Consider the following 54,792-nt stretch of genomic DNA (forward strand, 5'->3'; position numbering starts at 1 on the left):
GCCTTCGTAAGCCCGGATGCTATTACCGTCATGATGAACCTCGCTGCAACGAGTGGATCAATCATTGACTACGCATTCGGGCTTACGTTCCCTTCGTCCATCGCTCACAAATGGACAAAGTCAAGCTTAGGGGGTAACGAAAATCAGCGCAATTGATATTCTAAATGCAATCTTGTACATTCATCATTGTATACGATGTTGAACGGCAGACCTCAAAACCGAGCTGATGTTGACGATCTGCTGTCTTGCAGGCCCCCCTGCAAGGCCCGGCTCAGCGCTGCTGGGCCGGCGTGCCTTCAACCGGTCCGCCCGGTAGCGCAGCAGGCCTGTCAGCGCGCGCTGGTGTGGCAGGGGCCTGCGGCGTGGCCGCCAGGCGCGGCACCCGGCGCGCCGTTTCAATGCCCTGGTTGAACAGCACCTGGAACGGATTGCCCAGGTAAGGCAGCACCATCACGATCACCAGCATGCCGACCCCGAGTGTGATCGGAAAGCCAATCCCGAAGATGTTCAACTGCGGCGCCGCGCGCGTCAAAATCCCCAGCGCCACCTGGGTAATGAGCAGCGCCGCCACGATCGGCAGCGACAGATGCAGCCCCGCGCTGAAAATCAGCCCGCCCCATTTGGCCATCTCCCACGCCGCCGACGACGACATCGGCGTGGCTGAAATGGGCATCGTGATAAAACTCTCGGCCAGCGCTTCGAGCAGCACCAGGTGCGCGTTGGCGGCCAAAAACGCCATGGTCGCGATCAGCGCCAGGAACTGGCTCACGGCCGAGGAACGCCCCTTGGTCAGCGGATCGAAAAAGCTGGCGAAGCCCAGCCCCATGGTCAGGCTGCAGATTTCGCCGGCCATTTCGATGGCGGCGAACACCAGGCGGATGGCAAAGCCCATCGCCACCCCGATCAGCAGTTCCTGCACCAGGATCAACAGGCCCGCCATCGACAGCGGATCGGCGGCCGGCAGCGCCGGAATGGCCGGCGCGATAATACTCGCCAGCAGCACGCCGAGCGCGATCTTCACCGGTACCGGCACGCTGGCGTTCCCAAACAGCGGCGCTGCGGTAATCAGCCCGAGAATGCGGGTCAGCGGCCACAGCAGGCCGGCGATCCACGCATTCATCTCGATGCTGGTAATGGTGATCATGCTTGCTCGAAAAGGCCGACGCGGGCGCGTCAGTTAACCAGGCCGGGAATGCCGGTAAACACCTGGCGCATGTAGTCGAGCATGACCGCCAGCATCCACGGTCCGGCCACGATCAGGGCGACAAAAATGCCGACCAGCTTCGGAATGAAGGACAGGGTCGCTTCATTGATCTGGGTGGCGGCCTGGAAGATGCTGACGATCAGGCCGATGATCAGCGCCACCAGCAGCATGGGCGCGGCCACCATCAGGGTCACTTCCATGGCCGTGCGGCCCATTGTCATTACGCTTTCGGGAGTCATCGGCAGCCTCGCTAGTAGAAACTCTGCGCGAGCGAGCCGAGCAGCAGTTGCCAGCCATCGACCAGCACGAACAGCATCAGCTTGAAGGGCAGCGAAATGACCGCCGGCGACATCATCATCATCCCCATCGACATCAGCACCGACGCCACCACCATGTCGATGATGAGGAAGGGAATGAAGATGGCAAAGCCGATCTGGAACGCGGTTTTCAGTTCACTGGTCACAAACGCTGGAATCAGTATGCGCAGCGGAATGTCTTCCGGTCCCTGCAAGGCGGCCGAGCGCGAAATCTTGACGAACATGGCCAGGTCGGCCTGGCGCGTCTGGCGGATCATGAAGGTTTTCAGCGGCGCCACGGCACGCTCCATGGCGACGTTCATTTCGATCTTGTTTTCCTGCAGCGGCTGGTAGGCATCCACGTAAATCTTGTCGAACACCGGACCCATCACAAACAGGGTCAGGAACAGCGCCAGCCCCACCATGACCTGGTTGGGCGGGGCCGACTGGGTGCCGATCGCCTGGCGCAGCAGCGACAGCACGATGATAATGCGGGTAAAACTGGTCATCATCAGCAGCACCGCCGGAATGAACGACAGCGCCGTCATCAACAGCAGCGTCTGGACCGGCAGCGAGTAGGCGGTGCCGCCGCCCGGCGCCGGCGCGCTGGTGAAGGTCGGGATGCCCGGCGCGGCCACGGCCAGCGCCGGCAGGCCGAGGGCCAGCAGCGCCAGCAGTGGCAAAGCGCGCCGCGCGTGATGCGTCAACAGGTAAGTCCGCTTAGCGTCCATTGCGTTTGTCGATCGTCTGTTTCAGCCATTCGGCAAAGGTGCCGGACGCTGGGCCGTTGGCCAGCACCGCGGGGCCGCCCGGGGTTTCCTGCTTGGGCATGGTGGCCAGCGCGTTGATGCGGCCGGGCGAGGCGCCCACCACGATCCACTGGTCGCCCACTTCGATGACGATGACCCGTTCGCGCCCACCGAGGCTGAGCGCGCCGATGGTGCGCATCTGGGCGGCGCCGGCGGCGGCCTGCGGGCCGAAGCGCTTCATGAACCAGACCATGGCGCCCAAGAGGGCCAGCACCAGGGTCAGGGCGAAAATGGTTTGCAGCAGGTTGCCGGCCGACGGTCCCGCCATCGGACCGGGCGCCGCCGGCACGGCGGTGGCGGCGGGCAGGGTGGCGACAGGCGCCGGGGCAGCAACCACGGGCACGCTTGCCTGCGGCTCGGCGGTGGCGGGAACCGATGCGGCGGGAGCGGAAGCGGAAGCGGCCGGCCCAGGCGCAAGCGGAGCCGATGCAGCCGGAACCGATGCGGCAGCAGGAGCCGACGCGGCCGGCGCAGGCGCAAGCGGCGCCGATGCCGCCGGCGCAGCGGCGCCAGCAGCCTGGGCGGCAACCATCCCCGGCGCCAGGCTGCACGCCAGCGCCACGGCGGCAATCAGGCGCGCCCTCATTTATTGAGTTTTCGAATCCGTTCGGACGGCGTGATGATGTCCGTCAGGCGAATACCGAATTTATCGTTCACCACCACCACCTCGCCCTGGGCGATCAGGCAGCCGTTGACCAGCACATCCATCGGCTCGCCCGCCAGGCCGTCGAGCTCGACCACCGAACCCTGGGCCAGTTGCAGCAGGTTCTTGATGGCGATCTTGGTCCGTCCCAGCTCCACCGTCAGCTGGACCGGGATGTCGAGGATGAAGTCGATATCGTTCGGCGTGTCGGGCTTGGTGCCCTTGTTCGAAAAGTCCTTGAACACGGCCGCGCTGGCTGCCTGGCTTTGCAGGGCTTCGGCTTCCGCCTTGGCCTGCTCGGCAATGGCCGCGCCCCAGTCGTCCATTGCGTCGTCATCGGTAGTATCGGACATAGTGCTCTCCTAAATTATTTGGTGTCCGCATTGGCGAGCAGTTTCTCGACCTTTAGCGCATATTGTCCGTTGAGCACGCCATACGTGCAATCCATCACCGGCACCCCATCGACGGTGGCCTGGATCTGTTCGGGTACGTTGAGGGGGACGATGTCGCCCACCTTGAAATTGAGAATCTCGTCGAACGAGGCGCGCGCCGTGCCCAGCACCGCCACCAGCTCGACTTCGGCGATCTGGATCTGCTGCGTCATCAGGCGGATCCAGCGCTTGTCGACTTCCAGCGCCTCGCCCTGCAGGCTGGAGGTGAGCGTGTCGCGGATCGGTTCGATCATCGAATACGGCATGCAGATGTGGATCTGGCCGCTCACCGAGCCGAGCTCGATGGTGAACGTGGACGATACCACCACCTCGTTCGGGGTGGCGATGTTGGCGAACTGGGTATTCATCTCGGAGCGGATGTACTCGAACTCGACCGGATACACCGGTTCCCACGATTTCGCATACGAATCGAATACGATATCGAGGATGCGCAAGATGATGCGCTGCTCGGTCTGGGTAAAATCGCGCCCCTCGACCCGGGTATGAAAGCGTCCGTCGCCGCCGAACAGATTATCGACCAGCAAAAACACCAGGCCCGGATCGAACACGATCAGGGCCGTGCCGCGCAGCGGCTTCATGTGGACCAGGTTCAGGTTGGTCGGCACCACCAGGTTGCGGATGAATTCGCTGTATTTCGAGACCCGCACCGAACCCACCGACACTTCGGCGCTGCGGCGGATGTAGTTGAACAGCCCGACCCGCAGCAAGCGCGCGAAACGCTCGTTGATGATTTCGAGCGTCGGCATGCGGCCGCGCACGATCCGTTCTTGCGTGGCCAGGTTGTAGGTGCGTACGCCCGTGTTGTCTTCGGGCGCGGAAGCTTCGTCGGCGTCGCCGTTGACGCCCTTGAGCAGCGCATCGACTTCTTCCTGCGAGAGAAAATTATCGGCCATGGAGGATCACTGGATGATGAACTGGGTGAACATGACTTCGTTGACTTCCTGGGGCTCTTCGTTCTCGGAGAACGGCTTCTTGATCGCTTCCATGACTTCCTCGGCCAGCTTGGTCTTGCCTTCGACCGTGGTCAGCTCCGACGACTTCTTGGCCGACAGCAGCAGCAGCACGCGGCTGCGCACCTTCGGCATATTGTTCTTGACCAGGTCGGCCTGTTCCTGGCCGGCCATCTCCAGGGTGATCGACACCTGCAGCATGTGCTCTTCTTCGGCGTCCGGTTGCAGATTGACGGTAAATACTTCGAGCGGGGCGAACACCGGCGGCGCCACCACCTTGGCCTTTTTCTTCTTCTTGGCCGGCTTGGCGCTTTCTTCGGCTTCCTCGCCACCCTTGCTCTGCGTGAAATACCAGCCAGCACCGCCACCGCCCAGCACCAGCACGGCCACGATCGCGCCGATCATGGCCATTTTCTTCGACGGCGGCTTCGCGGCCGCATCAGGGGGGGCTGCAGCTTTCATGTTTGCTTTCGCTTTCAAAGTACCTCAAGACGACGTCGGTGGATCATGCCGTCATTATGTCATTATCGCGAGGAAATGAGCGGGCAGATGCGTGGAAAACAGGGCCGATCGCGGCCCAACTCGTGGCTTGGCATCGACATCCGATGCGCTTTTCATACGCCGCCTTGCGCGCATGGCCGGGAAGGCTAGGCAAATCGACAAGTCCGGATGCCTGGCGTTATCAGGCGAAGGTGTCGACCAGGCCCGGAGCGCCGCCTTGCACCGGCGTCCTGGCGGCCAGGCGCTCGTTGGCGTCGGCCGCGCTGCCGTTGATCACGCCGCCCAGGCCGTCGCTGCCGCCGTTGCCGGCGCTGGCGCGCTCACCCTGGTCCTGGCGCTGCTCCGGCATGCCCGCGTTGACGCTGGCGTTGCCCAGCGAGATGCCGCTCTCGTCCATCATGTCGCGCAGCTTCGGCATGGCGTTTTCCAGCGCCTGGCGTACTTCCAGCTCGCCCGACGAGAACGTCACGCTGGCGTTGTCGCCGCTGATGTTCAGCACCACCTGGACCGGGCCGAGATCGGGCGGGTTCAGGGTGAGGGTGGCGCTTTGTTCCTTGCCGGCCACCATCCAGACGATTTTCTGGCCGATCTGGTTGTCCCAGGCCGGGGTGCCGACCCGTGCCGAGAGCTTGTCGGCGCCGGCGTTGGCCGTCTGCGCCAGGCCGACTGCGGCCTGTTGCAATGGCGCGGCCACCGGCGTCGCTTCGGTCGCGCTGGTGTCGACGGCGCTGATGGCGTCCGGCAGCTCGCGCGCGCCTGGCGCCAGCCTGGCGGCGTCGCTTGGGACGGCGGCCGTTTGCAGCGCCGCCGTTTGCCCCGGTGTCGTCTGGCCCTGGGCGGTGTCGGTGGTGGCGCCGGCGGCGCGCGGCATGGCGCCTTCGAGCAGGGCGCGCAGGTCGCCTTGCGGGGCGGCGTCGGACGCCGTTGTCAGCGCCGGGTCGGTTGGCAGGCCAAGTGCGCCGACTGCGGGCGCGGTGGGGGCGCCGTCGACCGTCGCGAAGCGGCCGGCCGCAGCCATGGCCGGCGCGGTCAACGCGGCCAGCGCGGCCTCCATCGCCAGGCCAGGATCGGCGGCGGCAGTGGTGCTGGCGGCGCGGCTCGACGCCAGCGTGCTCCAGGCCGGGTCGAGAGCGACCGGCGTGGCGGCCGCTTGCGCCGGCTGGGTCAGGCTGGCGACCAGGGCCAGCATGTCGGCCACCGGCAGTTCGGCGCGCGCGGCCGCGGCGGCGGCACTGTCGGCGGCGGCTGCCGCCGCGGCGCTGTCGTCGCTGGCCGGGGCGCTGCCTTTGTCGCCGGATTGCGCCTGGGCGCTGGTGTTGTTCGCTGGCGCCGCCGGGCGGGCCGGCGCGGCGTCCGGCGCAGGCGCTGCGGCCTGCTCGGCTTTGGCGCCCTGTTCCACACGCGGGGCAGGGGCTTTGTCGGCCGGGCGCGGCGCGGCCGCTTTGGCGGCGGCCGCGGCCGGCTGCTGGCTCATGCTCTGGCGCTGCGCGATCTCGCGCGAGAGCGTCTGGCCGAACTGCACCGCCGGTTGCGCGGCGGCGGCATTGCTGCGCGCCGGCGCCGGGTTGGCGTTCAGGGCGGCCAGTTGCTGGGCGATGGGAGAAGTGGACATGGCGGGCGATCGGTTAGTTATTGAGTGGCGGCGGGTGCGTCAACGTTTGTAATACGCCTGGCGGGCGGCGTGTTCGTCCATCTGTTTCTGGTCGCGCTTGTTTTCCAGGCGCAGTGCTTCGGTGGCGGCGCGCTCGCCCAGGGTGCGGTACGACACCCGCTTGCGCTCGCTGGCCTGCCACAAGCCCTTTTCCACCGCGCTCCTGTGGTGCGCGTGCTTGACGATCTCGCGCTGGCCCATGATGGCGTGCTCCAGCTTGCCGATGAAGGCGATGAAATTGGCGTACGCCATCGGCGTGATGCCGTTGCGCTGCGCCGCGTCCAGCTTTTGCGCGTAATCTTCCAGGTAGCCCAGCAGCATTTGCAGCTTTTGTTCGGTTTCCTCGGCCGCCTTGAGCGCCACCCCCAGCCGCTTGGCGGCATCGTCGGTGTCGCGCTGGGCCAGTTCGAGCAGGGTATCGAGGATGGTTTGTTTTGCCATAATGCATCATTATAGGCATCCCGTCCGCTATCCCATCACGAGAACAGAGAGGTCAATTCGGCCAAGCTCTGCGGCATGCCGATGTTGTCGCCGATCTCCTGGCACAGGAAGGCTTCGATCTTGTCGTTCAGGGCGATGGCCTGGTCGAGCACCGGATCGCTGCCGTGGGCGTAGGCGCCGACCGTGATCAGGTCGCGCGAGCGCTCGAAGCGCGAATACAGCTGCTTCAAGCGGCGCGCCGCGTGCTGGTGCTCGGTGGTGGTGATGGTGTGCATGGCGCGGCTGATCGATTGCTCGATGTCGATGGCCGGATAGTGCCCGGACTCGGCCAGGCGCCGGTTGAGCACGAAGTGGCCGTCCAGAATGGCGCGCGCCGAGTCGGCGATCGGGTCCTGCTGGTCGTCGCCCTCGGTCAGCACGGTGTAGAAGGCGGTGATCGAGCCGCCGCCTTGCAGGCCGTTGCCGGCCCGTTCCACCAGCACCGGCAGCTTGGCGAACACCGACGGCGGATAGCCCTTGGTGGCGGGCGGCTCGCCGATGGCCAGGGCGATTTCGCGCTGCGCCATGGCGTAGCGGGTCAGCGAATCCATGATCATGAGCACGTTCTTGCCCTGATCGCGGAAATGTTCGGCAATCGCCGTGGTGTAGGCCGCGCCTTGCAGGCGCATCAGCGGCGGCGTGTCGGCCGGGGCCGCCACGACGGCGGCGCGCGCCAGGCCTTCCGGCCCGAGGATGTGTTCGATGAACTCCTTGACCTCGCGGCCGCGTTCGCCGATCAGGCCGACCACCACCACGTCGGCCTTGGTGTAGCGCGCCATCATTCCCAGCAGTACCGACTTACCGACGCCGGAACCGGCGAACAGGCCCAGGCGCTGGCCACGGCCGACAGTCAGCATGGCGTTGATCGCGCGAATGCCGACGTCGAGCGTTTCCACGATCGGGGCGCGGTCGAGCGGATTGGCGGGGCGCACGTTGATCGGCCCGCTGTCGTCGGTCAGCAGGGGGCCGAGGCCGTCCAGGGGCCGGCCGGCGCCGTCGACCACCCGGCCCAGCAGGCCCATGCCGACCGGCAGATGGCGCGCGCGGTCGCTCGGGCGCCGCCGGGGATGGGCCACCGAACCAGGTCGCGGCAGGGTCGCTTCCACCGGCAGCACCTTGGTGCCGGGCACGATGCCTTCGACATCGCTTTGCGGCATCAGGAACAGGCGGTCGCCGTCGAAACCGACCACTTCGGCCTCGACCCGGTTGCCGGCCGGCATAGGGATGGTGCAGGCGCTGCCGACCGCCAGCTTGAGGCCCACGCATTCCATCACCAGCCCGGCCACGCGGGTGATGCGGCCCGAGACTTGCTGCGGTTCGACGAAGCCGACCAGGGTGCTGCAGTCGCGCAGGTAGGCGGACCAGCGCGCAGTGTGCTTGTCGGGCGTGGCGGCGGGATCGGATTCGCTCATCGGACCAGCCACTCCACCTCGTCCTTGCCGAGCGCGTGCGCCAGGCGCTGCCAGCGCACTTCGGCCTGGGCGTCGATCTGGTTGCTGGCGGTATCGATCTTGCAGCCGCCACGGCCGATCTGGGCGTCGTCGACCAGGCGCCAGCCGCCCTTGTCGAGTTCTTCGCCGATCTGTTCGCGCACCAGGCGCGCATCGTCCGGATTGAGCATGAGCAAGGCCGGCTGTTGCAGTACCGGCAGGTAAGAGATGGCGTCGCGCACCACTGGAATGATCAGCTCGGGCTTGACCTCGAGCGCGATGCGCAGCATGTTCTTGGCCAGGTGCAGGCTAAGCTCCAGCATATCGTTGGCGATGCTCTCGTCGGCCTGCGCCAGCGCCTGGCCGAAGGTGGCGGCGATCGATTGCAGGTTGGCCAGTTCAGCCGCGCTTTCCTCGCGTCCGAGCGCGTGCGCATCGGCATAGCCGGCTTCGTGGCCGGCCGCGTGGCCCGCATCGAAGCCTTCCTGGCGCGCCTGTTCGCGGATGGCGGCGATGTCGTCGTCGGTGGGCCAATCGGGCGCGCTCGGCGCTTGCGGCGGCGCTTCTTGCTCGGGCGAGGTGTCGAGAAACACCGGTTCCGGCTCCGGAACACGGTCGAAGGAATTCATTTCCCAGCGCTGGTACGCGGTTTGCAGTTCTTTTGGAAGGGTAGCCATCAGACGAAGGAATCCTCACCTTTGCCGAGCACGATCTGGCCTTCGTCGGACAGGCGGCGCACGATCTGCAGGATTTGTTTTTGCTGGGTTTCGACTTCGGACAGGCGCACCGGTCCTTTCGATTCGAGGTCTTCGCGCATCATCTCGCCGGCGCGCGCCGACATGTTGCGGAAGATCTTCTCGCGCAGTTCCTGCGAGGCGCCCTTGAGCGCCATGATCAGCATTTCGGACTGCACTTCGCGCAGCAGCAACTGGATGCCGCGGTCGTCGATGTCGATAATGTTGTCGAACACGAACATCTCGTCCATGATCTTCTGGGCCATGTCGTTGTCGTAGTTCTTGATGTTGTCCATCACCGAACCTTCTTGCTCGCCGCTCATGAAGTTGAGGATCTCGGCCGCCGCGCGCACGCCGCCCAGCGACGATTTCTTGATGTTTTCGTTACCCGACAAGAGCTTGGTCAGCACGTCGTTCAGTTCGCGCAGGGCGGCCGGCTGCACGCCGTCCAGGGTGGCGATGCGCAGCACCACGTCGTTGCGCAGGCGGTCGGTGAAATTGCCCAGGATTTCGCACGCCTGGTCGCGTTCGAGGTGGACCAGGATGGTGGCGATGATCTGCGGGTGCTCGTTGCGGATCAGTTCCGACACCGACGAGGCGTCCATCCACTTCAGGCTTTCGATGCCCGACGCATCCTTGCCGCCCAAAATGCGCGACAGCAGCACCGAAGCCTTGTCGTCGCCCAGCGCCTTGGTCAGCACCTGGCGGATGTACTCGTCCGAATCGAGGCCGACCGTGGAAATGAGTTCGGTCTGCTCGCGAAACGAGTCGAGCACCGTGACCACCTGTTCGTGCTGCACGTTCTTCATGGTGGCCATGGCCGCGCCGAGTTTGAGCACCTCGCGCGGGCCGAGGAAGCGCATCACTTCGGCCGCCTCGGATTCGCCGATGGCGAGCATCAGGATGGCTGCCTTCTGGATTCCATTATCATTCATTTGTACCTACCCATGCCTTGATGACGTTTGCGACGATGCGCGGATCTTCCTGCGCCAGTTTCTTGGCCAGCGCCAGGTTGGCCCGGTAGCTGTGGTCCTGCGCCGATTCGGCTTCCGCCTCGGCTTCGGCCTGGGCCGCGGCCACTTGCGCTTCGCTGGCCTCGTCGGCCTTTTCTTCCTCTTCCGCGGTCGGCTCGGGCGGCAATTCGTGGGCCTTGTCGAACTTGGTCATGACCGGGCGCAGCATCGGACGCAGCAGGCGGAAGTACAGGAACGCAATGATAGCGGCAACGAACAGGTACTTGGCGATATCCTTGGCCAGCGGCAGGTTGGCCGGGTCGCGCCACCAGTCGAGCGTCGGCGCCGGCACGTCCGGCTTGTCGACGCCGTCGAACGCGGCATTGGTCACGTTGAGGGTGTCGCCACGGTCCTTGTTGTAGCCCATCGCTTCCTTGACCAGGTCGTTGATCTGGGCCACCTGGGCGGCCGACAGCGGCGTCACCGTGACCTTGCCGGTCCTGGCGTCGACCGAGCGGCGGTGGTTGACCAGCACGCCGACCGTCAGGCGCTTGACCAGGCCCATCGGGCGCTGCTCGTAGCGGATCGTCTTGTCGACTTCAAAATTGGTGGTGGTGTCCTTGCGGGTCGGGCCGCTGACCACGGCCGGGGCCGCGCCTGGCGCGCCGGCGGCGTTCAGGGGCGCGGTGGCCAGGCCCGGGGGCTGGTTGGAGAGCGCGCCCGGCACGCCGGCCGGGTTGACAGTGCCGGGACCGTTCGCTTCCGAGGTCTGCTGGCTGCGGATCGATTGCGGCTCCGGCGGCGAATTCGGCTTGTAGACTTCGGCGGCGGTATCGACCTGGGCGAAATCGATATCGGCGGTCGCTTCGGCGCGCACATTGCCGGGGCCGACCAGCGGCGTAATCAGCGACTCGACCTGCTTGATGATGTTTTTCTGGATCGCTTCGACGTATTTGAGCTGGTTGGGGTCGAGCTTGCGGGCGTTGTTGCTCTTGTCGGGGTCCGACAGCAGGTTGCCGGCCTGGTCGACCACGGTCACGTTCGAGACCGGCAATTCGGACACGCTCGAGGCCAGCAGGTGGACGATGGCGTTGACCTGGGCCTGGTCGATCACGCGCCCGGTTTGCAGGTTCAACAAGACCGAGGCGGTCGGTTTTTGCTGTTCGCGCACGAAGACCGACGGTTTCGGCAGCGCCAGGTGCACGCGCGCCGAGCTGACGGCGGCGATCGACTCGATCGAACGCGCCAGTTCGCCTTCGAGCGAGCGCTGGTAATTGACTTGTTCGTGGAACTGGGACACGCCCAGTTTCTGGTTTTCCATCAGCTCGAAGCCGACCGTGCCGCCCTTCGGCAAGCCTTGCGCGGCCAGCTTGAGACGCACGCCGTGGACCTGGTCCTCGGGCACCATGATCGAGGCGCCGCCGTCCGAGAACTTGTACGGCACCGCCATCTGGTCGAGCGAAGCGGTGATGGCGCCGCCATCCTTGTCGCTGACGTTGGCAAACAGGATACGGTATTCGACGCGCTGGCTCCACATCCAGACGGCCAGCATCAAGGCCAGCACCAGGGCGATGCCGAGACCACGGATGAAATTCTTTCCGAGCGGAGTCTGCAGGAACGTCGGGGGCGGCGTGTCCTGTTGGGGGATATCGACGAGTTCTTCTGCGGTTGCAGCTGCCATGGTGGTGGGTGTCCGACGGGCCGGGGCCCGAAACTGGGTAGGAATTTCCCAAACCTGCGCAAAGGCTGGGGCTCAGACGCCATTATGTGGGGGAGGGCCCCCGCTCAAAGCATCGAACAGAGCGCGCTTTCCGGCCCTGCTCGACGGCCCGGCTCGCCACCAGGGTGCTATTCTGGCACCCTGACTTCGCTGGTATACATATTGCGTATTGTACGCCCGGCGGTCTGAACAGAGGAAACGACATGAATGTGAACGGAATCGGATCGGACCGGATCGAAGCCATGATGGCCCAGCTCAAGGCGGCGGCGACGCGCCCGGCCGGCGGTGTCGGGCCGGCGGTCAAGGTCACGCCCGAGCCGGCCGTCGCCAAGGTCGATTTCGCCGATGCGCTCAAGAATTCCATCGCCCAGGTCAGCGACGCCCAGCTCAAGGCCGGCGAGCAGGGCAAGGCCTTCACCATGGGCGACGACAGGGTCAGCCTGTCGGATGTGATGGTGTCGATGCAGAAAGCCAGTATCGGGTTCCAGGCCACCGTGCAGGTGCGCAATAAGCTGGTGTCGGCGTATCACGAGATCATGAATATGCAGGTGTAAGGTCCGGGCGTGGCGGCGGCTCCCGTCAACGAACCGGATGGCTGGCATGGCTGAACCGGCATCGATATTGAATTTATTGCACGTATTTGGTTTATGCTTGGCGTACCGCAAGCTCGCGGCGATGTCGTGAAAGGTCGATCATGTCCAAGCAGCCCTCCCGCTTGCCTGCGCGCTTGTTCCTTGCCGGCTTATTACTTTCACCCCTCGCAGCCCACGCCTTGACGGCGACTTCCAGCGTGCAAGTCCGCCAGCTCAGCATCGAAGTGATCGATCTGCGTCCCGACGATGGCGTGGCGCCCGTCGTCGAGTTCGGGCGCCCCTACGTCACGTCGCGCGTGGCGTACAGCGTTGATCTGGAAGCAAACGATCCGTTCTTGCAATATGGCTACGGCGCCCTAGAACATACCTGGACGGTCGGCGCCGCGCAGACGTCCACCGAGCCGACCGCGCTGACGGCATCGACGGTCTATCACGGGCCGGCCCTGAGCAACCGGTCCATTCATGCCGGCAATACCTACGGTGTGTCTTTCTCGCTCTCGCCGCACACCGCCGTGCGCTTCAGCGCAGCGGTCGACCTTACCGCCTCGCCGCCCGACGCTACGGCGCTCGCATCGAGCGTGGCCATCTTCAGCGGTCAGCTTGAGGAAGAGCGGTTCATCTATTCAAGTTTCAATTCCTATTACAGTTCAGTCGATAACGGAACCGGTACCAATTTGTTTTCCAGAACCTTGCAGACCGGAGAACATCGCGGCACGGGCGGGTTCACTTTCTGGGCCAACGCCTATGCGGGTATCTACGGCGTGCCGTCGATGCCGGAACCGGCGACGTACGCGATGCTGCTCGCGGGCCTGGGACTGGTGCTCTGGCGCCGGCGTGGCGCAGCCAGTGCCGACGCGTACGGCCCGACATACGCCGGCCGGCTGCCCCTGACTGGCCGCACACGTGCCTAGCGGTTTTGTATATTCACTATGGCCATTGACCTGAGTAACGGCTCGCTCGCGCTCGACGCGGATCGCACGATCGGCGGCGACACCCTGCGCGGCGAGTTTGCATCGCGCCTGGCGTCGAAAAATGACATCGATAAAGGAAATCTGAATGGATGCCATGTCTATTTTACCGACCTGGTTTTATGGGGGCGGAACTTCGGCGGCGCGCTGCGTTTTGAGAATGAACGCCTGCATGTCATCGATCTGGTATGGCGCGACGGCCCGGTGAGCCGCTTGGGTAACGACGCCACGCCGGACGACTTGCTCAAGGAAAAACGTCAACTGAGCAGGATGCTGGCCACGGCATGGGCGCGCGAGGCGACCGATTCCACCACGGGCGTCGATTATTTTCAGTTTTCCTGGGGACTGGTCATGGTCAGGGCAGACCTGCGTTCCACCTTGTGCAGCGTGACGATCGATTATTTTTCGAGAAAGGACGCCTTATCGGGGCCGGGCGGACCATCCTGATGGCCGTCGCCCGGTTCGATCTGGAGCATGTGCTGGTCGACGGGACGATGGTGGCGCCGTTGTCGCGCACGGATTTTCTGGCGGCGATCGACACCGGACGGCTGCGGTGCGATGCGGCGACAAGGCAAGCGGACCGGCCTTCGTACGGCATGCGGGTCACCCTGCACGGCCAGGATTTCTACATGAGCGACTATCAGCGCGACGTTTTCGCTTCGCGTGGGGTTACTTGTCCAGCAGCGCATCGCTGCACGGGATGGCGGTCAACCGGGGCATCGGATGGTCGATCCAGCCGCAGAAAAACCGTTGTAACCGATCGTCTTTCGATTTCTTGCTTGCAATAACTCCTCACATCGCGTTTACTCGTGCTTTTGCGCGGCTTGAGTGCCGGGAAAGCACGATTGCCGATTCATGGATGAGAAACACGAAACCTTCCCGAACGCGCTGGAAGCGCTGATGCTGGTCATCGCGTTGTACATGGCCGAGTACCTGGTGGGTGCGGCGCTGTACGACGTGCGCGGCGCCTTGTCGATGGAACCGCGCGACCTGGGCGGCATGATCATGGTGCTCGGCTATGGCATCGTCTTCACCGGGCTGATGGGCTATAAAAACCTTAGCTATCGCGAACTGTTCCATTCTTCGCGCGCAGGGGGACGACCCGCGCTGTTGGTGCTGTTGCCGGCACTTTCCCTGACGCTGCCATTGCTCTTCATTTCCATGGTCACGCTGGACGCGGCGCTGCTGGCGCTGTTGCCCATGACGTCGCAGGACCGGGCGCTGCTGGCCAGCCTGAATGCCGACAGCGTCACCATGCTCGTGGCCATCTGCCTGCTGGGGCCGGTGCTCGAGGAAATGCTGTTTCGCGGAATTATCCTGCGCAGCTTCCTGGGCCAGTATCCGAAATGGGCCGCCATCCTGGCCTCGGCCGGCCTGTTCGGCTTTGCCCACATGAATATCTATCAATATGTCGGCGCTGTGATCATCGGCGTGTTTCTCGGCTGGCTGTACGAGCGCACCAGGTCGCTGATACCGTGTATCGCGCTGCACGCCGCCTACAATACCGCCTGCGTCACCGTCGACTGGGACGACGCCGGCAGGGCACAGGACAGCTTTCCGCTGTTCGCCCCCTCGACCTGGTTGCTGGCGATGTTGCTGGGCGCTGTAGGGATGACCATCTTGTACCGTATATTGCAGGTGCCGGCAGGGCGGCGCGGCCCGGCCGATCGGTGAATGCCGCCACCGCGGGTTTTCCCGGCACGGCAATGTCGATGATATCGCCCTTTGCCGGATTCATGGCCCGTCCATGATAATGCCCGTTATGATGCCGACTTGATGCCCCGTTCGAGCAGGAGTTACCGATGGAACTTAGAAACAGGCTCGATCAAATCAAGATCGATCTTGCCGCGTATTATGCTTCGGACTTTACGAATGCCGAAGACGATACAAGAGAAAACCAATCGCTGAAGTCAAGGATGCGCGAAGTGATATTCGCTGCCTACGACCAGCATGAGCATGAGCTGTTTAACGATGCGTTCGATGTTCTTTCAAAGAGTACCGGATGCGCGGAGGATTATGCTATTTTCGTCGAGATAACCGATGTGCTGGTCGATAAAAATATGATCACGCTCGATCGATTCCGGGAGCTTTTGCATGGCTCTCCTTGCAACCGATGGTTGTGAGCGCGCCGCCGCAGTGCAGCGGCGCGCTGCTGCCCGCCTGGCGCCTGCCCGGCCCCGGCGAATGACCGATCAATGAAAGGCACCCATGTTCTGGAATCTGGATATAGGGAAGGGCGTGGTCGTGTACGACCAGATTTCCCATCTGCCCGATGCGTTTGACGTGGCCGTGCATGTCGGCTGTCTCAGGGAAGACATGCTGCAAATCCGATTCGGCGATCATCTGTTGCTCGATGTCGGCTGGTATCCTTCGTTCAACGAACAGGGCCGCTTTCTCCTGCTGCTGGTGAAAGATCAGGCATGGGACGAGCCGCTTGAAAAAGCCAGGTTCAAGCATGTGGTCTCGCTCAAACAGCGGATCGTCCGCATCGCCCGCAAGCTTGCTTGCCCACTTTGAAACGGAAACCCATATGTCCACCTGTTTTCGACAACTGCTGCCTGGCGCGCTCCTGACGCTTGCCGCGGCGAGCGCCAGCGCGACCAGCCCTTGCGAGGACCCGGAAGGATGCCTGGACAAGTGGCCGGTCATGATACTTATTTTGATGGAAACACAATTGGCATACTGTCCGGCGTTGGTCTCCCTGACTGACGCTCAAAAAGAGGAACTGGTGCAGGAGAACTTCAAATCCGGAGGCACTCCCGGCTACCTTGCGCGTTTGCGCGCTACCGAACACTATGCCCATCGTCCCGATATCGCCGCCCAGATCAAGGAAAAGCCGGAGCTCATCGAGGAGATGTGCAAGGAATTGATGATCAAGCCAAAGTGAGGAGGGGGGGCCAGCGCCGCCGCCAACCCTCCGCAAGGTCAGTTGCCGCAACCTTCCAGCGCCGGTTCGCCGCAGGCGATCAAGCGCTGCACCGTGGCATTGCGCGGATAATCCGTGTGCGCGCTGGTCGGCAGTTCCAGCAGTCCCAGATACGTGGGCGCGTTCGACACCACCACGTCGATGATCGGATAGGTGGCGCGCGCGGCGAAGGGGCTGTTCACCAGGGTGTACGCCAGCACGTCGTTCGGATCGGTGAACGCCACCACGGTCGGCACATTGGTCGGCTTGCCCACGCCTTGCACGCGGTTGCGCTCGACGAGCGCCTGGATCGGATCGGCCGGAAAGTCATTCGGCCCGCGCGGCGCCATGCTGCCGTCGAGATCCATTTCCGCCAGCCGCAGCAGCGGCAACTGGTTGGCGCGCATGAACACCAGCGAGGTGCGGTTGAACACTTGCAGCGCCGTCACCGACTGCGCCGGCGTGCCGGACAGCCGGAACAGGGCGTCGAAGGTCACTTTGCTGCCCAGGCTGTCCGTGATGAGCACCAGCGGCAGCGGTTCCGGCGGGACCTGGCCGCCGCCCGGCACCAGCGCCGCACCGGTCCCGTTGCCGCCGCCCACCGCTTGCAGGATGGCCGTCTGCATGCGCTGGCTGATGGCCTCGCGCGCCTTGCCCTGGTAAATCACGGCGTCGGACAGGCAATCGTCGAGCAGCTTGTCTTTCAGCGCGCGGTTGAGCGCGGCGCGCTTGTACGGATAGGCGGGCTGGTCCGCCGGGCAGGTGGCGGATTTGTTGCTCTGGTCGTAGCACAGCTCGGCCTTGAGCGGCGTCGTCAGCGGCGACCACAGGAGCGCGTTGATGTTGACCGGGCCGCCCGCCAGCGACAGGCTCTGACGGTACAGCACGATGCCGGTGTCGCCCACATCGCTGCGCGACAGCGCCACCTGGGCCGTGTCGCCGCCCAGGCCGGTAACCAGTTGCTCCACCGACTCCCTGGCCCAGGACTCGTCCTGGGTGCAGATGCCATGCACCAGCAGCACGTCGAGCGCGCGCTCCGGCTTGAGCAGGCTGGCCACGCCCGCAAAGGTCGGCAAGGTGGCCGGGGTGGCGTCGAGCACGGGGGTGCGGTAGGGGCTGGAACAGGCCACCAGGCAGGCCAGGGTGGCTGACAGCACGAGTGTACGTTTCATCATCATTCTCCGAAAAAGTCCGCGGTGAACTTGAAACATACGCCCTCGGGCCAGGCCGTGCCCGGCTATCGGCACGCTGTTGGCCGCCCGTCAATCAGGCTGCTGCCGGGTGGATATTTCTTGGCTCAGCCCAGCCCCGCCAGGCGCGCGTTGCGTTCGCGTTCGAGCTTGGTGATGTACTTCTGCACGCTGGCAAGGCCGCCGCGCGAGATGTCGACGAAGGCGCAGCCGAGACGGCGGTTGGTCTTGTCGTTGAGCAGGGTCAGGTCGACCGAGTTGCGGATCATCAGGGTGGTCTGGACCGCGCCCACGTCCGGCAAGTCGATGCGGCAAGCGGTGTAGCTGTGGCCGATGGTGTTGCCGAGCACCAGCTTGTTGTCGAGAATGGCGATGCCGCCGCAGCTGATATCGGCCAGCGGAAACACATGGGTGCCGCCGCCCAGGTCTTGCGGCAGGCGGATCACCACCGACACCGGGTTGCTGACCGGCGTGATCATGCGGTAGAACTCGCGCCGTTGCAGGCGAATCATGGTTTCCGGGAGCGGCATCACGAAGGCCGGGGTATCCTCGAAGGTGCCGGCCTGCACTGCTTCGGACGAGAACAGGATGCGGATCTTGTCGAGCGACGTCTCGAACATGATCCGGCCGACATTGGCGAAGCGGCGATGCTGCTCGGGGTCGGCCGAGCCGTCCAGGGTGACCGTGTTGTTGTCGGGATCGACATCGAGAATGGCCGAGACGCACACTTCGGTGCCGCGCCGGATGACCATGCGCACCAGCTGGCGCTTCTCGCCGATGCTGCGCAACAGTGCGATGATTTCCTTGCGCGAGGCGACTTCGAAGTCGTGCCAGCTTTCTATATCGGAATCATTGGTTGATTGCATCTTTGTCTGCCGCTTCTTGTGGTCGGTCGATGAAAAGGGCTGCGTCCGGTGGGGCGGGCAGGGGGCCGCCGGTGGCCTGGGCGGCTTCAATATGATATAGCCAGGCCAGCAGTTCCGCAATCGCCCGATACAGGCCGGGCGGGATCTGGCTGTCCAGGTCCACCCCCATCAGCAGCGCCACCAGTTCTTTCGATTCGTGCACGAAGACGCCGGCATCCTTGGCGCGCTCGATGATCTGGGCGGCGATCAGGCCCTTGCCCTTGGCCACCACCTTGGGCGCCGGATCGCCATTGTTGTAGGCCAGCGCGACCGCCGACCGGGCGCGTTTCGGCGGCGCCTCAGCCATTGCCGGGCTCCGCCGTGCGGATCACCAGCGAGGCCAGCGCCGTGCCGGACACGTCCAGCGCCGAGGTCAGTTCGCCGGCGCGCGCGCGCAGGGCTTCGCCCGTGCCTTCGCTGGCGGTGCGCAGTTCGATGTGGACCTTGTCGCCGGTGGTGACGATGGTCGCCTCGATCTCGCCCAGCAGCGGAAAGCGCAGGCGCATGCCGCTGCGCCACACCGGGGCGCTGTCTTCCCCGGCGCCGCGTCCGCGCTGCTCGGGCGCGTCTTTATGGATTTCCCACTGCAAGTCCTGGCCCGGCGCCAGCTGGCCCTGCCAGCTCACGCGCGCCTGTTCGTGGGTCGTCAGTTGCAGGTTGATGAGCTGGGCGCTGGCCAGTTCCGCCGCCGCCGAACCCGGCTTGGCGCCGGGCGTACTCATGCCTTGCTGCATCTGCGGTTCGCGCTGCAGTTCGCTCAAGGGGCGCTTGCCGTCGGCCCATTCGGCCACGTGCGATTCGTAGAACACGCCGCTGCCGCTGATGGTCTGTTCCAGCTTGCGCGCCAGTTCGGCCGCTGGCGGCACGCCGTTTTTCGGGTCGATCAGGGGCGCCGCGCCGGCAATCGCGGGCGGCTTGCCCGAGACCGGATGGCCGATGTCGAGTATGCGCGCGAGCAGTTGTCCGGTATTGCTGATCCTGGCCGGCAGGGTGTTGGCGTCGAGCTTGGGCAGGTCGGCGCTGGCGGTCATGGGCGACTTGCCGAGCAGGGTCGCGGCCAGGCTGGTGGTGCGCCCGGCCATGTTGGCCGATGGCGCGCCCTTGCTTTCCTGCGGCGCCGCTTGCGGCAAAACGGGCGGCGGCACGGGCGCGCGTTCCGGCGTGGCGGCCGCCGGCAGGGCAGCGCCCGGCAAGGGGGTCTGGGGCGTGCCGGCAGGCTGGCCCGGCAACTGGGCCGGCTGGCCGGTGTCCAGGCGGAACTGCGGACGCGGCGTGATGGAAATCAGGGTCATCGGCACTTCGGTGCCGGCTTGCGCCCCCTGGGGCAGGCTCATGCGGGCTTGTTCGCCCGCCACCCTGACCAGAAAGGTGCCGTCGGTGAACCTGGACAGCACCGCCACCTGCATCGACTTGCCGACTTCGGTCGAAAGGACGCGGGTGAGCGCTTCCTGGCGCGCATCGCCGACCCCGGGCGCGGGGCGTGCCGGGTCGATCCTGCCGACTTGCCCCGGTCCGTCGGTACGCGCCAGCATCGCGAGGACGACTAGACGCCGCCGTAGGCGTTATTCAGGCGGCGCGAGGTGCCGCTGCTGTTGATCAGTTGCGACAGCTGCGCCATCCAGGGCGTGGTCAGGTCGCGGATGGTGCGGTCATAGGCCAGCAACTGCTTGATGATCGCCACTTTCTTGACCCGGCTGGCGCCGTCCAGCAAGATCTGCTGGTCGTTGGCCTGCAAGGCGCTGGCGTGCGCGCCGACCCGTTTTTCGAGCAGGCTCAGTTCATCCCACTCGCCGCTTTCGGCCGCGGCCACCATCTGTTCGGACAGGGCCAGCATGGCTTCGTAGGTGGAGAGCACGTCGTCGTTGGTCATCGCGTTGGTCATGGTCATCATTCAGGCGCTCATCAGGTTGGACATGCGGTTGGGCGCCATTTCGGACGCGGGATTGACGGCCGGCGCCGCGCCGATGGCGTTCCAGGTCTCGCGCAGCTCGGTCAGCAAGCCCTGGATTTCGACCATGATCTCGGTATCGTTTTTCAGGTTCGCCGCCAGCAGGCGCGCGCTCATGTATTCGTACAGGGCGTCGAGGTTCTCGGCGATCTGGCCGCCGGCTTTTTTGTCGAGGCTGGCGCGCAGGCCATTGTCGATGATCTGGATGGCTTTCGAGATCGCCTTGCCTTTTTCCGGGATGTTGCCCGACTTCATGTGCATCAGGCCGGTCAGCACCGCCACCAGCGCGCCGTCGAACAGCATGACGATCAGCTTGTGCGGGGATGCCGCCACCACACTCGTTTCCAGGCCGACTTTGGCGTAGCTGCTTGCGCCCCTGTTGGGAGATCCAAACATAATTAATGTCCTCTTTTTGAATGCGACTATCGAAGGCTGTTAAGGGATGCGAGCTGCTGCGCAAGGAAGTTACTGGTCGAACTCATGCCCGAGAGCATCACGTCGAGCGAAGAATATTGCTTGCGCAAGTCTTTTTCGGTCTGGGTCAGGCGCACATTCAGGGCCGTGCGCTGCTTGGCGATATCGGCCAGGCTGGCGTTGATGCCGGCGTTCTTGCCTGCGATGGTGCCCTTGGCATTCGCAAAACTGTCGATCAGCTCGGTGAACTGGGCGCCCACCCCTTTCGAGATGTTCACCGTGCCGCGTTCGCCGATGGCGCCGCCCGTCACCTGGATCTGGATGCCGGAACTGGCCGAGCCGACGTTGCCCGTCAGGTTCTGGCCGCTGCCGGTGGCGGCGGCGCCGCCGATGGTGCCGGCCACGTCGAGGCCGTCGACCAGGGTCGGCGTGCCCAAAAGGCTGTTGGCGCCGCTGCCGGTGATGCTTATTTTCGAGGTCGAGCCGAACTTGTTCGAGGTGATCGTGAAGATCCCGTTGTCCTGCTTGACCAGCACCCCGGTGCCGCTGGTGGCGCTGGCGCTGGTGGCGCCGACCGCGCCGTTGATGATCGACTGCACGTGGCTGGCCAGGCTGGCCGCCGTGTAATTGCCGGCCAGCAGGGTGGCGGTCGAGGTCACGCCGTTGATGGTCAGCGACAACTGGTCGTTCACGCCCTTGGTGATGCTGGTATCGGCGGCGACGCTGCCGGTGGCGCTGCCTTGCGTGGCCAGCTGGCTGATCACCACTGCCTTGGTGCCGACCGTGCTGTTGGTGGTGGAGCCGACGAAGCTGACCAGGCTGTCCGTAGTCGAGCCGACCGTGCTGAGCAGCTTGGAGACGTCGTCCAGGTTGCTGTCCAGCGCTTTTTGCAGCTTGGTGCTGTCGAGCTTGAGGGAGCCGTCGGCCTGGAACGACACGCCCAGCTGGCTCATGCTGCTGATGTCGCCGTCCATGCCCGGCACCGGCGTGAAGAATGTCTTGCGCAGGCTCGATTGCAGGTTGCGCACGGTGGCGTCGCCCAGCAGCACGCCGGCACCCTTGCCTTCGCTGGCCTTGGGCGCCGTGGTCAGGCCGGCGATCGTCGTGTTCAGCTCGTTGTAAGCCTTGATGAAATTGTTGATCGCCGTTTTCGCGCCGCTGCTGTCGCTGGTGATGTTGACGGTGCTGGTGCCGATCTTGAGCGCGCTGATGGTCACGCCCTGGATCGCTTCCGAGACGTTGTTGCTCTGGCTGCTGATGGCCACGCCGTTGATGGTCAGCTTGGTGTTTTGCGCCGCGCTGTTCTGGGTCATGTTCTGGGTGCCGTCGGCGGCGTAGCCGAGCAGGCTGCCGATGGCCGGGTCGCCCGAGACGCCAATGCGCATGCTCGAGGTTTCGCCGGTCTGGGCCGAGGTCAGCACCAGGCGGTTGGGGCTGGCGCTGCCGTCCGAAATGATGGACGCGGTCACGCCCACATTGGCCTTGTTGATGGCGTCGCGGATGCCTTGCAGCGAATTGTTGCTCGCGTCCAGGGTCACGGTGCGCGCCGAGCGCGTGGCGTCCTGGGCGAAGGTGGCGCCGGTGTAGGCGCCGTTGGCCAGGGTGCCGCCCGTGATGCTGCCGAATTCGAAGGTCAGGGTGGTGGCCGCGCCGCTGCCGATGAGGGCGGTGGTGCTGGCCTGGCCGGCCGAGGTGAGGGTTTGCGCCTGCGACAGCTGGCTCACGTTGACGCTGTAACTGCCCTTGATCGTATCCTTGCCGGCGGTCGCGGTCAGGATGGCCGAGTCGGACGACGAGGCGCCGATGGTCTTGAACTTGGTCGGGTCGGCCAGACCCGTGACGGCGGTCTGGAAGCCGTTCAGGGAACCGCTGAGCGAGCCGTAGGCCGCCAGCTTGGCGGTGTACGCCTTTTCCTTGTCCTGCATGGCGACGAAAGGCCGGCTCTCCGCCACCATCAATTTATTGACGATGTCGTTGACGTCGATAGAGCCGCCTGAACTGACGGATGAAATGGCCACGAACGCCTCCTGGTAAAAGCATGAATATACTAAGTTAACGGCATCTTCTATCCATACTTTAGAGGGGTAATCCGGTGCTTGTTCGGTTTATGCCCGGATTGCGCACGATTCAGGCGCTTTTTCGCCAATTCCATCAGGCAACCTGGCTGATCAGCAAACCCTGGACTTTTTCCAGCGCCTTGCCGATTTCGAGCGCTTCGGCGCTGGGCATCTGGCGGATCACTTCCTTGGTGGTCTGGTCGATGATCTTGACCACGGTGCGCTTGCTGTCGGTATCGATCGAAAACTCGATATTGCGCGACAGGGCCTGCATCGCCACGTTGATCTGGCCGACCACCTTGCTCACTTCGGCCGGGTCCGGCTCGGCCGCCTCTTTGGCGGGGTCGGTCTTGCCGGTCGCGGCCAGCGCCGCCGTCCTGACGCTAGTGGTGCTGGTGGCCGCGCCGGCGCCGCCAGCGGCCGTGGCGGCCGGGGCAGCCGGACGGGGCAGAGGAGCGCCTGCCGTGTTCTCCAGGGGACGAAGTTCCATGACCGTATTCCTTTAACGAAAATTCCCCGGCGCGCAAAAAGCGGCCGGGGAGTGCAGCGAAGCGGGGCCGGTTAGCCGCGCAGCAGGGACAACACCCCGTTTGGCAACTGGTTGGCCTGGGCCAGCATGGCCGTGCCTGCCTGTTGGAGAATCTGGCCGCGCGTCAATTTGGCCGTTTCCGACGCGAAATCGGTGTCCTGGATGCGGCTGCGCGAGGCGGACAGGTTTTCCGAGGTCGATTGCAGGTTGGTGACCGCGGTTTCAAAACGCGACTGCAGGGCGCCGAACGATGCGCGCTGGCTGTTGACGTTGGCCAGGGCCGAGTCGAGCACTTTCAGTGCGTCCGATGCACCCTTGGCGGTCGAGACGTCCACAGCGGCCACGGTATTGAGCGTTGCCGCCGTGTTCAGCGTGACTGCGTTCGAACCGGTGCTGCCGATCGAGAAACCCTTGTCCGAGTTCATCGACACATAACCCATCGAGGTCGAGGTGGTGCCGGTCGCCATTGGCACCCCGGCTGCCACCGTGCCGGCCGAGTTGATGGCCGAACCGGTAATCGATGCCGATGCACTGTTGTTGGCGAGGGTGATGTTGTTGCCAGCGGCATTGGTCAGGATCAGGCCGTCGTTGCTGCTGTTCAGTTTGGCGGTAACGCCGGTTTTCGACGACACATCGTTAAATGCGCTCACCGCCGATGCCAGGCCGGAGGCATTCAGGGCCGCGCCGACCGTGAAGGTGACGTTGGCGGGAGCGCTGTTGTCGGATGTGACAGCCAGCGAGTACACGCCGGCGGCGGTCAGGCTGATCGCTTCTTCGGTTTTGGCGTCGGCGGTCACGCCGGTGGTGGCCGAGGCGCCGTTGATGGTGGCGGCCAGCGACTGCGCGGTATCGGTCGCGGTAACGGCGATGTTGGTGGTGGCCAGGCCTTGCAGTGCGAACGAGCCGGCGGTGTAGGCAGTATTGGTGGTGGCGGTGGTCGCTGGCGCCGTGGTCGACACTTCGTTATTGCCGTAGTTATTGGTACGGAAGTTGGCGGTGGTCGCCTGGATGGTCTGGCCGGCATTCGCGCCCACCTGGAAGGTGGCGGTGCCAAAGCTGCCGTCGAGCAGTTTGAGGCCGTTGAATTCCGAGGTCTGGGAGATACGGTCGGCTTCCGACAACAGCTGGCCAACCTCGGCCTGGATCGCTTTGCGGTCGCCGGCGGAGTTGGTGGCGTTCGACGATTGCACCGCCAGTTCACGCACACGCTGCAGGATGTTACCGGTCGATTGCAGGGAGCCTTCCGCCGTTTGCAGCATCGACACACCATCGTTGGCATTGCGCCGGGCCTGGTCCAGGCCGCGGATCTGCGACGTGAAACGTTCGGAAATGGCCAGGCCAGCCGCGTCATCCTTGGCACTGTTGATACGCAAACCGGACGACAGGCGCTGCAGCGACGTCGCCAGCGAGGAGCCCGAAGTGGTCAGGTTGCGTTGTGCGTTGAGGGAGGCGATGTTGGTGTTGATGACGCTCATGGTAGTACTCCTTGCAATTACATTTTATTCATGTTGGCTCTGTGCCGTTCGCCTTGGAGTGCCCCTTTCGTTCCGAGACAATCACACCGCAGTCCTTATATGTAACGGATTGCGGTCTGGAAAGTTTAGGGGGATTTTGGGTGTATATTTTTTGTTTTGGGTCTCAAGGCGTGACGCTGCCCGGCGCTAGACGACAGCGTTTTCCCGAACTTGAGGGCAAAACAAAATCTATTTGGCGCTCATGAGCGAGGCCGGGGAGTCGGAAATCGGGCATTGCGCCGCGATTTTATTGCATGTGAAACAAGAAGTTACTGCCGGGAGGGTCTGCTTGCGGTAAATTCCCCAGCCGGCCGAGAGCCGGCCGGGGATGCAAGGAGCTTGCTACGCTGGCGCTTAACCGCGCAGCAGGGACAACACGCCGTTCGGCAGCGAGTTGGCCTGGGCCAGCATCGCGGTACCTGCCTGCTGCAGGATCTGGCCGCGCGTCAGTTTGGCTGTTTCCGAAGCGAAGTCGGTATCCTGGATCCGGCTGCGCGAAGCAGACAGGTTTTCGGAAGTCGACTGCAGGTTGCTGACTGCGGTTTCGAAGCGCGACTGCAGTGCGCCGAAGGAAGCGCGCTGGCTGTTGACGTTGGCCAGGGCCGAGTCCAGCACTTTCAGCGCATCCGAAGCGCCTTTGGCGGTCGAGACATCGACACCGGACACAGTATTGAGCGTTGCCGCCGTGTTCAACGTGACTGCGTTCGAACCGGTGCTGCCGATCGAGAAACCCTTGTCCGAGTTCATCGCGACATAGCCCATCGAGGTCGACGTGGTGCCGGTCGCCATTGGCACACCGGCTGCTACCGTGCCGGCCGCGTTGATGGCCGAACCGGTAACCGATGCCGACGCACTGTTGTTGGCGATGGTGATGTTGTTACCGGCCGCGTTGGTCAGGACCAGGCCATCGTTGGTGCTGTTCAGCTTGGCGGTAACGCCGGTTTTCGACGACACATCGTTAAATGCGCTCACTGCCGATGCCAGGCCGGAGGCATTGGTCGCTGCGCCGACCGTGAAGGTGACGTTGGCGGCGGTGCTGTTATCGGACGTCACGGCCAGCGCGTAGACGCCGCCGGCAGTCAGGCTGATCGCTTCTTCGGTCTTCGCATCGGCGGTCACGCCGGTGGTGGCCGAGGCGCCGTTGATGGTGGCGGCCAGCGATTGCGCGGTGTCGGTCGCGGTGACGGCGATGTTCTTGGTTGCCAGGCCCTGCAGCGCGAAACTGCCGGCGGTGTAGGCGGTGCTGGTGGTGGCCGTGGTCGCTGGCGCCGTGGTCGACACTTCGTTATTGCCGTAGTTATTGGTACGGAAGTTGGCGGTGGTCGCCTGGATGGTCTGGCCGGCATTCGCGCCGACCTGGAAGGTAGCGGTACCGAAGCTGCCGTCGAGCAGTTTCAAGCCGTTGAATTCCGAGGTCTGGGAGATACGGTCGGCTTCCGACAACAGTTGACCAACCTCAGCCTGGATCGCCTTGCGGTCACCGGCGGAGTTCGTTGCATTCGAGGACTGCACAGCCAGTTCACGCACACGCTGCAGAATATTGCCCGTCGATTGCAGGGAACCCTCAGCCGTTTGCAACATCGACACGCCATCATTGGCATTGCGCTTGGCCTGGTCGAGGCCGCGGATCTGGGACGTGAAGCGTTCCGAAATGGCCAGGCCGGCGGCATCGTCTTTCGCGCTGTTAATACGCAGGCCGGAAGAGAGGCGCTGCAGCGAGGTCGACAGTGCGGAGGCCGAGGTGCCCAGGTTGCGTTGTGCATTCAGCGATGCGACGTTGGTGTTAATGACGCTCATGGTATTACTCCTTGCAGATACTACTTATACATGTTGGCAACTTGCCTTCGCTTTGGTCTGCCCCTTCGGTCCGGGACAATCACACCGCAGTCCTTTTTTGTAACGGGTTACCAGCCGGAAAGTTTAGTGAAATCAGGCAGGTATATTTTTTATTTCACCCCTCAAGCGCAGCGCGATCGCGGCGCTTGACGGCAGGGGGGGACGGAACTTGAGGGTAAAAAGTCGAAATATCCGGCTTTTTTCGGGTCCTTGCGCGGGCCGCGCAGCGCCCAAAGCATGTTGCTTTGATAAACAATGCTGCCTTCCCGTAACGGCAGCGGGAGGGGGAACGGGTGAACGGGTAGAATTCGTCTGATATTGCCAAAAATCATTAACTATGTCGAAACACTCCATGGATCACCGCGCCACTGCGCCCGACCGGACGGTCGAGCGCGTCGACCTGTTTGCCAACATCGCTCTCGGCATCGACTTCCTGCTGCCGCTCGTGGCGGCGCTGAACGGGAAAGGCGACGCCTACCAGGCCGGGCGCTTCCTCGGCGCCAGCGGCTTGGGTGTGCTGATTGCCCTGGTGATCCTGAAAGGCCTGTTGAAAACCCATCCGCCGATCCGCATGGCCGGTGCCAAGCTGGCGATCGGGGTCGTGCTGATCGTGTGGGGCGTGCGCCAGATCAGCGGCATGGAGCGTGACTTGCAAGCCATCCGCGAAGCGGGGCGGCATATGGTGGCGACCATGAGCGGCAAGGATGATGCGGGAGCGGCGCCGGCCCCGGCGGCGAGCGAGGAAGTGCGCAAGGTGGTGGCAGTGATGAACGGCGCGAATGCCTTGCTCAAACGCCAGACGGCGCAGAGCGAAGCATTCAACCAGGAGTTCGAAAAACTCGACATGAGCGGCGCGCTCACGCCGGCCGGCCTGACATCGTACGCGGCGATCGACGCATCGCGCGCCAAGCTGGTGCGTTTCGGCGAGCTGATCGACGAGCGCAACCGCCTGATCCCCGCCGCGCTCAGCGAGGGGCAGACGTATCTGCGCAATGCGGACGTGCCTGAAAAGTACCGCGCTCCCGCCTTGGCCAGGACCGAGAAGATCGGCCAGCAGACGCTCGACATGAATGCGGAATTGTGCGCGGCGCAGAAAGACTTCATCAAGCACATGAGCGCGATGCTCGACTTCTGCGAAACGCAACTGGGCAAGACCGAGATCCATCGGGGCGAGCTGATGTTTGCGGGCGAGCGCGAGCTTCCCACCTACCGCACCCTACTGGAAGCGATCGACAGGACCGCCACCCGCGAAGAAGAGATACTCGCCAAATTCGCTGCCCACACGCAAAAAATGAAAGACGACGCCGCCAAGGCACTCAAGCCGTACTGATGCAACGGCCCACCCCGGCACACCGCCGCCACCCCACACCGGGGTCAGAGCTCTAAACAGAAATATTGTGACATCGGGAGCTGCCCCCTTGCAGGCGGACCTGCGCGCTGCCGCCATCCGTGGGGCGAGATGGACATCGCTGTCGTTTCAACGCTACAAACTGTGAAATGTTTCGAGTCAGAGCTCTGACCCCGGTTGTAGGAAACGATCAGGTTTTTGCGGCAGCAACAAACTCCACGAACGTGTGATCCTCGCCCGCCAGTTCCTCTTCAATGATGGGAACGATGCGCGCCCAGTCGCCGCCGGCCAGACCGGCGCCGATCTTGGGGTAGCCGATCCGCTTGCCCTGGAACTGCTTTTTGACCTCGCTCATCACCCCCGCGATGGCGGCGTAATCGGCCTTATCGCCGTCGCCGCGCCAGTGACATTGCGTGTAGCCGTTGACGATAAAGAACGTTCGTCCATCCCGCTGGATCTGCGCGACCGAGATCGTCCCGAGTTTCCCGGCATCGCCTTTGGCGGTCGACTGGTCGGCCGCGAACGCTTCCGGAAATAGCCGTTTGATCGACAGCGCAATCCCCTTGCCCATCTGGCACTGGCAGTTGCAGCCGTGGACGATGACGTCGAAGCTGCCATCGAGTGCAAGCTGGAGGAGGTCGCCGGTGATTGTCTTCATTGTTTTTCAGGTCGTCGTTGGCGCGGTTCGCGTCGGGCCGCCGATTGTACGCTAATGGCAAACGAGAAATGTTTCGAGTCAGAGCTCTGACCCCCGGCGGAAGAAATCGTCGATCAGGGGCCGCTTCGCCGTTTTGATGGTCAGCTCGCCCGCCGTGCCGGCGAACACCATGCAGTTGCCCGGCGTGTCGCGGTTGATCACGCCCGTGCCTTGCGATACCGCCGTGTTGGCGCCGATCCGGCAGCGGCCGATGATGGCGCTGTTGGGATACAGAATCACGCCTGCGCCGAGCACCGGCGCCACGCCGTGGTTCTTGCCGACCGTGGAATTTTGGTACAGCACCAGATAGTTGCCGTACGTTGCCTTGGCCAGCACGATGCCGACCGAGTGCCCGATAAAGAACACCTCCGGCATCTCGATCTCGTAAAACAGGTCGATGCCGTTGAGCGCCTTGTTGAGCAGGAACAGCCGCGTCGCCACGCCCAGCGCTTCCTCGCTGCGCTCTTCACGCCAGATCGTATTCGACAAAAAGTACAGGTACTGGCAGTACTGGCTCGAATTGAGATGGTTGAATTGCCCCTGCGGCCACATCTTCACCCGGTCGATGCAGGCTTGCAGCCGCGCCATGGCCGTGTCCCAATGGCGCGCGATGATACCTTGCAGCACGGCCGGCTCCATGCCGGGGAAAAACGTGCCGACCTGCTGGCAGGTGTAGGCGATCAGGTGTTCGTGGGCCATGCCGCGCCTACTCCGGTGCCTGGTAGCGCATGTAGACCAGCGCCGGCGCGTCCTCGCCCGCCGCCGGGTCTTCGACCCAGGTCACCTGGCCATCGGCGCTGCTGCTGGCCAGCGGCACGCGCTTGACTTCGCTAAAGCCCGCCTTCTGGTAAAACGCCAGCGCCGGGTTGTCCGAGCGCACCCGCACCCAGGCGTCAGGCAGCCCCAGGCCGGCCCGCGCCCAGTGCAGCAGCGCTTGCAGGGCGGCCGTCATCAGACCCTTGCGGCAGTCGCCGCCGCGCACGATGGCGTCCGCTTCCACGTAGCCCTGGTCCCAGTCGATGAAGCCGAGCCCCACGTGCCCGACCGAGCGGCCGTCGAGGGTGTCGACCATGAACAGGATCTTGCCCGGATCGCGCGCAACCGCCGTGGCCAGCCAGTTGGCGGTGCGCGTTTCGTGCGAGTCGAATTCGGTCAGGAACGATGTGACGAAGCGGTTGCGCCATTCGCTGAGCAGGCTCGCGTCGTTCAGCTTGATGTGGGCGCTGTTTGTTGCGATCGGACGCAGCAGCGCTTCGACCGGCTGCCCCACGGGAATGATCAGGTCGGCCCCGGCGCCGGCCGCCTGCTTGTACGCGGCAAACAGGGCTTGCCCGCTCATGCTGCTTTGCCCGCGAAATACAGGCCGATCTGGCGGCACACTTCGTCGACCAGGGCCAGGTCCATGCGCGAGTGCAGCGGCAAGGACAGGATTTCATTGCCGACCCGGTCGGTCACGCTCAGGTCGCCCGCGCGGCAGTTTTTCCACAGCGAGAACCAGTGCCCCGGCTGCCAGTGGATGCCGGTGTCGACCCCGTTCTCCTTCAAGAATTTGCGCAGGTCGTCGCGGTCGTCGGCCGGTACGCGGATGTAGTACAGAAACGGGTTGACGTCGGCAAAGTCGGTCAGCGGCGTGCGCACTTGTTCGAGGCCGGCCAGCAGGGCGTTGTACTTGATGCAGGCGTCGCGCCGGCTGCTGGCAATCAGTTCCAGCTTGGACAGCTGGGCCAGCCCGATGGCGGCGTGCATATTGAGCATGTGGTAGCGGTAGCCGACCCGTTCGACATCGAAGGTCCAGGCGCGCTGGTTCTGGTACATGACCGAGGCCGGCTGCTGCATGCCGAGCAGGCGCAGTTCGTGCACCATGGCCAGTTCTTCCTTGGTCTTGACGACGATCGTGCCGCCGTCGAGGCAGGTGATGGTTTTGACCGGGTCGTGGCTGAACACGCAGATGTCGGAAAAGCTGCCGACCGGCTTGCCCTTGTACCGGGAGCCGAAGGAGTGCGCGGCGTCGTGGATCACGCGCAGCTTGTGCGTGGCGGCAAATGCGGCAATCTCGTCATGATCGCAGAGGATGCAATCGTAATCCATGACGATGATGGCTTTGGTCTTGGACGTGACGAGGGTGGCGGCCTGTGTCATGTCGATCGCCAGGGTGTCGTCGAGGCAGTCGCAGAAGACGATCTCGGCACCCACCCACGAAATGGCCTGGAAATCGGCCGAGCAGTTGAAGGAGGACACGATCACTTCGTCGCCCGGACCGACGCCGGCGATCAGCAGGGCCACGTGCAGCCCGGCGGTGCCGGTACTGAGGGCGGCGACGTGGCGCTCTTCGGTGCCGAGGATTTCCTTGACCTTGTTTTCGAATCCAGACACATAGCTGCCCATGCCGAGCCAGCCCATTTCGAGCGATTCACGGCTGGCGTCGATTTCTTCTTTTTCGATCAGCGGCTTAAAAACGGGAATCATGGCGTTCCTTCACAAGGAGGTTGTCAGGTAAGGGCGGCCAACAGCGGCCATGCCCGGTCATTGTCGGAGATCGTGCGCGCCGTCCCCGCCGCACAGGCCGGCCAGGGAATCGCCAAGGCCGCATCATCCCAGCGCAGGCCGCGCGCCGAGGCGGGGCGGAAAGGCGTACTCATCTGATACAGGACTTCGGTGCCGGGGTGCAGGCTCTGGAAGCCATGCGCCATGCCGGCGGGAATGTACAACTGGCGCCGGTTCTCGGCCGACAGTTCGGTGTGGAAGGCCTTGCCAAACGTGGCCGAGTCCGGCCGCAGGTCGACGATGGCGTCGAATATCGCGCCGCGCGTGACCCGCACCAGCTTGATTTCTTGATCCGGCGCAATCTGAAAGTGCAAGCCGCGCACGGTGCCGGCCTGCGGGTTCCACGACACGCTTTGCTGCACGAAGCGGCCGACCAGGCCGTGCCGCGCGAACTCATCCTCGCAGACGGTGCGGGCGAACAGGCCGCGCGCGTCTTCGACCGGGTCGATGTCGATGAGAAAAGCGCCGGCCAGCGGTGTCGGGGTGAATCGCATCAGGCCACCACGTGGATGTGCGGGTTGGCCAGCAGGAATTGCCCGCCCCAGCCGCGGATGCCGGCCATCTGGCTCATCAATTCTTCCTTGATGTTCCACGGCAGGATCAAGAGGTAGTCGGGACGCGTTTCGAACACGGCGTCCGGCGCGCGCACCGGAATGCGGCTGCCGGGCAGGAGCCGGCCTTGTTTGGCGGGGTTGCTGTCGACCACGTAATCGATGATGTCGGCGCCGATGCCGCAGTAGTTGAGCAGGGTGTTGCCCTTGGCGGCGGCGCCGTAGGCGGCGATGCGCTTGCCCTGGTCCTTGGCGTCGATCAGGAAGCGTTGCAGCGCGCGTTTGGTGGCGCGCATGCGCTCGCCAAAGCCGGTGTAGGTGTCCAGGCGCATCAGGCCGGCTGCCTGTTCCTGTTCCAGGCACGCGGCGACCTGCGCCGTGGTGGCATGCGCCGCCGCTTGCAGGCAGGCATAGACGCGCAGGCTGCCGCCGTGGGTCGCCAGGTGCTCGATGTCGAACACGCGCAGGCCGGCGCGCGCGAAGATGGGCATCAAGGCCGTCAGGGACAGGTAGGAATAATGTTCGTGGTAAATCGTGTCGAACTGCTGGTCGGCGATCAGGCGCAGCAGGTGCGGGAATTCCAGGGTGACCACAGCCTGCGGTTTCATCACGGCCGGCATGGCGCCGACGAAATCGTGCAAGTCGGGCACGTGGGCCAGCACGTTGTTGCCCAGTAACAGGTCGACCTGTTCGCCCTGCGCCGCCAGCGCGCTGGCGCTGGCGCGGTGGAAGAACAGTTCGCGCGTGTCGACGCCGCGTGCGCGCGCCGCCGCCGCCGTGTTGCCGCTCGGTTCGATGCCGATTGCCGGAATGCCCGCTTGCACGAAGTATTGCAGCAGATAGCCGTCGTTGCTGGCGATTTCCATCACGCGGCTGGTCCCGTCCAGGCCAAGGCGCGCCGTCATCTGGTCCACGTAGGCGCGCGCGTGCGCCAGCCAGCTGCTCGAAAATGAGGAGAAATAGACGTAGTTGGCGTGGAAATGCAGCTCGGCGCGGGTGGCGTCGGCCAGTTGCACCAGCCAGCATCCGGCGCACACCATGGCGTGCAGCGGATAGAACATCTCGCCGTCGGCCGCCTTGTCCGGCGCGACAAAGGCATTCGACACGGGTGAGAGGCCCAGGTCGGCAAAGCTGTGGTGCAGCGCTGCGCCGCAGGCGCGGCATGGGCGGGCGGGCGTGCTCATGCGCAGAAATGCTCCAGTTGCTGTTCGGTAAAGGCGCGCATGTCGGCGGACGCGTGCGCCGCCGCGTACCAGGCGGCCGTCCGGGCGATGCCGGTCGCCAGCGGCCAGCGCACCTGCCAGCCGAGCTCGTGGCGCGCCTTGCTCGAATCGAGGTAGAGCAGGGCGGCTTCCTTGGCGGCATGCTGTTCGCCGTCGAGGCGCCATGCCAGCTGCGGCCAGTGGCTTTGCAAGCCGGTCAGCAAGCTTGCGACCGACAGGTTGTCGGCGGCGTCGGGGCCGAAGTTGTAGGGGCCGGCGCAGGAGGCGTCGCCAGAGAGCAGGCGCGCGGCCAGCAGCAGGTAGCCGTGCAGCGGTTCGAGCACGTGCTGCCAGGGCCGGGTGGCGTTGGGACTTCTGACCGGCAGCGCGCTGCCTTGCCGCATGGCGCGCACGGCGTCGGGAATCAGGCGGTCCGCGCTCCAGTCGCCGCCGCCGATCACGTTGCCGGCGCGCGCGGTGGCGATCAGCGGGCCGCCGCCGGCAAAGAAGCTGCTGCGGTAGCTGTGCGCCACCAGTTCGGCGCCGGCCTTGCTGGCGCTGTACGGGTCATGCCCGCCGAGGCGGTCGTTTTCGCGGTAGCCCCAGGGCCAGTGCTGGTTGTCGTAGCATTTGTCGGTGGTCACCACCAGCGCGGCGCGCGCGCTCGGGCAGGCGCGCAGCGCTTCGAGCACGTGCACGGTGCCCATCACGTTGGTCGACCAGGTCGTTACCGGATCGGCGTAGCTGTGCCGCACCAGCGCCTGGGCCGCCAGGTGCAGCACCAGTTCGGGCGCGGCCTCGACCATGGCGGCGCTCAGGGCGGCCTGGTCGCGCACGTCGCCGATGTGGTGGCGCTCCAACGTGTCGCCCACGCGCGCCAGCTCGAACATGGTCGGCGTACCCGATGGCGCCAGCGCGTAGCCGGTCACGCGCGCGCCCAGCCGCGCCAGAAACAGGCACAGCCAGGCGCCCTTGAAGCCGGTGTGGCCGGTGACGAACACGCGCCGCCCGTGAAAGGCGTGGGTGAGCGCGTCCATGCCGCTCATGGCCACAGCTTCCATGGCGCCGTGCCGGATTGCCACATGTCTTCCAGCAGGTTCTTTTCGCGCAGGGTGTCCATCGGTTGCCAGAAACCGGCGTGTTCGTAGGCCATCAGCTGCTGTTGCGCGGCCAGCGCCTGCATCGGTTCGACTTCCCAGCTGCAACCGTCGCCGTCGATCAGGTCGATCACATCGGGTTGCAGCACGAAGAAGCCGCCGTTGATCCAGCCGCCGTCGCCCTGCGGTTTTTCCATGAAGGCGGTGACGGCGTCGCCCTGGCGTACCAGCGCGCCGTAGCGCCCGGGCGGCTGCACCGCCGCCACCGTGGCCAGGCGGCCGTGGGCGCGGTGAAAGGCGATTTCGGCCGCGATGTCGATGTCGGCCACGCCGTCGCCGTAGGTGAAGCAGAATGGTTTGCCCGGTTCCAGGTATTCGCGTACCCGCTTCAGGCGTCCGCCGGTGAGGGTGTCGGCGCCGGTGTCGACCAGGGTCACGCGCCACGGTTCGGCGTGCCGTTCGTGCACTTCCATCCGGTTGTTCCGCATGTCGAAGGTGACGTCCGACATGTGCAGGAAGTAGTTGGAAAAGAATTCCTTGATCAGGTAACCCTTGTAGCCGACGCAGATGATGAATTCGTTCACGCCGTGGTGCGAGAACACTTTCATGATGTGCCAGAGCATGGGTTTGCCGCCGATTTCGATCATCGGTTTCGGCTTCAGGTGGCTTTCTTCCAGAATTCGCGTGCCGAGCCCGCCTGCCAGGATGACCGCTTTCATGCTGGCGCTCCTTCAGCGCTGTCGCACCAACGCTGCCACATGCCGCGGTAGGCTTCTTCCAGATGGTGCGTGAAGCGCGCCATGTCCATCAGCGGACTGGCGCGGGTGCGTTCGCGCAGGCCTTCGCGCAGGCGGCGCAGGCGCGCCGGGTCGCGCGCCAGGTCGACCGCAATGCGCACGTAAGCCGCTTCGTCTTCGCCGATCAGTTCGTCCAGGCCGCCGTTGTGCAGAATCGTCACGCCCAGGCGCGAGATGAAATTGCTGCCGGCCAGGGTAACGAAAGGCACGCCCATCCACAGGGTGTCGAAGCTGGTGGTGCCGCCGTTGCACGGGAACGGGTCGAGCGCGATGTCGATGCTGTTGTACAGCACGAACTGGTTCTTGCGCTCGTTGGCGATCAGGATCAGGCGCGCCGGGTCGATGCCGAGGCGCGCGAAACGCGCTTGCACGCCCTCGCGCATGCCGGGGTTGTCCAGCCCCAGGATTTCCAGCATCAAACGCGACGCGGGCACCTGCTCGAGGATTGCGGCCCACAGCACGATGGCCGGGTCGCTCACCTTGGCGTAATTGTTGAAGCAGCCGAAGGTGAGGTAGCCGTTGTCGTCGCTCGGCGGATGGTCGATCACGGCCGGGCTGTTGGCATGCGCGGCGTAGCAGCAAAACACTTCCGGCAGGCGCCACAGGGTTTCCACGTTGACGTGCTCGCTCTGGCCGGGCGGCTCGGCCCAGGCATCGGTCAGGCGGTAATCCATGCTGGACAGGCCGGTGGTGGACGGGTAGCCGATGTAGGTCAGCTGCACCGGCGCCGGTTTGCGGGCAAACGCGAGCAGGCGATTGCCCGCGGTGTGGCCGGCCAGGTCGACCAGGATGTCGATGCCGTCGGCGTGGATGCGTTCGGCCAGTTGCTGGTCGGACATGCTGCGGCACGGGATCCAGTGGTCGGCATCGGCGCGGATGCGCGCCGTGAAGTCGTCGTTGACGACGTGGCTGTAGTAGCAGAACACTTCGACCTGCGCCTTGTCGTGGCGCGCCAGGATCGGTTCGATGAAAAACGCCACCGCGTGGCGCCGGAAGTCGGGCGAGACGTAGCCGATTTTCAGGCGCTTGCCAGGGTCACGTCCCGGCGCATGGGTAAAGCGCTCGGCCGCCAGGCCTGGTTCGAACTGGGCGGCGAAGCGCAGGTGGAGCTGGAACAATTGTTCCTGGCTGATGCCGGCCGCGTACTGCATCGACAGCAGCAGGTTGTTGTGGGCCGCCGCGTAGTCGGGGGCGATGGCGATGGCGCGCTCGTACATCTGGCGCGAGGCGTCGGGTTTGCCCTGGTCTTTCAATGCGCTGCCCAGATTGTTGTAGGCTTCGGCGAAACCCTCGCGCAAGCCGATCGCGTGCTCGAAGGCGGCCACCGCTTCGTCGAAGCGGCCCAGTTCCTTGAAGGCCACGCCGAGGTTGTTCCAGGCGTCGGCGAACGCGGGTTTGCGCGCGATGGCTTGCTGGAACGAGGCGATGGCCTCGCCCACGCGGTTCATGTTGGCGAACGCCACGCCCAGGTTGAAGTGGGCGGCGGCGCTGTCGGGCCACATGGCCAGGGTCTTTTCGCACCAGCCCAGCGCCTGCACGTGGCGTTGCAGGTCGGCGTTGGTCAGGGCCAGCATGGCGTACGGGTCGGCGAATTCCGGTTTCAGGTACACCGCGTTCTCGAAGCAGACCAGCGCTTCTTCCTGGCGGAAGTCGGCCTTGTAGGCGATACCCAGGTTGCAGTAGGCTTCGGCGTAGTCGGGCCGCACGGTCACGGCGTGCTCGAAGCATTCGATGGCGTCCCCGATGCTGCGCTGGTCGAGCAGGGCGCCGCCGAGATTGTTGAGCGCTTCGGCGAAGTCGGGCGCCAGCGCCAGCGCGGCCTGGTAGGCGGCGATCGCGTCCTCGGGCCGCCCCAGTTCGCGCAGCGCGATGCCCATGTTGTTGTAGGCCTGGGCAAAGCCGGGATGGAGCGCCAGCGCGCGCTGGTAGCAGGCCAGCGCCTGCTCCAGCGCACCCTGTTGCTGGCGCGTCACACCGAGGTTGTAGTGGGCCGTCGCCAGGTCCGGTTGCAGGGCCAGCGCGGCCTCGAAATGCGCGGCCGACAAGGCCCATTGTTCCTGCTGCTGGTAGAGCGAGCCCAGGTTGTTGTGCACTTCGGCAAAGCCGGGCTGGAGTTCGAGCGCCTTGACGTAGCAGACCCGGGCTTCGTCCAGGTTGCCCATCAGTTTCAGGGTGTCGCCCAGATTGCTGTAGGCCTCGGCATGCTCGGGCCGCAGCGCCAGCACCGCCAGGTAGCTGCCGAGGGCATTGGGCAACTGGCCGCCGTCGCGCAGGGCGTGGCCGAGTTGCAGGTGGGCGTCAATGTTGTCCGGCAGCAGTTTCAGCAGGCGCTCGTAGCTGGCCTGCAGTTCGGGCAGCATGTCCAGGGCGCGGCAGCTTTGGTCGAGCGCGAAGTAATAGGCCGGGCGGCCCGGCTCCTTGTCGATCGCGCGCCCGAGGGCGTCGATGGCCTCGGCGTGGCGTCCGCTTTGCTGGTAAAGCAGGCCGAGCAGGTGCAGGGCCTCGGCCTTGTTGTCGAGTTTGCGGTACAGCGCTTCCGCCTGCGCCAGCCGTCCCGCCCGGTGATGCTCCATGGCGATATCGAGAGGGGAGGGCGGGGCGTAGGAAGCGGTTTTTTTCATGGGACGCGGTCAGTTCCTGAGTGAGCTGGGGACGCTACGGCGGTCAGTCGGCCACCACGACGCGGTTCTTGCCGGTTTGCTTGGCCTGGTACATGGCTTTGTCGGCGCGCCGCACCAGGCTGGCCTGGTCTTCGTTGGGGGTGCGCAGGGCCACCCCGGCGGAAAAGGTGATCAGTACTTTTTCGTTATCGTGCAGGAAGAAATGCTTGGTCAGGTCGCGCTGCAGGCGCGTCATGGTTTGCGAGGCCGCTTCGACCGTGGTTTCGGGCAGCAGGATCAGGAATTCTTCGCCGCCGAAGCGGGCGATCACATCCATCGAGCGGATGGTTTCCTTGACGATCTTGACCAGGTGCTTGAGCGCATTGTCGCCGGCCAGGTGGCCGTAGGTGTCGTTGAGGCGCTTGAAGTCGTCCAGGTCGAGCATGGCGATGCACAGCGGCGTGCCGCGGCGGTCCGAGCGCGCCGTTTCGCGCTCGAAGATATCGTCCAGGCCGCGCCGGTTCAGGCTGCCCGTCAACTGGTCTTCGCGCACCAGTTCGCTCATGTGCTGGAGCTTGGCTTCCAGGGTGTGGATGCGCTGCTCGGCTTCCTGCACTTCCTGGCGCGCCAGCACCATGCGGTCGCGCGACTTGAGCGCTTCGGTCTGCACCAGGCGGGTTTCGCGCAGGACTTCTTCGAGGATGATGTTGAGTTCGGCAATATTGTCGGTGTGGCTGATCTTTTCGGAAAAGCTGCCGATTTTTTCGTGGAAGTCGCCGGTCGTGGTGGCCACCGAACTCAAGCGGTCGATGAAGGTCAGCATCATGTTCTTGACGGTCAGCTTGACGTCCGACAGGCTGTGCTTGAGCTGGCCCTGCTTGTAGATGACTTCCTTGAGGCTGCGGGTGGCGTCTTCCAGCGCGCGCTGGTCGATCGGGCCGGCGATGAGTTCCTGCACCGAATCGATCTGGCCGCGCAGCCAGCTGTCGTCGTCGAGCAGTTCGCTGACGTTTTCGAGCAGCAGCTTGAACAGGCGCAGCAGCAATTCCTGCTGTTCGCCGACGTCGCCGCTTTTAATGTCGATCTGGTAACACAACTGCTTGAGGCGCACGCTCACCTCGTTCAGGGCCTCGTCGCTGGTGGCCACCTTGACCGCCGCGCCCAGCGCTTCGGCTTCGACCATCAGGGCCGGGGCGTCGGCCAGCAGCGAGGCGACCGCCACGCTCAGGGTGCGGCTGAGCAGGTCGCGCAAGACCTTGGCGTCGGGCGCGTCGGACATCGCCGAGAGCGAGGACAGCTCGATGCCGCCGCCCTTGCGGACGTGTTTGTCGAGCAGCTGGTTCAGGTTGCGCGCATAGCCATCCCAGTCGCGCGTCTTGACGGCGCGCGCGAAGCGGCGCCCGAAGTCGGCCAGCTCGCCCGGCGTTTCGCTCAGTTTGGTGGCGAAGTCGCCCAGCACGTTTTCGGCGCCGGTGTCGGGCGCGGCTTCGGGGGCGGCGGCCTCGGGCGCCGCCGCCAGCGTGGCGGCGATGCCGGCGATCTCGTTATAAATTTCGCGGTAGGCTTCCGGGGTCGGCGCGATGCGGCGCGTGGCCAGGCGGCGAAAGGCTTCGCGTGCGATGTCCGCGGGATTCTGGGCGGCGGTGGGCGGAGTTGTTGCCATGGTGGAGCGGTGCCTCAGTCAGGTTTGGCCTTTGATGTGCCAATGATAAGCGAGTTTGTTTCCTGCCATCTCAGGAAAAGAGGCGGGTAAAGCATCTTACTCTAGAGCATTAACTTGGCGAACAGCATTGGAAAAACTTATTCGATCAACTGGTTTTTGATCGCATAGTGCGTCAATTCGGCACTGTTCTTCAGTTTCATCTTGACAAGCAGGCGCGAGCGGTATTCGCTGATGGTCTTCACCGACAGCGACAATTCCTTGGCGATCGCGCCGACCGTCTTGCCCGAGGCGATCATGGTCAGGGTCTGGTATTCGCGGTCCGACAGGGTGTCGTGCAGGGGCGTGTCGTGGTTCTCGCCGACCGCGCTGGCCAGTTCCTGGGCCAGCGCCGCGCTGACGTACTTTTGCCCGGCGGCGACCTGGCGAATGGCGGTGACCAGTTCGCGCGGGGCGCTCTGCTTGGTCAGGTAGCCGGCCGCGCCGGCCTTGAGCGAGCGGATCGCGTACTGGTCTTCGCGGTGCATCGACAGCATCAGCACGGCCAGCTCGGGATGCTCCTTCTTGACCAGCTTGAGCACCTCGATGCCGCTGCGGTCGGGCAGGGAGATGTCGAGCAGCATGACGTGGCACTTGGCCTTGCGCACATGCTTGATCGCGTCGACCCCGTCTTCGGCCTCGCCGGCGACGATGATGTCGGGCGACTCTGCCAGGATTTGTTTCAATCCTTCGCGCACGATCGCATGATCGTCGGCGATGAACACCCGGATGATGGCTTTGTCGGTCATGGTGCTTCTTGTTCGCTTACGTGGTCAAGGTCGGTATCGCCCGCTGCCGCTGCGGCGGCGTCGGCGCTCTGATCCGCCATTATCGTCGCTTTAGCCGAACTGAGCCGGATTTTGATGGTCACCACCGTGCCGCCGCCGGGGGCGTGCGCCAGGGTCATTGTGCCGCCCAGGGCCTGGGCCCGTTCGCTCATGCCGCGCAGGCCGAACGATTGCGGCTTGTGGCGGTCGGCCTGGGCGATGCCGGCGCCGTTGTCGGCGATCGTCAATACAATGTGCTGGCGCAGCAATTGCAGGCGCACCCCGACCCGGCTGGCGTGCGCGTGCTTGGCGATATTCGTCAGCGCTTCCTGGAAAATCCGGAACAGCGCGGTCGCGTGGTCCAGGTGCAGGTCGATCTCCTTGTCGGTGCAGGCAAAGCTGCAGGCGATGCCGTTCTGCTTCTCGAATTCCTTGACCTGCCATTCGAGCGCCGCGACGATGCCGAAGTCGAGCATCGAGGGGCGCAGGTCGAGCGAAATGCGGTGCACCGCGTCGATGGTGCGGTCCACCAGCGAGTCGACATAGGCGGCCCGTTCGGCCAGCTGCGGCTGGTCGGGCGGCAGGCGCTGGGTCAGCATCATCAGGGCCATCTTGATGGCGGTCAGGTTGCCGCCCAGGTCGTCGTGGATTTCGCGCGCGATGCGGGTGCGTTCCTGCTCCTTGACGTGCTCCATGTGCGCCGCCAGTTCGGCCAGGCGGGCGCGCGAGCGCGTCACTTCCAGCTGTTCGAGCTTGCTGGCGGTGATGTTGGTCATCAAGCCTTCCCAGTGCACGCCGCCCGGATGCTCGGGCATGGCGCGCGGGGTCGAGCGCAGGTTGATCCATTTCTGGTCCTTGTATTCGTGGATCCAGACCCGCCCTTCCCAGTTCCAGCCCGACAGGCTGGCGGCCGAGGCATGCATGGCGTCTAGGTAGCTCTTGCGGTCTTCCGGCACGATCAGGTCGATGAAGCGCTGCGGCTCGGCCTGCAGTTCGGCGGCGGACAGGCCGAGCAGGGCGGCGCAGCCGTCGCTGACGTAGGGAAAAGCCACGCGCCCGCCCGCATGCAGCTCGAACTGGTATACCAGTGCCGGGGTGTTGCTGACGAACGCTTTCATGGCATGGGCGATGGTGGGTGGGACGGGACTCATCTGGACTCGGCACAGGAAACAATGCCTGGAATCATACGGGAAAATGGCCGGGGCCGGCAGCATGCGCGTGCGCGGGCGCATCGGGCTTCGGTACAATAGGCCCATGAAAAAGACCCTGTCCGCCCTGATGCTGTGCCTGTCCGTCGCGCTGTGCCATGCGGCCGATCCGCGTTATACGGTGGTGACGGTCGATCCGGCGCGCCAGGACCTGCGCCTGTTCCTCAACGACGAGGCCGGCCAGCCCTTCAAGGGCTTCGCCCGCCTGCAGGAATGGCTGCAGGGGCGCAAGCAGCGCCTGGTGTTCGCGGTCAACGCCGGCATGTACCATCCCGGTTTCGCCCCGGTGGGCCTGCATGTGGAAAACGGCAGGGAGCTGGCGCCGCTCAACCTGGACGAGGGCAGGGGCAATTTTTTCATGAAGCCGAACGGCGTGTTCGTGCTGGGCAAGGGCGGAGCGGCGGTGGTCGAGTCCTCGGCGTATCCGTCGCACGCGGCCAAGGCCGTGGAGGTGCGCCTGGCCACCCAGTCCGGTCCGATGCTGGTGATCGACGGCCAGCTGCATCCGCGCTTCGACCCCGACTCGCCGTCGCGCTACGTGCGCAACGGCGTCGGCGTGGCCGATGGCAAGGCGATTTTTGTGATCAGCAACGTGCCGGTCACCTTCCACGAATTCGCCACCTACTTCCGCGATACCTTGCATTGCAAGAATGCACTCTATCTGGACGGCTCGATCTCGAGCCTGTTTTCGACCGCACTCGGGCGCGCCGATGCCGCCGCGCCGCTGGGGCCGATGCTCGGCGTGGTGGAGTAAGTCCCCCGGCGGGCGGGAAAATCAGGCCTGGCGGGTCTGGCGTGAATGCGCGCGCCGATTGCGGCGCGCGATGCCGCCCACCACCAGCAGGCCGGCCAGCAACATGCCATAGGTTTCCGGTTCAGGCACTGCGGAGGTGAAATGGGTAAATGAGGTATAGGTGCTGGCCGACAGCGTTCCAGTCCCGACTCCCGTTCCCGTGTCGAGCGCGCCGCGCAGGAACTCGCTGCCCGATCCCGTGCGACGATCGAGCGTGGACATGAACTGTTCGTAGCCATAGACCCCGTTGATCTCGCTCGAGAGATAGCCTTCCAGGGTGGCGATGGCGTACGATTGCAGCATCCCTTGTTGCTCGACGCCGGCGTCGGCCTGGGCCGTGAACAGCAGCCTGGTGGACGGCGACAGGGTGAAGTTGAGCTCCTGGCGGGCGTAGACAGTCGAGCTCAGGTCGCGTGGGGCCGGGCTGGCATGCAGGTCGGCACGCATGCTGGTCGGTCCGTTCTGCAAGCTGCCGCTGCCGAAGGTGAACACCCTGTCGAGGCTCTCGAAACCGGACGAATACGTCTTCTCATTGACGCCGGCGAAGTAAGAGTAAGAGTCAAGGCGGCCGCTGGCGCTGGTGCTGGTGAAGGTAATGCTCGGGCTGATGTTGTCGGTCAGGTCCAGGTCGATCAGCTCGAACTTGATATTGTCCAGGCTGGCGGTAGCGTTGCCATAGGCGGCCTGGGCGGGTGCGCAGGCCAGCAGGCCGGCGGCAAACAGGCCGGCGACGATCTTGAGTGGATGGGCAAGCATGGGGTTCTTTCGATGAAAATGGTGCTGCCCGGCCGCTGCGGCCGGGGTGGAATGGTGGGGGCGGGGCCGCTTCATGCCGCCGCGGCCACGGCGGCCTTGCGGCGGCGGCGCGCGACGGCGCCCAGCACGAAGGTGCCGGCCAGTAGCATGGCGTAGGTGGACGGTTCCGGCACAGGGGTGACCGGTCCCCACAGGCGGGTCTCGACCTCGAGCGAGAATTGGCCTTGGCGTGCCTTCGCATCCGATATCAGCGAGCCATACAGATTGACGCTGGCCGAGCCCGAATGGTAGCCGAGGCTGTACTCCTTGTAGAATTGTTTCGGCCGCCCCGCGCCAGCGTCGGCAAAAAGAGCACCTTGCATGCGGACTCGGCTTCCGCTCTGGAAGAAGCGGCCATCGAGTTGCTGCTCGACCTTGCCGACGGCGGTGAAGATCAACTCGGTATTCGGGCTCAGGATGAATTCGGTGACGCGGCTGCCCTGGTTGAGAAAGCTCAGCGGCGTGTCATCGTACGGCACCGTATGGGTCATGCTCGAATGCGCGAGCAGGGCGGTATCGGACAGCGTGCCGCCGGCCGAGCCGGATGCGGTCACGAGCGAGGTGCTTCCCGATGTGCTCAGCTGCTGGATTTGCCCGGCAGCTTCGGTGTAGAGCGAGCGGATGTCGGTGCCGAAGGTGATCGAGGCATCGATGCCATCGTTCAGGTCGAGGTCGACGAGGCGGTACTGGAATTGCTCGATGCTGGCGCTCGCGGTGCTGGTGTTGGCCTGGGCGGGCGCCCAGGCGGCGGCCAGCGCGGCCAGGGTGCACAGGGTGCGTTTGTTGACATATTGATGCATGCTTGCCTTTGGGAGCTAGTGAGTCTGCCGACGGCCGGCAGGATGTTGACTAGAATACATTGCACCGCATCGGTTTAGCATGCTTTTTATGTAACACTGCATGCATGTCATGCCATGACGGCCGACAAGCGCACTTCGAAGCCGCAGCCCTTGCCGCCGAGGCCGGCGACCAGCCGGACGTCGCCGCGCAGGCGCGCGCAAGCTTGCCTGACGATCGCCAGGCCCAGCCCGGAGCCTGGGGCGTCGTGTCCGCGCCCCCGGTAAAAGCGCTCGAACAGGTGCGGGCGCTGGTCTGGCGCAATGCCGGGGCCGTCGTCGGCGATCCACAAAACCAGGTCGGCGCCGTCGCGCCGCAGGCCGACCTGCACGCAGCCGCCGGGCGGCACATAGCGCAGGCTATTCTCGAGCAGGTTGATGACGATCGAGTGAAACGCGGGCAGCTCCACCGGCCAGTCCAGCCGGTCGGGCGCATCGAGCGACAGGTCCATGCGGCGCGCCAGGGCCAGCGTCATTTGCTGCGCCAGCAACTGGCGCACGCTGCCGGCCACATCGACCAGTTCGAGCGTGGCCGGCGCCATCTCGTCGAGGGTGGCCAGTTCGAGCAGTTGGCCGGTCAGGTGCGATGCGCGCGCAATGGCCAGGTTCAGGTGGTCCTGCGCCTGCCGGCGTTCGGCCGGGTCGGCCGCGCGCGCGATGACATGCGCCTGGGTCGAGATCACCGCCATCGGCGTGCGCAGTTCGTGCGCCGCATCCTCGATGAAGGCGCGTTCGCGCTGGACCTTGCTGCGCAACCTGGCCAGCAGTTCGTCGAAGGCCGCCACCAGCGGGCGCAATTCGGCGTAGTGCGGGTCCATCCCGATTGGCGAAAGATCATCGCGCTGGCGCGCACCGATGCGCTCGGCCAGCAGGCGCAAGGGGCGCAAGCCCTGGCGCACGGCCAGCCACAGGGGCAACACCACGCAGGGCAGGGAAATGAGCAGGTAGGGAACCAGGCCCATCCCCAGGCCGCCGAGGGTGGCCGTGCTGGCCGGCTTGGGTTCGGCGATGCGCAGCGACCAGGCGGCGGCGTCATGCCGGTAGATCCAGAAAGCGGCGTTGCCGCTGCCGGCGTGGCCTTGCCGCGCTGCCGGCGGGTCCGATGCGTCCGACGCATACAGCAGGCGGCCCTGGCGGTCCCACAGCGTGAACACCAGGTCGCCCGGCAATATGTTGGCGTCGCGCCGCACCAGGTTGAGCCAGGTCGCGGTGGTGGCGACCGCGCTGGCCACCTGCCGCGGATCGTCCAGGTCGAGCAGCGCGGCGGACAGGGCCGCCCCGACCGTGTGCACGCCCGCGTGGCGGTCGGTGTCCCGCTTGAGCTGGACGTATTCGTAAGCCAGCAGCATGCACCACACCAGGAAAAACGCCATGCCCAGCGCGACCAGCACGCGCCGCACCAAGGTCGGACGCGGCCAGGCCCTCATGGCAGCAGCAGGTAGCCGATGCCGCGCGCGGTATGGATGCGCTCGGCGCCGATCTTGCGCCGCAGGTTGGATATATGCACTTCGATCGCGGCGAAATCGACCGGCTCGCCGAGCGGTTCGAGCCGTTGCGCCAGGGCGCCCTTGGCCACCACCGCGCCCGGTTCGCGCGCCAGCTCCAGCAAGAGCTGGAATTCGCGCGGCGACAGCTTGAGCGCCTGCCCGCCGAGCTGCGCCAGATGGCGGCGCGGCTCGATCGTCAGGGTCCCGATGGTCCATTGCTCGCTGGCCTGGCGCGCATAGCGCCGCAGCACCGCGCGCACGCGCGAGATCAATTCTTCGGTGGCAAAGGGTTTGACGATCACATCGTCGGCGCCGCCGTCCAGGCCGGCGAGCCGGTCCGCCAGGCTTGAGCGCGCCGTCAACACGATCACCGGCACCGCGCTGGCAGCGCCGCGCCAGCGCGCCAGCAGGTCGAAACCGCAGCCATCGGGCAGCGACAGGTCGAGCAGCACGCAGTCGACCGCGGTGCCGTGGAAACACGGGGGCGCGTCGGCGGCGCGGCGCAGCCATTCGCTGCTGATCCCCTCGGCCCGCAGGGCGCCTTGCAGGGCGCGCCCGAAATCGAGATCGTCTTCAATGAGGAGTAGGTGCATGCGCCGATTATACCGAGCGCTACCTTAATGCCAGCCAAAGGCCGCGCCGGCGCCGGTCTTTGGGAATCGCAAAGGTTGGCGTTTGCATAATGCACTTGCCGCCTGCGTCGCCAGGCGCACTTTCGACCAGATCAGCCATGTTTGTTCACTTACCGGAGGCACGATGCCACACGCAATCCCCTTGACCCGCTTTTCGCTACCCAGCCTGCTACCCGGCGCCGCGCTGGCCCTCCTGCTGGCGGGCTGCGGCGGTTCGTCTTCCCAGACTGCCCAGCCTTCCCGGCCCGGCAAGGACGACAATGCCTCCGGGCGCGGCGCGCTGCTGCGCAATGCGCCGACCCGCCTGTTGTCGCTGGACCTGGCCGGCGTCGGCACGCAACTGAACAAATTCGGCCCGGCATTGCTGGAGATGGCCGGTGCACCCCGGTGCGGCATCGATTTTCTGCATATTGCGTACAACACGGTGGGGGCGGCGGGCGAACCGACCACGGCGTCGGCCGCGCTGATGCTCCCCAGCGGCGCCGATGCCGCCTGCAGCGGTGCCCGCCCGCTGGTGCTGTACGGGCATGGCAGCTCGTTCCAGCGCAAGCTGAACATGGCCGACATCACCGACCTCGGCAACGAAGGCGCGGGCCGGGCCAGCACGCCGGCGGCCCTGTACGCCGCACAGGGCTACATCGTGGTCGCGCCCAACTATGCGGGCTACGACAGTTCGGCGTTGAATTACCATCCGCACCATATCGCCGATCAGCAAGCGCAGGACATGATCGACGCCCTCGCCGCCGCGCGCACGGCGCTGGCGCAATTGCCACGGCCGGTGGCCGGGAACGGCAAGCTGTTTATCACCGGCTATTCCGAAGGCGGCTACGCGGCCATGGCCACCCACCGCGCCATGCAGGCGGCCGGCATCACGGTGACGGCGTCGGCGCCGCAAAGCGGCAGCTACGCCGAGAGCCTCGATTACGAGGCGCTCGGAACACCCGGCGCACTGGACGAGCTCGGCGGGTTTTCGCTGGTCACCCAGCTCCAGCTGGTCATGCAGATCACGGCCTGGCAAAAAGCCTACGGCAATCTGTATGCGGCGCCGGCGGAGGTGTATTCCCCCGTCTACGCCGGGGCGATGGAAACGCTGTTGCCGTCGACCGGCATGTTGAACACGCTGGTGGCCGACGGAAAATTTCCGAAGTATTTCCTGAGCAATGAGATGGCCCATTACGCCGGCCTCGACGCCGCGCAGAAGGCCTACTTCGGCACGCCGGCGCAAAGCCTGATGAACGCCGGCTACCTGGGCCGCGTGCTGGCCGACATCGCCGCCAACCCATGCCCGGTGACGTCGGCGCTGGCGCCGCTGGCATGCGCGTCGGCCAATCCGATGCGCGCCGCGTGGCTCAGGAACGACTTGCGCACCTGGACGCCGACGGCGCCGATGCTGCTGTGCGGCGGCAATGGCGATCCGGAAGTCAGTTTCGCGCATACACGCCTGACGCACGCTTACTTTCAAGCCCACGGCGGCACGGCGCAGCTGCTCGACGTGGACTCGCCGGCTGGGGCGAACGACCCGTATGCGCGCCCGAAGACGATCTTTGCGTACATCAAACAGGCGCTGATCGCCAACGGCGACGATCCGGACACAAGCGACAATTACCATGGTTTCGCGGCCAAGGTGGCGTGCGAACTGGCGGCGCGCGATTTCTTCAGCCGCTTTTAGACTTCAGGCGCTTCCGGGCAGGGCCGGCGTCGGACCCGGCAAGGGTGCGCGCCGGGCTGCGGTTTTCCTTGCGAGAAGGGTTGGGAGGATGGCCGGCCGCCCCCGTGCGGCAAACTGTCTCGTTCGGACGTCTCGTTTTGTCTCATTCTGTCTCGTTTTGTCTCGTTTTCGTTCGCCTTTGCGCGCCGAAAAAATGAGACAAAACGAGACAAAACGAGACAAGATGAGACAGCAAAACGAGACAGTTTGCCGCAGGGGGGCGTACCGGCAATACCCTCAGGTGTCCGACGGAATGTTGATTTGACGTAAGCGCGGATGGCCCCGTGCCCGCGCGGCGCGGCTTATCGGCGCCGGGCGCGCCACATGGCGGCGAAACGGCGCAGGAAGCGGGCCGGGCGCGGGCTGTGGCGCCCGCTTTTTGCGCGCTGGCGCCATGCCGCGAACGCGCCGCGCAGGCCCAGCACGCTGCGGCTGGTGCGCCGGTACGCCAGGGTGGCCTTGAGCGCGCCCACCCATCGATCCTTGAAAGCCATGAACACGCCATGCCAGCGCGCGAACCACGCCAGGGTCAGCAGGCTGGGCAGGGTCAGCGCGTACAGCCGCGTGACCGCCGCCGCACCGCCGATCTTGGCCAGCACGATCGTCAGCACGCCGGTGACCATGTGGCCGTTGGCAATGGCGAGCAGGGCCAGCAGTTTCAGCGGAAACAGCAAGATGGCCGGCAGCACGAAGGCGCACAGGGCCGCGTACGGCGGCAGCGCCCGGATGCGCGCGTCGAGTCCGCGCACCAGCGGCCAGGCCGCGATGATGGCGCCGAGCCGTTTGCCGGTATCCCACAGCCATTCTTCCAGCAGCAGGGTCAGCGCCGCCAGGTACAGCAGCGGGGCGAGCAGGCGCGCGCGGGAGCGCTTGGGTTGAGTCATGGTCCTCCCTTTGATTTCATGATACGTGAAAAGATTGCCTGCGCCCAAAACAGGTATCGCCCGGACAGGATGCGCGCGCGCCATTACAATGGACTGCATGAATAAAGCATTTGTCAAAGAATCGGATAACGACGACGAGGAAGCCATTGCGCTCGCGCAAGCCATTCCTGCGGGCGCCAAGAATTACATCACCCCGGCTGGCTACCAGCGCATCAAGGATGAGCTGCTGCAACTGATCGACGTCGAACGGCCCGAGGTGGTCAAGGTGGTGCACTGGGCGGCGTCCAACGGCGACCGCTCTGAAAACGGCGATTACATCTACGGCAAGCGGCGCCTGCGCCAGATCGACGGGCGCATCCGCTTCCTGACCAAGCGCATGGATTCGGCCGCCGTGGTCGATCCCAGCGTCCAGCATGGCAACGACCAGATCTTCTTCGGCGCCACTGTCACCTACTGCAACAGTGCGGGCGAGGAGCACACCGTCACCATCGTCGGCATCGACGAGCTCGATCCGCTGAACGGCAAGATCAGCTGGGTCTCGCCGGTGGCGCGCGCGCTGACCAAGGCGCGCGAGGGCGATGTGATCACCCTGCAGACGCCGCTCGGCCCCGACGAGCTCGAAGTGCTCGGCGTGCGCTATCCGGCCCCCGCCGCGGACTGATTTTTCATTTTTAGCGAGTTGCCGATGTCGATTTCCCATGCCACTTTCAACCACGCACTACGAATACCGCTGGCCGCCGAAGTCCATTCGCGCCCCTCGCTGCGCCTGAACGGCCCCGAAACCTTGACCCACCTGGCGGTGTATGCGCGCCACGGCGACGACGCCGAGGCGCACCAGCTGGCGTCGCAGAACCAGTTGCTGGCCCGCCTGTGCCTGCATTTCGGGGTGGCGCCGCCGCACCCGGAGGCGCGCTATTTCTTCCACGACTTCGGCAGCTTTCGCCTGCAATGGGAGTCGCACACGGAGTTTTCGACCTACACCTTCGCAGAACGGCGCGCGCATCCGGTCGCCGCCGAGCACGCGTTCGATCAGGTGCCGCTGCGCCATGTTCCCGATGAATGGCAGCTGGAACTGGAGGGCAAGGTCATGGCCGCCACCCACGTCACCTTGCAGCAGGTGAGCGCCTCGCTGACCGAGATGCGCCATGTGTTTGCCGGCAACCTGCTGGTCGGCTGCGACAGCCAGAATTTCGCCAAGGTGTGGACCGATTTCGCGATTGCGCCGGACGGCTTCGGCAGGGTGGTGATCCAGGACCTGGGCATGCAGTACCAGCAGGCTGGCCGCCTGGTGCAGCGCGTGCTGGAAATCGAAACCTACCGCATGATGGCGCTGCTCGGCTTGCCGCAGGCGCAGCTGGCGGCGCCGGTGCTCAACGGCATCGAGTCGGAGCTGGCACGGCTGTCGGCCGGCATGAGCGATGGCGGCGACGCGGTATCGGATGCGCTGGCCGACGCGCCCGACAACGAGCGCGAGCTGCTGCACAAGATCACGGTGCTGGCGGCGCGCATGGAAAAGCTGGCGCTGGAAAACAGTTACCGCTTTGCCGCTTCAAAAGCGTATTACCGGCTGGTGCAGGCGCGCATCGACGAATTGCGCGAAACGCGCATTCCGGGCGTGCCGACCATCCGCGAATTCATGGACCGGCGCCTGGCCCCGGCCATGAACACCTGCGAATCGACCGAGCGGCGCCAGCAGGCGCTGGCCGAGCGCATCGGGCGCAGCAACGACCTGCTGCGCACCCGCGTGGGCATCGTGCAGGAGCAGCAGAACCGCCGCATCCTCGAGTCGCTCAACGCCCGCGCGGCCCAGCAGTTGCGCCTGCAGCAGGCGGTCGAGGGCTTGTCGGTGGTGGCGATTTCCTACTATTCGATCGGACTGATCGCGTATGCCGGCAAGGCCATGAAGGCGGCCGGCGTGCCGCTCAATCCCGACCTGCTGACCGGCGCGGCCATGCCGGTGATGCTGGCCATCGTCTGGCTGGGATTGCGGCGCATGCATCACCACGTGAGCCGCTGATTATTCCCGTACCAGGCTGGCGCGTCCCGGCTGCTGGTCGGGGGTTTTGCCGGAGGTGAAGATCCAGGAAGTCTTGGCGACGGCCAGGTCCGACCAGCTCAGGCCGTTGTCGTGCGATTCGCTGCGCATCACCGCGCCAATCGGGCAGGCCGGTGGTTCGCCGCGCCGGACGGCGCTGATGCAGGCTTGCGACACCAGCGGATATTCCAGGGCGAGCACCCTGGCGCGACGGGTGAGGGCGGCGCCCATGCTGTAGGTCAGTTGCTCGCGCATCAGCGTCGCGCTCACCTTGCGCGGCGGCTCGCTCGGGTACCAGATCTTGTCCGGAAACGGAAAATGGGTGAAGCGCTTGCCGCCCTGGTCGAGCAAGCTGATGCCGATATACGGAACGCCATTGGCCAGGCCGGCGCTGTTGCAGACCTGTTCCTGCTGCGGACCTGGCGCGGTCGGCAAGCCCATGATCAAGGACAGCTCCCGGTCCACGCCGATGGCGGCGCGGCCCGGCGCGGCCACGTACGCGACCGAGGCGACCGGCACGAACGGCGGCAGCTTGCCGCCCGACTGGCGCTGCAAGTCTTCCTCATTGGGCAGCGCTCCGGAGAACACGAATTCGGAGCGGTCGGGCAGGCGGCAGCGCAGCACCAGCTGCTTGCCCTGGGCCTGCAGGTCGAGCCGTTGCTGGCGCTTGTCGGCGATGACTGCCGCGCCGGGCCTGGCGGCATCGGGCTGGTCCAGCGCCGAGGCGCCGATGGTAAACAGCCTGGACGAGCTGGTGATGAGCGGCGCACTCCAGCTTTTGCCCTCGTCGGTGGAGCTCGTCTGCGACACGTGCGACAGCGGTGTGCGGTAAAAATCGACATCGGCGTAGTGGCCCCAATGCCAGCGCGTCAGCGCTTCCTCGACCACCCAGGTCCCGCCCAGCACGGCCATGCGCGTATAGCCGGGACGGCTCAGCGCCTGGCGTGCCGATGCGCGCTCGGCCTGCTGTTCCACAGCGTCGTCGTAATGGGGCTTCGCTTCCAGCGCGCTCAGCTTGCCCTGCACGACGGTGCGGTATTGCCCATACGCGGCCCCGCCCGCATGCACGGCGCCGTCCCGCACATGGAAATTGGCGCACATTTCCGCCGGCGTGCCCGAATCGTCGGTGCGGCGCATGGACGTGATGCCCAGTTCGACCGGCGCGGCCCCGTTCGGCCCCAGATAGCGCGTGGCGTACTGCGTGTCGCAGGTTTCAGGACGATAGCCGGAGGGCGATTCGCACGGTCCTTCCATCAGGATGCGGCCGCCCTGCGGCAGCAGGCATTCGAGGCGGTCCTGGGCAAAACCCGGCTGGGCGTGCAGGCCCAGCACCAGCGCGGTCAGGAGGGACGTTTTCATTCGGTGCATTTTTTCGGGCATGGCTGCTCAGGCGGTCTCGGGTCGTTCGCATCGCGGTTGCGATAATTGCTCAGGCTGCGCGCGGAAGGGCGGGCCACGCCGGCTTGCCGCATCAGCGCCAGGCCGGTCTTGAAGAAATAGGGCGCGGTCTCGATGCTGGCCGCCTGCCAGGTGTCGCCGCGGTCGCTTGAGGTGCTGCGCAGCACGGCGCTGACGGGGCACGCTTCGCCGTCGCCGTCGCCTTCGGCGCAGGCGGGCGCGGCTGTCGCGAACAGCGGCACTTCGCGCACCAGCGTGCCCTGACGCAGGACCAGGACGCGGGTCTTGCCCAGCACCGCCAGGCCGCGCTGCGTCAATGCGGCTTCGACGCGGCCTTGTTCAATCTTGTCGGGGTCGCTCATCGAGGGGGGCGCCGTATCCCAGAAGCGCTGTTCGCCGGGCAGGCGCAGGGAAGAGCCGGTACCCGGCTGTCCTTCGTACAGTCCCAGGCGGGCGCACAGGTTCTCCAGATGGCGACCTTGATCGAGAGGCTTGTATTCCAGTGTCTCGCCCGTATCCACCAGCTTCTGTGCGGCGCGCGCGCGGTACGCCACCTTGAAACGGTGCTGGTCGGTGCGGCTGCTGCCGTGGCGCGTGAACACTGCGAGCGGCGCCCAGTCGTGGCGGGCCTGCAGCACGAAGGCGCTACCGTCCGGCAAGTCACATTCGACCGTTTCGGTGCGCTCGACGGCGCTGGCCGTCCCGCTCAGCGCGAGGGCCAGCCAGAACGGCAGCGTGTGAAGAAAACGGCGATATCCCATGGAGTGGCATAAAAAGTTGGCAAGGTTGTAAATACTAACACATGATTGCCGTGTGGAAGCTTTGGATGGATGAGGCATCAAGGAGTTGAATCCGAATCCGCATTGCAGCCGAATAAGCTTGCGTTGCGCTTGTTCCAGCGCCCCCTTTTCGATCACAGGCCACCCCATGCACGATTATCGCCTTGTCCTGCGCCCCTTGAGCGCCTTGCTGCTGGGCGCCTCGGCCCTGGTCCACGCGGGCGAGGCCGCCGAGCCCGTGCCCCAGGTGGTGGTGGCCGCCTCGCGCGTCAGCCAGCTCGGCGTGGCCGACTCGGCCAATGCGGGCCTGGTCACCCGGCAGCAACTGGCGGCGCGCTCGGTGTACCGTCCCGGCGAACTGCTGGAAGCGACGCCCGGCCTGATCGTCAGCCAGCACAGCGGCGAAGGCAAGGCCAACCAGTTCTACCTGCGCGGTTTCAACCTCGACCATGGCACCGACCTGCGCACCACGGTCGACGGCATGCTGGTCAACCAGCGCAGCCACGCCCACGGGCAGGGCTGGACCGACCTGAATTTCCTGATTCCCGAACTGGCCGAGCGGCTGGAATACCGCAAGGGCCCGTATTACGCCGACGAGGGTGACTTCGCCGCCGCCGGCGCGCTGGCGGTGCGCTACGCCGACACGCTGGCGGAAGGCGTCGCCAGTGTCGGCCTGGGCCAGAACGGCTACCGGCGCGTCCTGCTGGCCGACTCGCCCAAGGCGGGCGAAGGCAATCTGCTGTACGCCTTGGAGGCGTTCCATAACGACGGGCCATTTACGCGCGGCGACGATTTCAATAAGCTCAACGGCGTGCTGCGGTACAGCCAGGGCGACGCCGCCAACGGCTTCAAGCTCGCCGCCATGGCTTACCGCGCTGCTTGGCGCGCGAGCGACCAGATTCCCCGGCGCGCAGTGGACGACGGCCGCCTCGGGCGCTTCGACACGGTCGACGCCAGCGACGGCGGTGTTGCGCGCCGCTACAGCGTGTCCGGCGGCTGGCATGCCGCATCCGGGGCGGGCGTGACCAGGGTCAATGCCTCGGTGGTGGCCAACCGGCTCGCACTGTATTCGAACTTCACGTATTTCCTGGACGATCCGGTCAACGGCGACCAGTTCAGCCAGCCGGACCGGCGCGTCACCAGCGCCATCAACGCCGAGCATCGCTGGGGCAGTCACCGGGCCGGCTTTCAGTTCCAGAACGACAATATCCACAACGGCCTGTACGACACCGTCGCGCGCCGGCGCCGCGCCACCACGCGCGAGGATCATCTTGTGGAGACCAGCGCCGCTGTGTTCTACGACAACAGCACGCGCTGGACGCCGATGTTCCGTACGGTGGCCGGGGTGCGCGTCGACCACTATCGCTTCGATGTCGACAGCAATCTGCCTGAGAACAGCGGCCGCGCCAGCGCCCACCGCGCCAGTCCGACCCTGAGTCTGATTGTCGGCCCGTGGAGCAAGACGGAGTTGTATCTGAACGCCGGTACCGGTTTCCACAGCAACGATGCGCGCGGCGCCACCATCCGCACCGATCCGAAAAGCGGCGAAGCCACCGGGCGCGTGACGCCGCTGGTCAAGGCCAGGGGTGTCGAAGTGGGCTTGCGCACCGAAGCGCTGGCGGGATTGCAGAGTTCCTTCTCCCTGTACCAGCTCGATTTTGATTCGGAACTGGTGTTCGTGGGCGACGCCGGCACCACCGAGGCTGGCCGGCCGAGCCGCCGCAGCGGCTTCGAGTTTTCCAGTTACTACAAGCCGAATGCGTACATGACGCTGGACGCCGACGTGGCGTTTGCGCGCGCGCGTTTCAGGAATGCCGATGCGGGCGGACGGCGCATTCCCGGCGCGGTCGAGGGCGTCGCCTCGCTGGCGCTGGCGCTCGATCGCCTGGGGCCGTGGTTCGGCGCCTTGCAGCTGCGCTATTTTGGGCCGCGTCCGCTGATCGAAGACAAGCGCGTGCGCTCGGGCCCGACGACGACCCTGAACGGGCGCATCGGCTACAAGCTGGGCAAGCGCTTCAAGCTCGAACTGGAAGGCTTCAACCTGGCCAACCGGCGCAGTTCGGCGATCGATTACTTTTACGAATCGCGCCTGCGAGGAGAGGACGAGGCGGTCGAGGACATCCATTTTCATCCGACCGAATCGCGCTCGTTCCGGCTGACCCTCGGTGCGGCGTTTTAAGGCGTGCGCGCGGCAAGGCTGATAGACTGTAGGAAAATGCCCTACAGAACAGGAATAGTCCATTAACCAACATC

General features: G+C 65.1%; 56 protein-coding genes. 14 read left to right on the plus strand and 42 right to left on the minus strand.

What is annotated here, in order from left to right; translation table 11 throughout:
* Positions 1–271: 271 nt before the first annotated feature.
* The 13 genes from fliR to fliF all read right to left on the minus strand — a co-directional run bounded on the left by fliR (position 272) and on the right by fliF (position 11,784).
* The gene (gene fliR / locus F2P45_RS23765; protein ID WP_166880530.1) at positions 272–1,144 is read right to left on the minus strand and encodes a flagellar biosynthetic protein FliR; all 873 of its coding nucleotides are present in this window, start codon (positions 1,142–1,144) and stop codon (positions 272–274) included.
* A 29-nt stretch (positions 1,145–1,173) separates the two neighbouring features.
* A complete protein-coding gene (gene fliQ, locus F2P45_RS23770; protein WP_166880531.1) occupies positions 1,174–1,443 on the minus strand; it encodes a flagellar biosynthesis protein FliQ in 270 nt (89 codons plus the stop codon).
* A gap of 11 nt (positions 1,444–1,454) precedes the next feature.
* A complete protein-coding gene (gene fliP / locus F2P45_RS23775; protein ID WP_166880533.1) occupies positions 1,455–2,231 on the minus strand; it encodes a flagellar type III secretion system pore protein FliP in 777 nt (258 codons plus the stop codon).
* A complete protein-coding gene (fliO, locus tag F2P45_RS23780; protein ID WP_229505258.1) occupies positions 2,221–2,895 on the minus strand; it encodes a flagellar biosynthetic protein FliO in 675 nt (224 codons plus the stop codon). The genes fliP and fliO overlap by 11 nt, the downstream gene beginning before the upstream one ends.
* Complete coding sequence (gene fliN, locus F2P45_RS23785) at positions 2,892–3,305, minus strand: flagellar motor switch protein FliN (protein WP_166880534.1); 414 nt, start codon at positions 3,303–3,305, stop codon at positions 2,892–2,894. The genes fliO and fliN overlap by 4 nt, the downstream gene beginning before the upstream one ends.
* A gap of 14 nt (positions 3,306–3,319) precedes the next feature.
* Entirely contained in the window at positions 3,320–4,297 is a 978-nt protein-coding gene (gene fliM, locus F2P45_RS23790; protein WP_166880536.1) for a flagellar motor switch protein FliM, read from the minus strand.
* A gap of 6 nt (positions 4,298–4,303) precedes the next feature.
* Positions 4,304–4,816, minus strand: a complete 513-nt coding sequence (gene fliL, locus F2P45_RS23795; protein WP_166880537.1) for a flagellar basal body-associated protein FliL — start codon at positions 4,814–4,816, stop codon at positions 4,304–4,306.
* Positions 4,817–5,036: 220 nt separating this feature from the next.
* A complete protein-coding gene (locus tag F2P45_RS23800; protein ID WP_166880539.1) occupies positions 5,037–6,467 on the minus strand; it encodes a flagellar hook-length control protein FliK in 1,431 nt (476 codons plus the stop codon).
* A 39-nt stretch (positions 6,468–6,506) separates the two neighbouring features.
* On the minus strand, positions 6,507–6,947 hold the full coding sequence (gene fliJ, locus F2P45_RS23805) for a flagellar export protein FliJ (RefSeq protein WP_166880540.1): 441 nt from the start codon (positions 6,945–6,947) through the stop codon (positions 6,507–6,509).
* Positions 6,948–6,982: 35 nt separating this feature from the next.
* Positions 6,983–8,398: a flagellar protein export ATPase FliI gene (gene fliI, locus F2P45_RS23810; RefSeq protein WP_166880542.1), complete on the minus strand. Its 1,416-nt coding sequence runs from the start codon at positions 8,396–8,398 to the stop codon at positions 6,983–6,985.
* On the minus strand, positions 8,395–9,093 hold the full coding sequence (locus tag F2P45_RS23815) for a flagellar assembly protein FliH (RefSeq protein ID WP_166880544.1): 699 nt from the start codon (positions 9,091–9,093) through the stop codon (positions 8,395–8,397). The genes fliI and F2P45_RS23815 overlap by 4 nt, the downstream gene beginning before the upstream one ends.
* Positions 9,093–10,085 carry a flagellar motor switch protein FliG gene (gene fliG, locus F2P45_RS23820; RefSeq protein ID WP_166880546.1) on the minus strand — a complete coding sequence of 331 codons (993 nt, stop codon included), beginning with the start codon at positions 10,083–10,085 and terminating at the stop codon, positions 9,093–9,095. Before fliG ends, F2P45_RS23815 begins: the two co-directional genes overlap by 1 nt.
* Positions 10,078–11,784, minus strand: a complete 1,707-nt coding sequence (gene fliF, locus F2P45_RS23825; RefSeq protein ID WP_166880548.1) for a flagellar basal-body MS-ring/collar protein FliF — start codon at positions 11,782–11,784, stop codon at positions 10,078–10,080. Before fliF ends, fliG begins: the two co-directional genes overlap by 8 nt.
* A 242-nt stretch (positions 11,785–12,026) precedes the next feature.
* On the opposite strand from fliF, the gene fliE reads away from it, so the two are divergent.
* The 8 genes from fliE (at position 12,027) to F2P45_RS23865 (ending at position 16,271) form a co-directional block, all read left to right on the plus strand.
* Positions 12,027–12,377 (plus strand): flagellar hook-basal body complex protein FliE, encoded by a 351-nt coding sequence (gene fliE / locus F2P45_RS23830; RefSeq protein ID WP_166880550.1) that lies wholly within the window; start codon positions 12,027–12,029, stop codon positions 12,375–12,377.
* Between the two features lie 140 nt (positions 12,378–12,517).
* A complete protein-coding gene (locus F2P45_RS23835; protein WP_166880552.1) occupies positions 12,518–13,327 on the plus strand; it encodes a PEP-CTERM sorting domain-containing protein in 810 nt (269 codons plus the stop codon).
* Positions 13,328–13,345: 18 nt separating this feature from the next.
* A complete protein-coding gene (locus tag F2P45_RS23840; RefSeq protein WP_166880553.1) occupies positions 13,346–13,831 on the plus strand; it encodes a hypothetical protein in 486 nt (161 codons plus the stop codon).
* Complete coding sequence (locus F2P45_RS23845) at positions 13,831–14,172, plus strand: hypothetical protein (protein WP_166880555.1); 342 nt, start codon at positions 13,831–13,833, stop codon at positions 14,170–14,172. The genes F2P45_RS23840 and F2P45_RS23845 overlap by 1 nt, the downstream gene beginning before the upstream one ends.
* Positions 14,173–14,239: 67 nt before the next feature.
* Entirely contained in the window at positions 14,240–15,058 is an 819-nt protein-coding gene (locus F2P45_RS23850; RefSeq protein ID WP_166880556.1) for a CPBP family intramembrane glutamic endopeptidase, read from the plus strand.
* Positions 15,059–15,186: 128 nt separating this feature from the next.
* Positions 15,187–15,507, plus strand: a complete 321-nt coding sequence (locus F2P45_RS23855; protein WP_166880558.1) for a hypothetical protein — start codon at positions 15,187–15,189, stop codon at positions 15,505–15,507.
* Positions 15,508–15,592: 85 nt separating this feature from the next.
* A complete protein-coding gene (locus tag F2P45_RS23860; RefSeq protein WP_166880560.1) occupies positions 15,593–15,901 on the plus strand; it encodes a hypothetical protein in 309 nt (102 codons plus the stop codon).
* Between the two features lie 13 nt (positions 15,902–15,914).
* A complete protein-coding gene (locus F2P45_RS23865; protein ID WP_166880561.1) occupies positions 15,915–16,271 on the plus strand; it encodes a hypothetical protein in 357 nt (118 codons plus the stop codon).
* A 38-nt stretch (positions 16,272–16,309) separates the two neighbouring features.
* Here the strand turns inward: F2P45_RS23865 and F2P45_RS23870 are convergent, their stop codons facing one another.
* The 10 genes from F2P45_RS23870 to F2P45_RS23915 all read right to left on the minus strand — a co-directional run bounded on the left by F2P45_RS23870 (position 16,310) and on the right by F2P45_RS23915 (position 26,643).
* Positions 16,310–17,461: a hypothetical protein gene (locus tag F2P45_RS23870; protein WP_166880563.1), complete on the minus strand. Its 1,152-nt coding sequence runs from the start codon at positions 17,459–17,461 to the stop codon at positions 16,310–16,312.
* A 125-nt stretch (positions 17,462–17,586) separates the two neighbouring features.
* Entirely contained in the window at positions 17,587–18,345 is a 759-nt protein-coding gene (locus tag F2P45_RS23875; protein ID WP_166880565.1) for a flagellar brake protein, read from the minus strand.
* Positions 18,329–18,691, minus strand: coding sequence for an EscU/YscU/HrcU family type III secretion system export apparatus switch protein (locus F2P45_RS23880; RefSeq protein WP_166880567.1), 363 nt, complete (start codon positions 18,689–18,691; stop codon positions 18,329–18,331). Before F2P45_RS23880 ends, F2P45_RS23875 begins: the two co-directional genes overlap by 17 nt.
* Positions 18,684–19,916 (minus strand): flagellar hook-length control protein FliK, encoded by a 1,233-nt coding sequence (gene fliK, locus F2P45_RS23885; protein ID WP_166880569.1) that lies wholly within the window; start codon positions 19,914–19,916, stop codon positions 18,684–18,686. Before fliK ends, F2P45_RS23880 begins: the two co-directional genes overlap by 8 nt.
* 11 nt (positions 19,917–19,927) lie before the next feature.
* Positions 19,928–20,275, minus strand: coding sequence for a flagellar protein FliT (locus tag F2P45_RS23890; protein WP_229505259.1), 348 nt, complete (start codon positions 20,273–20,275; stop codon positions 19,928–19,930).
* Positions 20,276–20,728 (minus strand): flagellar export chaperone FliS, encoded by a 453-nt coding sequence (gene fliS / locus F2P45_RS23895; protein ID WP_166880571.1) that lies wholly within the window; start codon positions 20,726–20,728, stop codon positions 20,276–20,278. It abuts the gene before it with no gap.
* 26 nt (positions 20,729–20,754) lie between these two features.
* Entirely contained in the window at positions 20,755–22,764 is a 2,010-nt protein-coding gene (gene fliD / locus F2P45_RS23900; protein WP_166880572.1) for a flagellar filament capping protein FliD, read from the minus strand.
* Positions 22,765–22,897: 133 nt separating this feature from the next.
* Complete coding sequence (locus F2P45_RS23905) at positions 22,898–23,293, minus strand: flagellar protein FlaG (RefSeq protein ID WP_166880574.1); 396 nt, start codon at positions 23,291–23,293, stop codon at positions 22,898–22,900.
* Between the two features lie 71 nt (positions 23,294–23,364).
* Positions 23,365–24,807 carry a flagellin N-terminal helical domain-containing protein gene (locus tag F2P45_RS23910; RefSeq protein WP_166880575.1) on the minus strand — a complete coding sequence of 481 codons (1,443 nt, stop codon included), beginning with the start codon at positions 24,805–24,807 and terminating at the stop codon, positions 23,365–23,367.
* 393 nt (positions 24,808–25,200) lie between these two features.
* Complete coding sequence (locus tag F2P45_RS23915) at positions 25,201–26,643, minus strand: flagellin N-terminal helical domain-containing protein (RefSeq protein WP_166880577.1); 1,443 nt, start codon at positions 26,641–26,643, stop codon at positions 25,201–25,203.
* Between the two features lie 376 nt (positions 26,644–27,019).
* Between F2P45_RS23915 and F2P45_RS23920 the strand changes: the two genes are divergently transcribed.
* Positions 27,020–28,012, plus strand: coding sequence for a hypothetical protein (locus F2P45_RS23920; RefSeq protein ID WP_223164818.1), 993 nt, complete (start codon positions 27,020–27,022; stop codon positions 28,010–28,012).
* Between the two features lie 208 nt (positions 28,013–28,220).
* Here the strand turns inward: F2P45_RS23920 and F2P45_RS23925 are convergent, their stop codons facing one another.
* From F2P45_RS23925 to F2P45_RS23980, 12 genes are all read right to left on the minus strand, one after another.
* Positions 28,221–28,688 carry a macro domain-containing protein gene (locus tag F2P45_RS23925; protein WP_166880580.1) on the minus strand — a complete coding sequence of 156 codons (468 nt, stop codon included), beginning with the start codon at positions 28,686–28,688 and terminating at the stop codon, positions 28,221–28,223.
* 78 nt (positions 28,689–28,766) lie between these two features.
* Positions 28,767–29,426: an LbetaH domain-containing protein gene (locus tag F2P45_RS23930; RefSeq protein WP_229505260.1), complete on the minus strand. Its 660-nt coding sequence runs from the start codon at positions 29,424–29,426 to the stop codon at positions 28,767–28,769.
* Positions 29,427–29,433: 7 nt separating this feature from the next.
* Positions 29,434–30,066 (minus strand): GNAT family N-acetyltransferase, encoded by a 633-nt coding sequence (locus F2P45_RS23935; RefSeq protein WP_166880582.1) that lies wholly within the window; start codon positions 30,064–30,066, stop codon positions 29,434–29,436.
* On the minus strand, positions 30,063–31,193 hold the full coding sequence (locus F2P45_RS23940) for a DegT/DnrJ/EryC1/StrS family aminotransferase (RefSeq protein ID WP_166880584.1): 1,131 nt from the start codon (positions 31,191–31,193) through the stop codon (positions 30,063–30,065). The genes F2P45_RS23935 and F2P45_RS23940 overlap by 4 nt, the downstream gene beginning before the upstream one ends.
* 23 nt (positions 31,194–31,216) lie before the next feature.
* Positions 31,217–31,765, minus strand: coding sequence for a dTDP-4-dehydrorhamnose 3,5-epimerase family protein (locus F2P45_RS23945; protein WP_166880586.1), 549 nt, complete (start codon positions 31,763–31,765; stop codon positions 31,217–31,219).
* Positions 31,765–33,006, minus strand: coding sequence for a class I SAM-dependent methyltransferase (locus F2P45_RS23950; protein ID WP_166880588.1), 1,242 nt, complete (start codon positions 33,004–33,006; stop codon positions 31,765–31,767). Before F2P45_RS23950 ends, F2P45_RS23945 begins: the two co-directional genes overlap by 1 nt.
* The gene (rfbG, locus tag F2P45_RS23955) at positions 33,003–34,061 is read right to left on the minus strand and encodes a CDP-glucose 4,6-dehydratase (protein WP_166880633.1); all 1,059 of its coding nucleotides are present in this window, start codon (positions 34,059–34,061) and stop codon (positions 33,003–33,005) included. The genes F2P45_RS23950 and rfbG overlap by 4 nt, the downstream gene beginning before the upstream one ends.
* Positions 34,062–34,066: 5 nt before the next feature.
* On the minus strand, positions 34,067–34,840 hold the full coding sequence (gene rfbF, locus F2P45_RS23960; RefSeq protein WP_166880590.1) for a glucose-1-phosphate cytidylyltransferase: 774 nt from the start codon (positions 34,838–34,840) through the stop codon (positions 34,067–34,069).
* Positions 34,837–37,539, minus strand: a complete 2,703-nt coding sequence (locus tag F2P45_RS23965) for a tetratricopeptide repeat protein (RefSeq protein ID WP_166880592.1) — start codon at positions 37,537–37,539, stop codon at positions 34,837–34,839. The genes rfbF and F2P45_RS23965 overlap by 4 nt, the downstream gene beginning before the upstream one ends.
* A gap of 43 nt (positions 37,540–37,582) precedes the next feature.
* Complete coding sequence (locus F2P45_RS23970) at positions 37,583–39,181, minus strand: GGDEF domain-containing protein (protein ID WP_166880593.1); 1,599 nt, start codon at positions 39,179–39,181, stop codon at positions 37,583–37,585.
* Positions 39,182–39,318: 137 nt separating this feature from the next.
* Complete coding sequence (locus F2P45_RS23975; protein WP_166880595.1) at positions 39,319–39,966, minus strand: response regulator; 648 nt, start codon at positions 39,964–39,966, stop codon at positions 39,319–39,321.
* Positions 39,963–41,135, minus strand: a complete 1,173-nt coding sequence (locus tag F2P45_RS23980; RefSeq protein ID WP_166880597.1) for a sensor histidine kinase — start codon at positions 41,133–41,135, stop codon at positions 39,963–39,965. Before F2P45_RS23980 ends, F2P45_RS23975 begins: the two co-directional genes overlap by 4 nt.
* 103 nt (positions 41,136–41,238) lie before the next feature.
* Between F2P45_RS23980 and F2P45_RS23985 the strand changes: the two genes are divergently transcribed.
* Positions 41,239–41,946, plus strand: a complete 708-nt coding sequence (locus F2P45_RS23985; protein WP_166880599.1) for a phosphodiester glycosidase family protein — start codon at positions 41,239–41,241, stop codon at positions 41,944–41,946.
* A gap of 21 nt (positions 41,947–41,967) precedes the next feature.
* Here F2P45_RS23985 and F2P45_RS36410 read toward each other — a convergent pair whose 3' ends face one another.
* The 4 genes from F2P45_RS36410 to F2P45_RS24005 all read right to left on the minus strand — a co-directional run bounded on the left by F2P45_RS36410 (position 41,968) and on the right by F2P45_RS24005 (position 45,696).
* The gene (locus F2P45_RS36410) at positions 41,968–42,741 is read right to left on the minus strand and encodes a PEP-CTERM sorting domain-containing protein (RefSeq protein ID WP_229505261.1); all 774 of its coding nucleotides are present in this window, start codon (positions 42,739–42,741) and stop codon (positions 41,968–41,970) included.
* 71 nt (positions 42,742–42,812) lie between these two features.
* Positions 42,813–43,580, minus strand: a complete 768-nt coding sequence (locus F2P45_RS35740) for a PEP-CTERM sorting domain-containing protein (protein ID WP_223164819.1) — start codon at positions 43,578–43,580, stop codon at positions 42,813–42,815.
* A 107-nt stretch (positions 43,581–43,687) separates the two neighbouring features.
* Positions 43,688–45,043 carry a sensor histidine kinase gene (locus F2P45_RS24000; protein ID WP_166880600.1) on the minus strand — a complete coding sequence of 452 codons (1,356 nt, stop codon included), beginning with the start codon at positions 45,041–45,043 and terminating at the stop codon, positions 43,688–43,690.
* Positions 45,040–45,696 (minus strand): response regulator, encoded by a 657-nt coding sequence (locus tag F2P45_RS24005; RefSeq protein ID WP_166880602.1) that lies wholly within the window; start codon positions 45,694–45,696, stop codon positions 45,040–45,042. The genes F2P45_RS24000 and F2P45_RS24005 overlap by 4 nt, the downstream gene beginning before the upstream one ends.
* Positions 45,697–45,859: 163 nt before the next feature.
* Here F2P45_RS24005 and F2P45_RS24010 point away from each other — a divergent pair, with 163 nt between their 5' ends.
* Positions 45,860–47,404 (plus strand): alpha/beta hydrolase family protein, encoded by a 1,545-nt coding sequence (locus F2P45_RS24010; protein WP_166880603.1) that lies wholly within the window; start codon positions 45,860–45,862, stop codon positions 47,402–47,404.
* A gap of 341 nt (positions 47,405–47,745) precedes the next feature.
* On the opposite strand, the gene F2P45_RS24015 is transcribed toward F2P45_RS24010, so the two are convergent.
* Positions 47,746–48,327, minus strand: coding sequence for a hypothetical protein (locus F2P45_RS24015; protein ID WP_166880605.1), 582 nt, complete (start codon positions 48,325–48,327; stop codon positions 47,746–47,748).
* 97 nt (positions 48,328–48,424) lie between these two features.
* Between F2P45_RS24015 and greB the strand changes: the two genes are divergently transcribed.
* Together greB and F2P45_RS24025 are read left to right on the plus strand one after the other, a co-directional pair.
* Entirely contained in the window at positions 48,425–48,988 is a 564-nt protein-coding gene (gene greB / locus F2P45_RS24020) for a transcription elongation factor GreB (protein WP_166880606.1), read from the plus strand.
* Between the two features lie 24 nt (positions 48,989–49,012).
* Positions 49,013–50,344, plus strand: a complete 1,332-nt coding sequence (locus F2P45_RS24025; RefSeq protein ID WP_166880608.1) for a DUF3422 family protein — start codon at positions 49,013–49,015, stop codon at positions 50,342–50,344.
* On the opposite strand, the gene F2P45_RS24030 is transcribed toward F2P45_RS24025, so the two are convergent.
* Entirely contained in the window at positions 50,345–51,721 is a 1,377-nt protein-coding gene (locus tag F2P45_RS24030; protein ID WP_166880610.1) for a hypothetical protein, read from the minus strand.
* A complete protein-coding gene (locus F2P45_RS24035) occupies positions 51,718–52,521 on the minus strand; it encodes a hypothetical protein (protein WP_166880612.1) in 804 nt (267 codons plus the stop codon). The genes F2P45_RS24030 and F2P45_RS24035 overlap by 4 nt, the downstream gene beginning before the upstream one ends.
* Before the next feature lie 166 nt (positions 52,522–52,687).
* Here F2P45_RS24035 and F2P45_RS24040 point away from each other — a divergent pair, with 166 nt between their 5' ends.
* Positions 52,688–54,718: a TonB-dependent receptor gene (locus F2P45_RS24040; protein WP_166880614.1), complete on the plus strand. Its 2,031-nt coding sequence runs from the start codon at positions 52,688–52,690 to the stop codon at positions 54,716–54,718.
* Positions 54,719–54,792: the final 74 nt, after the last annotated feature.

This window comes from Massilia mucilaginosa, assembly GCF_011682145.1.
In the GTDB taxonomy this organism is placed as follows: domain Bacteria; phylum Pseudomonadota; class Gammaproteobacteria; order Burkholderiales; family Burkholderiaceae_D; genus Telluria_A; species Telluria_A mucilaginosa.

What these genes read in the sequence shown, in the direction of transcription:
- F2P45_RS23860 (WP_166880560.1), top strand. Translation starts at nt 15,593, where the DNA reads ATGTTCTGGAATCTGGATATAGGGAAGGGCGTGGTCGTGTACGACCAG.
- greB (WP_166880606.1), top strand. Translation starts at nt 48,425, where the DNA reads ATGAATAAAGCATTTGTCAAAGAATCGGATAACGACGACGAGGAAGCC.
- F2P45_RS24040 (WP_166880614.1), top strand. Translation starts at nt 52,688, where the DNA reads ATGCACGATTATCGCCTTGTCCTGCGCCCCTTGAGCGCCTTGCTGCTG.
- rfbF (WP_166880590.1), bottom strand. Translation starts at nt 34,840, where the DNA reads ATGAAAGCGGTCATCCTGGCAGGCGGGCTCGGCACGCGAATTCTGGAA.
- F2P45_RS23850 (WP_166880556.1), top strand. Translation starts at nt 14,240, where the DNA reads ATGGATGAGAAACACGAAACCTTCCCGAACGCGCTGGAAGCGCTGATG.
- F2P45_RS23835 (WP_166880552.1), top strand. Translation starts at nt 12,518, where the DNA reads ATGTCCAAGCAGCCCTCCCGCTTGCCTGCGCGCTTGTTCCTTGCCGGC.
- F2P45_RS23965 (WP_166880592.1), bottom strand. Translation starts at nt 37,539, where the DNA reads ATGAAAAAAACCGCTTCCTACGCCCCGCCCTCCCCTCTCGATATCGCC.
- fliJ (WP_166880540.1), bottom strand. Translation starts at nt 6,947, where the DNA reads ATGGCAAAACAAACCATCCTCGATACCCTGCTCGAACTGGCCCAGCGC.
- F2P45_RS23945 (WP_166880586.1), bottom strand. Translation starts at nt 31,765, where the DNA reads ATGCGATTCACCCCGACACCGCTGGCCGGCGCTTTTCTCATCGACATC.
- F2P45_RS23905 (WP_166880574.1), bottom strand. Translation starts at nt 23,293, where the DNA reads ATGGAACTTCGTCCCCTGGAGAACACGGCAGGCGCTCCTCTGCCCCGT.
- F2P45_RS23890 (WP_229505259.1), bottom strand. Translation starts at nt 20,275, where the DNA reads ATGATGACCATGACCAACGCGATGACCAACGACGACGTGCTCTCCACC.
- F2P45_RS23970 (WP_166880593.1), bottom strand. Translation starts at nt 39,181, where the DNA reads ATGGCAACAACTCCGCCCACCGCCGCCCAGAATCCCGCGGACATCGCA.
- F2P45_RS23855 (WP_166880558.1), top strand. Translation starts at nt 15,187, where the DNA reads ATGGAACTTAGAAACAGGCTCGATCAAATCAAGATCGATCTTGCCGCG.
- F2P45_RS23815 (WP_166880544.1), bottom strand. Translation starts at nt 9,093, where the DNA reads ATGGCTACCCTTCCAAAAGAACTGCAAACCGCGTACCAGCGCTGGGAA.
- F2P45_RS23980 (WP_166880597.1), bottom strand. Translation starts at nt 41,135, where the DNA reads ATGAGTCCCGTCCCACCCACCATCGCCCATGCCATGAAAGCGTTCGTC.
- F2P45_RS23950 (WP_166880588.1), bottom strand. Translation starts at nt 33,006, where the DNA reads ATGAGCACGCCCGCCCGCCCATGCCGCGCCTGCGGCGCAGCGCTGCAC.
- F2P45_RS23940 (WP_166880584.1), bottom strand. Translation starts at nt 31,193, where the DNA reads ATGATTCCCGTTTTTAAGCCGCTGATCGAAAAAGAAGAAATCGACGCC.
- F2P45_RS23915 (WP_166880577.1), bottom strand. Translation starts at nt 26,643, where the DNA reads ATGAGCGTCATTAACACCAACGTCGCATCGCTGAATGCACAACGCAAC.
- fliL (WP_166880537.1), bottom strand. Translation starts at nt 4,816, where the DNA reads ATGAAAGCTGCAGCCCCCCCTGATGCGGCCGCGAAGCCGCCGTCGAAG.
- F2P45_RS23975 (WP_166880595.1), bottom strand. Translation starts at nt 39,966, where the DNA reads ATGACCGACAAAGCCATCATCCGGGTGTTCATCGCCGACGATCATGCG.
- F2P45_RS23845 (WP_166880555.1), top strand. Translation starts at nt 13,831, where the DNA reads ATGGCCGTCGCCCGGTTCGATCTGGAGCATGTGCTGGTCGACGGGACG.
- F2P45_RS23875 (WP_166880565.1), bottom strand. Translation starts at nt 18,345, where the DNA reads ATGCAATCAACCAATGATTCCGATATAGAAAGCTGGCACGACTTCGAA.
- fliP (WP_166880533.1), bottom strand. Translation starts at nt 2,231, where the DNA reads ATGGACGCTAAGCGGACTTACCTGTTGACGCATCACGCGCGGCGCGCT.
- fliF (WP_166880548.1), bottom strand. Translation starts at nt 11,784, where the DNA reads ATGGCAGCTGCAACCGCAGAAGAACTCGTCGATATCCCCCAACAGGAC.
- F2P45_RS23985 (WP_166880599.1), top strand. Translation starts at nt 41,239, where the DNA reads ATGAAAAAGACCCTGTCCGCCCTGATGCTGTGCCTGTCCGTCGCGCTG.
- fliI (WP_166880542.1), bottom strand. Translation starts at nt 8,398, where the DNA reads ATGAGCGAATCCGATCCCGCCGCCACGCCCGACAAGCACACTGCGCGC.
- fliE (WP_166880550.1), top strand. Translation starts at nt 12,027, where the DNA reads ATGAATGTGAACGGAATCGGATCGGACCGGATCGAAGCCATGATGGCC.
- fliR (WP_166880530.1), bottom strand. Translation starts at nt 1,144, where the DNA reads ATGATCACCATTACCAGCATCGAGATGAATGCGTGGATCGCCGGCCTG.
- F2P45_RS23930 (WP_229505260.1), bottom strand. Translation starts at nt 29,426, where the DNA reads ATGGCCCACGAACACCTGATCGCCTACACCTGCCAGCAGGTCGGCACG.
- F2P45_RS24010 (WP_166880603.1), top strand. Translation starts at nt 45,860, where the DNA reads ATGCCACACGCAATCCCCTTGACCCGCTTTTCGCTACCCAGCCTGCTA.
- F2P45_RS23925 (WP_166880580.1), bottom strand. Translation starts at nt 28,688, where the DNA reads ATGAAGACAATCACCGGCGACCTCCTCCAGCTTGCACTCGATGGCAGC.
- F2P45_RS23880 (WP_166880567.1), bottom strand. Translation starts at nt 18,691, where the DNA reads ATGGCTGAGGCGCCGCCGAAACGCGCCCGGTCGGCGGTCGCGCTGGCC.
- rfbG (WP_166880633.1), bottom strand. Translation starts at nt 34,061, where the DNA reads ATGGACGCGCTCACCCACGCCTTTCACGGGCGGCGCGTGTTCGTCACC.
- fliK (WP_166880569.1), bottom strand. Translation starts at nt 19,916, where the DNA reads ATGCTGGCGCGTACCGACGGACCGGGGCAAGTCGGCAGGATCGACCCG.
- F2P45_RS24015 (WP_166880605.1), bottom strand. Translation starts at nt 48,327, where the DNA reads ATGACTCAACCCAAGCGCTCCCGCGCGCGCCTGCTCGCCCCGCTGCTG.
- F2P45_RS24005 (WP_166880602.1), bottom strand. Translation starts at nt 45,696, where the DNA reads ATGCACCTACTCCTCATTGAAGACGATCTCGATTTCGGGCGCGCCCTG.
- F2P45_RS24000 (WP_166880600.1), bottom strand. Translation starts at nt 45,043, where the DNA reads ATGAGGGCCTGGCCGCGTCCGACCTTGGTGCGGCGCGTGCTGGTCGCG.
- fliO (WP_229505258.1), bottom strand. Translation starts at nt 2,895, where the DNA reads ATGAGGGCGCGCCTGATTGCCGCCGTGGCGCTGGCGTGCAGCCTGGCG.
- F2P45_RS24025 (WP_166880608.1), top strand. Translation starts at nt 49,013, where the DNA reads ATGTCGATTTCCCATGCCACTTTCAACCACGCACTACGAATACCGCTG.
- F2P45_RS23865 (WP_166880561.1), top strand. Translation starts at nt 15,915, where the DNA reads ATGTCCACCTGTTTTCGACAACTGCTGCCTGGCGCGCTCCTGACGCTT.
- F2P45_RS23840 (WP_166880553.1), top strand. Translation starts at nt 13,346, where the DNA reads ATGGCCATTGACCTGAGTAACGGCTCGCTCGCGCTCGACGCGGATCGC.
- F2P45_RS24030 (WP_166880610.1), bottom strand. Translation starts at nt 51,721, where the DNA reads ATGAAAACGTCCCTCCTGACCGCGCTGGTGCTGGGCCTGCACGCCCAG.
- F2P45_RS36410 (WP_229505261.1), bottom strand. Translation starts at nt 42,741, where the DNA reads ATGCTTGCCCATCCACTCAAGATCGTCGCCGGCCTGTTTGCCGCCGGC.
- F2P45_RS23920 (WP_223164818.1), top strand. Translation starts at nt 27,020, where the DNA reads ATGTCGAAACACTCCATGGATCACCGCGCCACTGCGCCCGACCGGACG.
- F2P45_RS23800 (WP_166880539.1), bottom strand. Translation starts at nt 6,467, where the DNA reads ATGTCCACTTCTCCCATCGCCCAGCAACTGGCCGCCCTGAACGCCAAC.
- fliN (WP_166880534.1), bottom strand. Translation starts at nt 3,305, where the DNA reads ATGTCCGATACTACCGATGACGACGCAATGGACGACTGGGGCGCGGCC.
- fliS (WP_166880571.1), bottom strand. Translation starts at nt 20,728, where the DNA reads ATGTTTGGATCTCCCAACAGGGGCGCAAGCAGCTACGCCAAAGTCGGC.
- F2P45_RS35740 (WP_223164819.1), bottom strand. Translation starts at nt 43,580, where the DNA reads ATGCATCAATATGTCAACAAACGCACCCTGTGCACCCTGGCCGCGCTG.
- fliM (WP_166880536.1), bottom strand. Translation starts at nt 4,297, where the DNA reads ATGGCCGATAATTTTCTCTCGCAGGAAGAAGTCGATGCGCTGCTCAAG.
- fliG (WP_166880546.1), bottom strand. Translation starts at nt 10,085, where the DNA reads ATGAATGATAATGGAATCCAGAAGGCAGCCATCCTGATGCTCGCCATC.
- F2P45_RS24035 (WP_166880612.1), bottom strand. Translation starts at nt 52,521, where the DNA reads ATGGGATATCGCCGTTTTCTTCACACGCTGCCGTTCTGGCTGGCCCTC.
- F2P45_RS23870 (WP_166880563.1), bottom strand. Translation starts at nt 17,461, where the DNA reads ATGAAACGTACACTCGTGCTGTCAGCCACCCTGGCCTGCCTGGTGGCC.
- fliQ (WP_166880531.1), bottom strand. Translation starts at nt 1,443, where the DNA reads ATGACTCCCGAAAGCGTAATGACAATGGGCCGCACGGCCATGGAAGTG.
- F2P45_RS23910 (WP_166880575.1), bottom strand. Translation starts at nt 24,807, where the DNA reads ATGAGCGTCATCAACACCAACATCGCCTCCCTCAACGCACAACGCAAC.
- F2P45_RS23935 (WP_166880582.1), bottom strand. Translation starts at nt 30,066, where the DNA reads ATGAGCGGGCAAGCCCTGTTTGCCGCGTACAAGCAGGCGGCCGGCGCC.